Source organism: Bradyrhizobium sp. LB14.3 (assembly GCF_040547985.1).
In the GTDB taxonomy this organism is placed as follows: domain Bacteria; phylum Pseudomonadota; class Alphaproteobacteria; order Rhizobiales; family Xanthobacteraceae; genus Bradyrhizobium.
The window spans coordinates 275690-332935 of record NZ_JBEPQT010000003.1 but is presented as its reverse complement, the minus strand read 5'-3'; the positions used below and the strand labels follow the sequence as shown (position 1 = coordinate 332935).

The 57246-nt window shown below is 61.4% G+C and carries 53 protein-coding genes and 2 pseudogenes (2 of these 55 only partly in view); 31 read left to right on the top strand and 24 right to left on the bottom strand.

The features are described 5' to 3' along the window. The 8 genes from ABIB00_RS08855 to fdhD form a co-directional block, all read right to left on the bottom strand. Positions 1 to 110 carry the 5' portion of a PPC domain-containing DNA-binding protein gene (locus tag ABIB00_RS08855; RefSeq protein WP_247400173.1) on the bottom strand. It extends 331 nt beyond the left edge of the window, so only the first 110 of its 441 coding nucleotides appear in the window; it begins with the start codon at positions 108 to 110; its stop codon lies beyond the left edge, outside the window. 24 nt (positions 111 to 134) lie between these two features. Further along, positions 135 to 1787, bottom strand: coding sequence for a GMC family oxidoreductase (locus tag ABIB00_RS08850; RefSeq protein WP_247400175.1), 1653 nt, complete (start codon positions 1785 to 1787; stop codon positions 135 to 137). Beyond that, on the bottom strand, positions 1777 to 2445 hold the full coding sequence (locus ABIB00_RS08845; protein ID WP_354104065.1) for a gluconate 2-dehydrogenase subunit 3 family protein: 669 nt from the start codon (positions 2443 to 2445) through the stop codon (positions 1777 to 1779). Before ABIB00_RS08845 ends, ABIB00_RS08850 begins: the two co-directional genes overlap by 11 nt. Continuing rightward, entirely contained in the window at positions 2438 to 3250 is an 813-nt protein-coding gene (locus ABIB00_RS08840) for a hypothetical protein (RefSeq protein WP_247459205.1), read from the bottom strand. The genes ABIB00_RS08845 and ABIB00_RS08840 overlap by 8 nt, the downstream gene beginning before the upstream one ends. A gap of 133 nt (positions 3251 to 3383) precedes the next feature. Beyond that, on the bottom strand, positions 3384 to 4481 hold the full coding sequence (locus ABIB00_RS08835; RefSeq protein WP_354104064.1) for an enolase C-terminal domain-like protein: 1098 nt from the start codon (positions 4479 to 4481) through the stop codon (positions 3384 to 3386). After that, a complete protein-coding gene (locus ABIB00_RS08830) occupies positions 4478 to 6253 on the bottom strand; it encodes a thiamine pyrophosphate-requiring protein (RefSeq protein WP_354104063.1) in 1776 nt (591 codons plus the stop codon). Before ABIB00_RS08830 ends, ABIB00_RS08835 begins: the two co-directional genes overlap by 4 nt. Positions 6254 to 6433: 180 nt before the next feature. Continuing rightward, a complete protein-coding gene (locus ABIB00_RS08825; RefSeq protein ID WP_354104062.1) occupies positions 6434 to 6793 on the bottom strand; it encodes a hypothetical protein in 360 nt (119 codons plus the stop codon). A gap of 159 nt (positions 6794 to 6952) precedes the next feature. Further along, positions 6953 to 7792, bottom strand: coding sequence for a formate dehydrogenase accessory sulfurtransferase FdhD (gene fdhD, locus ABIB00_RS08820; RefSeq protein ID WP_247459209.1), 840 nt, complete (start codon positions 7790 to 7792; stop codon positions 6953 to 6955). A gap of 263 nt (positions 7793 to 8055) precedes the next feature. Between fdhD and ABIB00_RS08815 the strand changes: the two genes are divergently transcribed. Genes ABIB00_RS08815 through ABIB00_RS08755 form a run of 13 tightly spaced genes read left to right on the top strand, consistent with a single transcriptional unit; the run spans position 8056 to position 22055 of the window. Further along, positions 8056 to 10353, top strand: a complete 2298-nt coding sequence (locus ABIB00_RS08815; RefSeq protein WP_247459529.1) for an FdhF/YdeP family oxidoreductase — start codon at positions 8056 to 8058, stop codon at positions 10351 to 10353. A gap of 27 nt (positions 10354 to 10380) precedes the next feature. Further along, positions 10381 to 11034, top strand: a complete 654-nt coding sequence (locus ABIB00_RS08810; protein ID WP_354104061.1) for a cytochrome c3 family protein — start codon at positions 10381 to 10383, stop codon at positions 11032 to 11034. Then, on the top strand, positions 11022 to 13877 hold the full coding sequence (locus ABIB00_RS08805; protein ID WP_354104060.1) for a 4Fe-4S dicluster domain-containing protein: 2856 nt from the start codon (positions 11022 to 11024) through the stop codon (positions 13875 to 13877). The genes ABIB00_RS08810 and ABIB00_RS08805 overlap by 13 nt, the downstream gene beginning before the upstream one ends. Then, positions 13874 to 15241: an NrfD/PsrC family molybdoenzyme membrane anchor subunit gene (nrfD, locus tag ABIB00_RS08800; protein ID WP_247400196.1), complete on the top strand. Its 1368-nt coding sequence runs from the start codon at positions 13874 to 13876 to the stop codon at positions 15239 to 15241. The genes ABIB00_RS08805 and nrfD overlap by 4 nt, the downstream gene beginning before the upstream one ends. After that, complete coding sequence (locus tag ABIB00_RS08795; protein WP_247400199.1) at positions 15238 to 15756, top strand: DUF3341 domain-containing protein; 519 nt, start codon at positions 15238 to 15240, stop codon at positions 15754 to 15756. The genes nrfD and ABIB00_RS08795 overlap by 4 nt, the downstream gene beginning before the upstream one ends. Next, entirely contained in the window at positions 15753 to 16283 is a 531-nt protein-coding gene (locus ABIB00_RS08790) for a c-type cytochrome (protein WP_247459211.1), read from the top strand. Before ABIB00_RS08795 ends, ABIB00_RS08790 begins: the two co-directional genes overlap by 4 nt. Then, positions 16280 to 17350: a hypothetical protein gene (locus ABIB00_RS08785; RefSeq protein ID WP_247327384.1), complete on the top strand. Its 1071-nt coding sequence runs from the start codon at positions 16280 to 16282 to the stop codon at positions 17348 to 17350. The genes ABIB00_RS08790 and ABIB00_RS08785 overlap by 4 nt, the downstream gene beginning before the upstream one ends. Beyond that, positions 17340 to 17744: a hypothetical protein gene (locus tag ABIB00_RS08780; RefSeq protein WP_247327381.1), complete on the top strand. Its 405-nt coding sequence runs from the start codon at positions 17340 to 17342 to the stop codon at positions 17742 to 17744. The genes ABIB00_RS08785 and ABIB00_RS08780 overlap by 11 nt, the downstream gene beginning before the upstream one ends. A 17-nt stretch (positions 17745 to 17761) precedes the next feature. Next, positions 17762 to 18514: an SCO family protein gene (locus ABIB00_RS08775; RefSeq protein WP_354104059.1), complete on the top strand. Its 753-nt coding sequence runs from the start codon at positions 17762 to 17764 to the stop codon at positions 18512 to 18514. Then, positions 18511 to 19452, top strand: coding sequence for a cytochrome c oxidase subunit II (coxB, locus tag ABIB00_RS08770; protein ID WP_247327375.1), 942 nt, complete (start codon positions 18511 to 18513; stop codon positions 19450 to 19452). The genes ABIB00_RS08775 and coxB overlap by 4 nt, the downstream gene beginning before the upstream one ends. Then, positions 19445 to 21118, top strand: coding sequence for a cytochrome c oxidase subunit I (locus tag ABIB00_RS08765; RefSeq protein ID WP_247327372.1), 1674 nt, complete (start codon positions 19445 to 19447; stop codon positions 21116 to 21118). Before coxB ends, ABIB00_RS08765 begins: the two co-directional genes overlap by 8 nt. Further along, positions 21115 to 21759 carry a cytochrome c oxidase subunit 3 family protein gene (locus ABIB00_RS08760; RefSeq protein ID WP_354104058.1) on the top strand — a complete coding sequence of 215 codons (645 nt, stop codon included), beginning with the start codon at positions 21115 to 21117 and terminating at the stop codon, positions 21757 to 21759. The genes ABIB00_RS08765 and ABIB00_RS08760 overlap by 4 nt, the downstream gene beginning before the upstream one ends. Before the next feature lie 53 nt (positions 21760 to 21812). Further along, on the top strand, positions 21813 to 22055 hold the full coding sequence (locus ABIB00_RS08755; protein WP_247327365.1) for a cytochrome C oxidase subunit IV family protein: 243 nt from the start codon (positions 21813 to 21815) through the stop codon (positions 22053 to 22055). 359 nt (positions 22056 to 22414) lie between these two features. Here ABIB00_RS08755 and ABIB00_RS08750 read toward each other — a convergent pair whose 3' ends face one another. Continuing rightward, the gene (locus tag ABIB00_RS08750) at positions 22415 to 22765 is read right to left on the bottom strand and encodes a hypothetical protein (protein WP_354104057.1); all 351 of its coding nucleotides are present in this window, start codon (positions 22763 to 22765) and stop codon (positions 22415 to 22417) included. 538 nt (positions 22766 to 23303) lie between these two features. Here ABIB00_RS08750 and ABIB00_RS08745 point away from each other — a divergent pair. Both ABIB00_RS08745 and cax read left to right on the top strand, forming a co-directional pair. Next, positions 23304 to 24116 (top strand): Crp/Fnr family transcriptional regulator, encoded by an 813-nt coding sequence (locus ABIB00_RS08745; protein WP_354104056.1) that lies wholly within the window; start codon positions 23304 to 23306, stop codon positions 24114 to 24116. A gap of 236 nt (positions 24117 to 24352) precedes the next feature. Beyond that, entirely contained in the window at positions 24353 to 25468 is a 1116-nt protein-coding gene (gene cax, locus ABIB00_RS08740) for a calcium/proton exchanger (protein WP_354104055.1), read from the top strand. Positions 25469 to 25645: 177 nt separating this feature from the next. Here the strand turns inward: cax and ABIB00_RS08735 are convergent, their stop codons facing one another. Then, a complete protein-coding gene (locus tag ABIB00_RS08735; RefSeq protein ID WP_247391914.1) occupies positions 25646 to 25819 on the bottom strand; it encodes a DUF1328 domain-containing protein in 174 nt (57 codons plus the stop codon). 262 nt (positions 25820 to 26081) lie between these two features. On the opposite strand from ABIB00_RS08735, the gene ABIB00_RS08730 reads away from it, so the two are divergent. From ABIB00_RS08730 to ABIB00_RS08710, 5 genes are all read left to right on the top strand, one after another. Then, positions 26082 to 26498, top strand: a complete 417-nt coding sequence (locus ABIB00_RS08730) for a hypothetical protein (RefSeq protein WP_354104054.1) — start codon at positions 26082 to 26084, stop codon at positions 26496 to 26498. Between the two features lie 337 nt (positions 26499 to 26835). Then, on the top strand, positions 26836 to 27039 hold the full coding sequence (locus tag ABIB00_RS08725; protein WP_247400212.1) for a hypothetical protein: 204 nt from the start codon (positions 26836 to 26838) through the stop codon (positions 27037 to 27039). 137 nt (positions 27040 to 27176) lie between these two features. Beyond that, the gene (locus tag ABIB00_RS08720; RefSeq protein WP_354104053.1) at positions 27177 to 27560 is read left to right on the top strand and encodes a BA14K family protein; all 384 of its coding nucleotides are present in this window, start codon (positions 27177 to 27179) and stop codon (positions 27558 to 27560) included. Positions 27561 to 27628: 68 nt separating this feature from the next. Beyond that, positions 27629 to 28381, top strand: coding sequence for a PRC-barrel domain-containing protein (locus ABIB00_RS08715; protein ID WP_354104052.1), 753 nt, complete (start codon positions 27629 to 27631; stop codon positions 28379 to 28381). Between the two features lie 84 nt (positions 28382 to 28465). Then, positions 28466 to 29848, top strand: coding sequence for a DUF2254 domain-containing protein (locus ABIB00_RS08710; protein ID WP_247400217.1), 1383 nt, complete (start codon positions 28466 to 28468; stop codon positions 29846 to 29848). On the opposite strand, the gene ABIB00_RS08705 is transcribed toward ABIB00_RS08710, so the two are convergent. Beyond that, positions 29811 to 30812: a YihY/virulence factor BrkB family protein gene (locus ABIB00_RS08705; protein WP_354104051.1), complete on the bottom strand. Its 1002-nt coding sequence runs from the start codon at positions 30810 to 30812 to the stop codon at positions 29811 to 29813. The genes ABIB00_RS08710 and ABIB00_RS08705 overlap by 38 nt on opposite strands. A 153-nt stretch (positions 30813 to 30965) precedes the next feature. Between ABIB00_RS08705 and ABIB00_RS08700 the strand changes: the two genes are divergently transcribed. Then, complete coding sequence (locus ABIB00_RS08700; RefSeq protein WP_502917796.1) at positions 30966 to 33320, top strand: membrane-bound PQQ-dependent dehydrogenase, glucose/quinate/shikimate family; 2355 nt, start codon at positions 30966 to 30968, stop codon at positions 33318 to 33320. Positions 33321 to 33705: 385 nt separating this feature from the next. Here the strand turns inward: ABIB00_RS08700 and ABIB00_RS08695 are convergent, their stop codons facing one another. Further along, the gene (locus ABIB00_RS08695; RefSeq protein WP_354104049.1) at positions 33706 to 34011 is read right to left on the bottom strand and encodes a helix-turn-helix transcriptional regulator; all 306 of its coding nucleotides are present in this window, start codon (positions 34009 to 34011) and stop codon (positions 33706 to 33708) included. Positions 34012 to 34062: 51 nt separating this feature from the next. Here ABIB00_RS08695 and ABIB00_RS08690 point away from each other — a divergent pair, with 51 nt between their 5' ends. From ABIB00_RS08690 to ABIB00_RS08670, 5 genes are all read left to right on the top strand, one after another. Then, positions 34063 to 34515 (top strand): hypothetical protein, encoded by a 453-nt coding sequence (locus tag ABIB00_RS08690; protein ID WP_354104048.1) that lies wholly within the window; start codon positions 34063 to 34065, stop codon positions 34513 to 34515. 2 nt (positions 34516 to 34517) lie between these two features. Beyond that, on the top strand, positions 34518 to 35099 hold the full coding sequence (locus ABIB00_RS08685; protein WP_354104047.1) for a hypothetical protein: 582 nt from the start codon (positions 34518 to 34520) through the stop codon (positions 35097 to 35099). 116 nt (positions 35100 to 35215) lie between these two features. Continuing rightward, the gene (locus tag ABIB00_RS08680) at positions 35216 to 35671 is read left to right on the top strand and encodes a hypothetical protein (protein ID WP_354104046.1); all 456 of its coding nucleotides are present in this window, start codon (positions 35216 to 35218) and stop codon (positions 35669 to 35671) included. 586 nt (positions 35672 to 36257) lie between these two features. Continuing rightward, the gene (locus ABIB00_RS08675; RefSeq protein WP_354104045.1) at positions 36258 to 38099 is read left to right on the top strand and encodes an AAA family ATPase; all 1842 of its coding nucleotides are present in this window, start codon (positions 36258 to 36260) and stop codon (positions 38097 to 38099) included. After that, a complete protein-coding gene (locus tag ABIB00_RS08670) occupies positions 38099 to 39130 on the top strand; it encodes a 3'-5' exonuclease (RefSeq protein WP_354104044.1) in 1032 nt (343 codons plus the stop codon). Before ABIB00_RS08675 ends, ABIB00_RS08670 begins: the two co-directional genes overlap by 1 nt. A 469-nt stretch (positions 39131 to 39599) precedes the next feature. Here ABIB00_RS08670 and ABIB00_RS08665 read toward each other — a convergent pair whose 3' ends face one another. Together ABIB00_RS08665 and ABIB00_RS08660 are read right to left on the bottom strand one after the other, a co-directional pair. Then, positions 39600 to 40304 carry a hypothetical protein gene (locus ABIB00_RS08665; RefSeq protein ID WP_354104043.1) on the bottom strand — a complete coding sequence of 235 codons (705 nt, stop codon included), beginning with the start codon at positions 40302 to 40304 and terminating at the stop codon, positions 39600 to 39602. Between the two features lie 543 nt (positions 40305 to 40847). Continuing rightward, on the bottom strand, positions 40848 to 41357 hold the full coding sequence (locus ABIB00_RS08660) for a hypothetical protein (RefSeq protein WP_354104042.1): 510 nt from the start codon (positions 41355 to 41357) through the stop codon (positions 40848 to 40850). Between the two features lie 108 nt (positions 41358 to 41465). On the opposite strand from ABIB00_RS08660, the gene ABIB00_RS08655 reads away from it, so the two are divergent. After that, positions 41466 to 41687, top strand: a complete 222-nt coding sequence (locus ABIB00_RS08655; RefSeq protein ID WP_027568381.1) for an ATP-binding protein — start codon at positions 41466 to 41468, stop codon at positions 41685 to 41687. A 209-nt stretch (positions 41688 to 41896) separates the two neighbouring features. Here the strand turns inward: ABIB00_RS08655 and ABIB00_RS08650 are convergent, their stop codons facing one another. The 4 genes from ABIB00_RS08650 to ABIB00_RS08635 form a co-directional block, all read right to left on the bottom strand. Continuing rightward, the gene (locus ABIB00_RS08650) at positions 41897 to 43336 is read right to left on the bottom strand and encodes a MobA/MobL family protein (protein ID WP_354104041.1); all 1440 of its coding nucleotides are present in this window, start codon (positions 43334 to 43336) and stop codon (positions 41897 to 41899) included. A gap of 1103 nt (positions 43337 to 44439) precedes the next feature. Further along, positions 44440 to 45933, bottom strand: a complete 1494-nt coding sequence (locus ABIB00_RS08645) for an ATP-binding domain-containing protein (RefSeq protein WP_354104040.1) — start codon at positions 45931 to 45933, stop codon at positions 44440 to 44442. After that, complete coding sequence (locus ABIB00_RS08640; protein ID WP_354104039.1) at positions 45930 to 47621, bottom strand: ATP-dependent nuclease; 1692 nt, start codon at positions 47619 to 47621, stop codon at positions 45930 to 45932. The genes ABIB00_RS08645 and ABIB00_RS08640 overlap by 4 nt, the downstream gene beginning before the upstream one ends. A gap of 504 nt (positions 47622 to 48125) precedes the next feature. Beyond that, the gene (locus ABIB00_RS08635) at positions 48126 to 49760 is read right to left on the bottom strand and encodes a hypothetical protein (protein ID WP_354104038.1); all 1635 of its coding nucleotides are present in this window, start codon (positions 49758 to 49760) and stop codon (positions 48126 to 48128) included. 757 nt (positions 49761 to 50517) lie between these two features. Here ABIB00_RS08635 and ABIB00_RS08630 point away from each other — a divergent pair. Continuing rightward, positions 50518 to 50787, top strand: a complete 270-nt coding sequence (locus ABIB00_RS08630) for a hypothetical protein (protein ID WP_354104037.1) — start codon at positions 50518 to 50520, stop codon at positions 50785 to 50787. 172 nt (positions 50788 to 50959) lie between these two features. Here ABIB00_RS08630 and ABIB00_RS08625 read toward each other — a convergent pair whose 3' ends face one another. The 5 genes and pseudogenes from ABIB00_RS08625 to ABIB00_RS08605 all read right to left on the bottom strand — a co-directional run. Continuing rightward, positions 50960 to 51160: a hypothetical protein gene (locus ABIB00_RS08625; protein ID WP_354104036.1), complete on the bottom strand. Its 201-nt coding sequence runs from the start codon at positions 51158 to 51160 to the stop codon at positions 50960 to 50962. Positions 51161 to 51428: 268 nt separating this feature from the next. Continuing rightward, positions 51429 to 51841: pseudogene (locus tag ABIB00_RS08620) on the bottom strand (GFA family protein). 111 nt (positions 51842 to 51952) lie between these two features. Continuing rightward, positions 51953 to 53788 (bottom strand): outer membrane protein assembly factor BamB family protein, encoded by a 1836-nt coding sequence (locus tag ABIB00_RS08615; RefSeq protein WP_354104035.1) that lies wholly within the window; start codon positions 53786 to 53788, stop codon positions 51953 to 51955. Positions 53789 to 53890: 102 nt separating this feature from the next. Continuing rightward, positions 53891 to 54595, bottom strand: coding sequence for a class I SAM-dependent methyltransferase (locus ABIB00_RS08610; protein WP_354104034.1), 705 nt, complete (start codon positions 54593 to 54595; stop codon positions 53891 to 53893). A gap of 251 nt (positions 54596 to 54846) precedes the next feature. Next, positions 54847 to 55418 (bottom strand): annotated as a pseudogene (locus ABIB00_RS08605) (methyl-accepting chemotaxis protein); the annotation flags it as partial. 513 nt (positions 55419 to 55931) lie between these two features. Here ABIB00_RS08605 and ABIB00_RS08600 point away from each other — a divergent pair. After that, positions 55932 to 56123 carry a hypothetical protein gene (locus ABIB00_RS08600; protein ID WP_247353207.1) on the top strand — a complete coding sequence of 64 codons (192 nt, stop codon included), beginning with the start codon at positions 55932 to 55934 and terminating at the stop codon, positions 56121 to 56123. A 3-nt stretch (positions 56124 to 56126) separates the two neighbouring features. Here ABIB00_RS08600 and ABIB00_RS08595 read toward each other — a convergent pair whose 3' ends face one another. After that, positions 56127 to 56291 carry a hypothetical protein gene (locus ABIB00_RS08595; RefSeq protein WP_247353206.1) on the bottom strand — a complete coding sequence of 55 codons (165 nt, stop codon included), beginning with the start codon at positions 56289 to 56291 and terminating at the stop codon, positions 56127 to 56129. 101 nt (positions 56292 to 56392) lie between these two features. Here ABIB00_RS08595 and ABIB00_RS08590 point away from each other — a divergent pair, with 101 nt between their 5' ends. Together ABIB00_RS08590 and ABIB00_RS08585 are read left to right on the top strand one after the other, a co-directional pair. Beyond that, positions 56393 to 56770 (top strand): hypothetical protein, encoded by a 378-nt coding sequence (locus ABIB00_RS08590; protein ID WP_247353203.1) that lies wholly within the window; start codon positions 56393 to 56395, stop codon positions 56768 to 56770. Between the two features lie 303 nt (positions 56771 to 57073). Further along, positions 57074 to 57246, top strand: partial view of a hypothetical protein gene (locus ABIB00_RS08585; RefSeq protein ID WP_247353201.1) — the 5' portion only. It continues 82 nt past the right edge of the window; 173 of the gene's 255 nt are visible here — the first part of the coding sequence; its start codon is at positions 57074 to 57076; its stop codon lies off the right edge, out of view.

The window sequence follows — 57246 nt, the reverse complement described above, 5'->3', positions numbered from 1 at the left end:
AGCTGCTGCGCTGCTGCGAAGGAACGGATGCTCGCCATCGCCTCATCACCGGTGTCCAGGACAACAGCAAAGGTTCGCTGAGCATCGTCGTTGAGAAGCTTGTGCTGCATCGAGTCCTCTCCCATGCCTGGTGGCTAAAACCTGATCTCTCCCAGCCGCGCCAGCGAGCGGATCCGGTCGGCCGTGCGGCATGCGATCGCCTGAATCGTGAGCGACGGATTCGCGCCGCCAACGGTCGGGAATACCGAGCCGTCACATATCCATAGGTTGGGAATGTCCCAGCTGCGGCAATCCGCGTTGACCACGCTGTTGTCCGGGCGACTGCCCATTCGCGCTGTTCCGTTAAGGTGACAGGTATCGTCGTGCTGGACCCAAATGTCCTTGGCGCCGGCGGCGGTCAGGGCCCGGCTCATGAAGCCGATCGAATGATCGATGAGGCGCTTGTCGTTGTCGCCCCAGGAGTACGTGACGCGGGGAATTCTGATCCCGTATTGGTCTACCTCGTCGGCGAGCGTGACCCGATTTTTCTCCTGAGGCAGCATTTCACCGACGATCTTCAGGCCAACCACGTGGTTGTAGCGCTTCATTTCTTCGACCAGCCGGGCTCCCCACAGTCCATGCGCGCTGGCCTGCGTGTTGGCCCAGAGTTGCGGCAGAGGGCCTTGACTCATGTAGGAGTAGCCGCCGAAGAAGTCCTTGCCTTCGTCCTTATAATTCCAGTGCTCGGTGATCGCGAGAGATGGAGGTCCCTTGTATGAGCGAACCTCCTCGTCCATGACGCCCCAAACCGCCTGGTTCGCCTGAGCCATCAGATTCTTGCCCAGGAGGCCGGAACTGTTGGCCAGTCCCTCCGGAAACTTATCGGTTGCAGAATTCAGCAACAGCCGGGGCGTCTCGATCGCATAACCGGCCACCACCACATTGCGAGCCTTCTGGAAGTGCCACTTATCCTCACGGTGATAGTGCACCCCGATCGCGAGCCCGTTGTCGTCGGTCTCGATCCGTCCGACCATCGCCAGGTCCCTGATTTCGGCACCTGCCGAGAGGGCGCGGGGAATCCAGGTCACGAGCGCGCTCTGCTTCGCGTTGGTCGAACAGCCCGCGACACAGAAGCCGCGATAGACGCAGGGATGCGCCAGCCCGCGCGGAGCAGAAAGGGTGGCGAGCGGCGTTTCCGTCCACGCGATGCCCATCGCCTCGCAGCCGCGGGCCAGCGCGCGGGCTGCAGCATTGAGCGGATGGGCGCGGTAGGGGTAGCGCGGGCGCGGAGGTCCCCACGGATAGTTGATCGGTCCGGATATTTTGAGGGCCTGCTCGACCTCCGTGTAGTAAGCCCACATCTCGCGCCAATCGATCGGCCAATCCGCACCGTAGCCGAGCTTGGTTCGAGCTTTGAACCATTCCGGGCGGAAGCGGAGCGACACCATGGCAAAATGCACCGTCGAGCCGCCAACGGCCTTGCCGCTGTTGTTGCTCCCGAGTCGCAGCGGGTTGTCCCCGTCGACGATGCGATCGTCGGTCCAATAGAGCTTGGTTTGCTCGGATTCGTCGGAGGCGAAGTCCTCCAGAGGACGGAAGTAAGGGCCGGCGTCGAGTGCGACGACCGAGAAGCCGTGTTCGGCCAGCTTGCAGGCCAGCGTTCCTCCACCCGCGCCCGTCCCGACGATGACGAAATCCACCGCTTCGTTGTCGGCGTATTCCCTCATGCTGACCCAGCGGCCCGGCCGGAAAACGTCGGGCGCGCGACCGTTGCGGGCACGGGGACTGTGCCGGGGATCATCGGACATGGCGGTTGATCCTCAAAGCGGTAACCTCATCTCCGGGCTTGGCTTCGGCGGCCTCCCAGGGGTCGCGATCGTCGAAATCGAGACGCACATAACCGCGCGGACTGGCCGGTCCGCCCCAGCCGATCTCATTCCAGGCGGCCGGGTGCGAGTAATATGCCAGAACCAGATCGTGGAGCAGGCGGTGCTTGAAGAACGCGCCGGACGGCATGCCGACCCATTCGCGCGCGTGCAATTCACCGGCCTCGCAGCGTTGCAGCAACGCGTCTTGATCAGGCCCGGCGATCTCGGCGAACCGCAAACCATAGAAACTTCGCGCCTCCGCATTGAAGGCATTGAGCCCAACTCGCCACGCCTCACCATCTCGCGGCATACCGGCTGGGCGATAGCCGTCGAGGACGCCATCTTGCAGCTTTCTATCAAGGAGTGCCGCAACCGGAATACGCGAAGGCGAGCGGGCCTGCGGAACTATTCGGTTCGCCATCGCCGTGACGGATTCGAATTCTTCCGCCGTGAAAAAACGCGGCTCGTTCGCGACCGCAAGCCGATGCGAGATGACGTCCCGCGTCTTGTCATTCCAGGACGGACTGTTCCACTTCGCAAGGACGTCATAGCCGGGGTAAACATTCCTTGGGCCGCGCTGAGAGGTCCTGTCAGCCATCGGACGACTCTTTCATGAGCTCGAGCGCGGCAAGCCCGGCCAGCGCAAGTCCTGCGAAGCTTGGTGGGGCGGGCAGCGGCGGACCATTGAGAATGTTCTGGCTCCAGTTGCGCCAGCCACCCATGTTTCGTGAGATCCCATAGGCGTGCAAGCCGACACCAGCGAATCCCATTACGACGAGCAGCCGCATCCACCACCTGGTGGCGCGGTGCCCGCTCTTTCCGCTCCCGGCGGCGGTGGCGCCGAGCAACCCGGCGCCGATTGGAGGAAGGGTGACCGGAATGGCCATGAGCGGGTTGTGAAAGGCACCGCGAAAGTGCAGCAGACCCGCCTCCCCGCTCGTGCCCAGCAGGCCGAGCGCTGCAACCGTCGCAACGGTCTTGCCGGCCGGAAGGCTGAGCACGCGAGGACGGCGCCGCGGCCCATTGGCGCGCAGCCGCTCCGAGCAGAAGCCCAGCAGGCCTGACAGCAGAATAGCCATGGGGGCCCCGAGTGGGGCGCCATAGAAGAGGTTTTGCCAGCTGAACCCGCCCACCTTCTTGGTGACGTTGTAGATGTGAAAGCCCGTGCCAAGCAGGCCTGTTCCAGCTGCCAGTAGGTAGGAGGTGTCGCGCGCGTTGTGAGCGACGGGGCGCTTGTCGGCCGTGCCATGCAGGCTCATTGCCAAAGTCAGGCCCGCGACGACGATCGGCGTCAGCATGGCTTTGTTCTTGAAAGAGCCGCGGTAGTGCTCCACGGCACTGTCGGCAAGGACCGATGCGGCGAGCGTGCCCGCTGCCCGATTGAGCCGTCGCGCCGCCAACACGTTGTCGGACTCGCGGCGGTCAGGACGTGACAGCGAACGGCCCCCAGGCAATGAACCCCCCTGTGTCAGCGTGCTCCTCTCCTCCGCCACTCTGTTTGGGGTGAGGCCGTGGGCTCTTTGTATTCTCGCGTGCTCAGACCGCATAACGTGCAGCATCCGCTTCCTTGAAGATCAAACCATTGCCCGGCCGGGTCAGGTCGGGCTCGATCGCGCCATTGCGCGCCAGCGGAGCACCATCGAACAACAGGTGCTCGATGCGAACATGGTCGTGAAACCATTCGAGGTGGCGAAGCCGGGGCACCGCGCAAGCTGCATGCAAATGCAATGCAGGCGCGCAGTGGCCAGAGAGGTCGACGTGGTACGCGTCGCAAATCGCGGCGGCCTGCAGAAACCCGGTGACGCCGCCGCAACGTGTGAGGTCCGCCTGCTGCACGTCGACCGCGGACGCTTCCAGCATCCTCCGCACATAGTCGTTCGTATAAGCATATTCTCCGGCAGCCACGTCCATACCTGGGGGCGCGCGCTCGCGGATGGCCCTGAGCCCTCGCAGATCATCCGACGATACCGGCTCCTCGAACCATGTCACGCCCTGCCTTGTGAAAACGCCGGCAAGCTGCAGCGCTTGCTTCACGCCGTAGGCACCGTTTGCATCAACGAAAAGCTCCGCCCGCTCGCCGATCGCGCGCCTCGCGACGTCGACGCGGTGAGGATCGAGCTCCGGCTCCGAGCCGACTTTCATTTTGACATATCTACAGCCTTGCTCCGCGACCCAGCCGGACAGCTGGCGAGTGAGCCCGTCATCGGAATAGGAGGTGAACCCGCCGCTCCCATAGATCGGGACGGCCGGGCGGGAGCTTCCCAGCAATTGAACCAGCGGCACTTGCATAAGGCGCGCCTTCAGATCGTAGAGCGCCGCATCGACGGCCGAAATAGCTGTTGCCGCAAGACCTTCGCGGCCCAGATTACGCACCGACCGCTGCATGGCCAGCCACGCCGCCTGGGGTGCAAAGGCATCCTTGCCCTGGACCGTGCCGGCGAGCTTGCCCGCGACCAGCCCGACCGCACTTCGATCGGTGTAAGTGTAGCCGATCCCGGATTTGCCGCCGCCGACGGCTTCCACAAGCACGAGAGTGGTGGAGCTCCAGCTGATCGTGCCGTCCGCCTCAAGCCGATCGGTCGGGACCTCGAACGCCCGCGCCTGCAACGTTTCGATCGGCACCTCTGGCATCATCCCTTCCCCGGCATCACGCTCGTCAGCAGCTCCTTGGCGCTGTTCTTCAGGACGCTTCCAAGCTCGGGCTCGGAAGGAATCATGCTGACGAAGTTCTTGGCATCCTTCAGGGTGATGTGCGGAGGAAGCGGCGGCACGTTCGGGTCGGTATATGCTTCGAGGACCACAGGACAATCCGCGGACAGCGCCTCATCCCAAGCAGCACCCACGCGGTCCGGATTATCGACAAAGATGCCCTTCAGGCCAATAAGCTCCGCATATCGGTGGTAGGGGAAATCCGGAATGCTCTGCGTCGATAGCGTCTTGCCCGAGCCGAGCTGAATCCGCTCCTCCCATGTGACCTGATTGAGATCGCGGTTGTTGAGAACCAGTAAGATCAGCCGAGGGTTCGACCAGTTCCTCCAGTATTTTGAGATCGTAATCAACACGTTGAGGCCGTTCATCTGCATGGCGCCATCGCCCATGCACGCGACCACGGTGCGGTCAGGGTAAGCCATCTTTGCCGCAACAGCGTAAGGTGTTCCCGCGCCCAATGAAGCCAGACCACCGGACAGCGAGGCTTTCATACCGCGCCGCATCTTCAGATCGCGCGCGTACCAGTTGGCGACAGAGCCGGAATCCGCGGTGATGATCGCATTCTCCGGCAAACGCGGCGACAGCTCCCAAAATACGCGCTGTGGATTGAGAGGCTCTGCTGAATCCATTGCCCGCCGTTCGAGGGTCTGCCACCATTCCCGCACCCCCTCTTCGATCTCTTGCCGCCATGCTGAATCCTGCTTCTGCTGCAGAAGGGGCAGCAGCGCCTGCAAGGTCGCCGAGCTGTCCCCGACGATATTGACCTCCATGGGATAGCGAAGACTCAAACGTGCGCCGTCGATGTCGATCTGAACGCCCCGCGCCGAGCCTGGTTTCGGCAGGAACTCGCTGTACGGGAACGACGACCCCACCATCAGAAAGGTGTCGCAGTTCTTCATGAGGTCCCAGCTCGGCTTGGTACCAAGCAAGCCGATCGAACCCGTGACAAAGGGCAGCTCGTCAGGAAGTGCGGCTTTGCCGAGCAGGGCCTTGGCGACTCCGGCCTGAAGGCGCTCTGCGACGGCGATCACGTGGTCGGTCGCGGTCAGAGCACCCGCTCCGACCAGCATCGCGACTTTGCTGCCCTTGTTCAGCACCTCGGCCGCCGCGCGTAGCGAAGCTTCATCGGGACGTTTCGCGGGATCGGCGTAACCGGTCCCGGTATGTGTTGCCCCATGCGCCAGCGGCGGATCCCGGTAGTCCAGTTCCTGCACGTCCTTAGGAAGGATCACGCAAGTGACGGCGCGCTTGTTGTGGGCAATGCGCACGGCGCGATCAATCAGGTGGCGCACCTGCTCGGGTACGCTTGCCTGTCCGACGTATTCTGCCACGTCCTGAAACAGGACCTGCAGATCGACTTCCTGCTGGTAGCTCGCCCCGATCGCGCTCCTCGCCTGCTGGCCGACGAGAGCGACCACAGGTACATGATCCATCTTGGCGTCGTACAGACCATTCAGGAGATGGATCGCGCCGGGCCCCGAGGTCGCGTAACAAAGCCCGACCTGCCCTGTAAACTTGGCATGGGCGGAAGCCATGAAGGCGGCCATCTCCTCATGCCGGACCTGCACGTATTCCATCTTGTCTTTCGCGCCTTCCAGAGCGACGTCCAATCCTCCGACCCCGTCCCCAGGATAGCCAAACACCCTGCTCAAGCCCCACTCGGAGAGCCGGTGCCAAACAAATTCGCTGACGTTCATTGGATTACTCGCTTTCGCGCAGCCGACGTAGCTCAAACGCTTCTGCTATTGGCCGGTTCTCGCGGATCTCTGTACGCTCGCGTACGTCTCCGAGCCTTCATTGGCTCACCATCCCGCGCCAGCAAGCGAAAATCGCCGGCCCGCTATGGACCAGTAGCGATGTTCGTCTAAGATGGAGGACTACTTCGAAGCCGCGTTGTTGTTCGAAGAGCTGGCCCCGGTCGTGCCCTGAGAGTTGGTTGTGGAGCCGGTCGTGGCCGTGTTCATGGCTTCGAACACGGACATGCCATGTGGACCGATCGTCATCACCATCGGATTGCCGTCCTTCGTCTTGGCCTGGACGACGAAGGATTCGGCAACGATCTTGATGTCGGTGAAACCTGCCTTCTTCAGATCATCCTGGATTTTCTGCACCACCGTGTTCTGGCCCGAGTTGGGGGCAGATTGAGAGGATGTCGCCGAATTAGTGCCACCTTGCGCGAATGCAGGACTGGAAGCCGCCGCGGTAAGCAAGACGGCCGCCAAAAGCGTGTTCTTCATTGCTGTCTCCTTTAGTTTTGATGAACACAGCTACAGCGCTGGCCAGCCCCAGACGTTCCGACTGGAGCCCTTTCGGTCACCCGAAGTCGGTACGAGAGCGAACAAACCCCCGGACTAGGATTCCCCAAGGCTCTCCGATGAATTCGGCAGGAAAGTAATTCAGGCGCGGACGGGCACGGCTTTTGAAACCAAGTCTCCCTCTCCGAACCCCAGTCGGCTGGCGTGGCTGAATATCTCGTAGCCATCGTCACGCGCGATCGCGACGAGCGTGACGCCGGCCCTCTCAGCGGTCTCGATCGCCAGCGAAGTCGGCGCCGATACGGCGACGAGGAGCGGCGCGCCCATTCTTGCTGTCTTTTGCACCAGTTCGACGGAGACTCGACTGGTGATGAGTACAGCTCCCGGTGACGTCTCCAGGCCGGCCCTGGCGACCGCTCCCGCGAGTTTGTCCAAGGCGTTATGGCGGCCGACATCTTCCTTTATCGATCGAATAGCATTGCCGTCCCAAAACGCCGCAGCGTGCATGGCCCCTGTCGCCTGGTTGTGATGCTGGAGCGGGCGCAGGGCGCGCATCGCTGACAGGATGTCGAAGGGGCGAAATCCACCCCGGCTGACGATGCGCGGCGGCGGCGGGCAAGCTTGCTCCAGGCTTTCAATTCCGCACAGGCCGCAGCCGACCGGCCCGACCATCGCTCTTCGCCTGGTGGCAAGGCGATCACAATGGGAGTCGTCAAGCCAGATCCGCAACTCGCAACCGAGCTCGAGCTCGACGACGTCAACGCTGATGATGTCGTTGCAACGTTCGACAATGCCCTCGTTTAAGCTGAAGCCGATACCGAAATCCAGGAGGTCGGCGGGCGAGGCCATCATCACCGCATAAGTCGAGCCGTTGTAAGTGAGCGCGATCGGCCGCTCCTCTGCCACCCTGCGCCAGGACGGGATTGGTCGGCTGCCTCGCCAAACCAGCTCCGGCTTGTCCAGTGTGCAGCGATCATCCACGTCCCGACTCCCGATTTGCGTCTGGCAACCTCTTCCGGCGAGCCCGGTTCCAGCTCGAGATTTCTTTGTACGGCAGCGCGCAAACTATCGTCGGCCCGGAGAGACAGAGGCTCAGTTCCGTCCATGGTGTTGAGCACACTGCAAATTTCGCTCGAGCGCAGCTGTGCTTCCTCTGATGTCAAAAAACGCGGACCGAGGAACCCGCCTCACCAACATACGTTGCCGAGGCACAGGCCAGCCGGTTCCCGAAGAGAAGCAAGATCATGACGCGAGCACGCGAAACTGGTGACGAGAACACCGAGAAGACGGTGGAATACGACGGTCCAGCTGGCGGATGGGGGTCGCTCAAGGGAATAGCCCGAATCTTCGGCAAGGAGTGGGACTCGCCGGGAGCGTTGAATACGCTCCGTCGCCAAAACAAGCCTAAAGGCTTTATGTGCGTTTCCTGCTCGTGGGCCAAGCCGGCCGACTATCACGCCTTCGAGTTCTGCGAGAATGGCGCCAAGGCTACTCTTTGGGAGCTCACCACGCGTCGGTGCAAGCCCGATTTCTTCGCCAAGCATACACTGACTGAGCTGCGCTCATGGACCGACTACGATCTCGAACAACAGGGCCGCCTGACCGAACCACTGCGCTATGACGGTGCTACTGACTGTTATGTGCCATGCAGCTGGGACGAAGCATTTCAAGCCATCGGCGCGCAGCTGAAGGCACTCGATCCGAAATCCGTAATTTTCTATTCGTCCGGGCGAGCGAGCCTCGAGACATCGTACCTGTACGCGCTGTTCGCGCGGGTCTACGGCAACAACAATCTGCCTGACAGTTCCAACATGTGTCACGAGACGACGTCCGTCGCGCTCAAGAAGCTGATCGGCGCGGGCGTAGGCACTGTGGTCTTCGACGATCTCAGCAACTGTGACGCGATGTTCTTCTTTGGTCAGAATACCGGGTCGAACAGTCCGCGGTTTTTGCATCCGTTGCAGGACGCAGCCAGGCGCGGCGTCCAGATCATCACCTTCAATCCGGTCCGCGAGAAAGGCCTCGAAACTTTCGTCAATCCACAGAATCCGACGGAGATGCTGACCGGCAAGGCGACTCAGATCAGCAGTCAGTATCACCAGGTGAAGGCCGGCGGCGACATTGCCGTCATCATGGGAATTTGCAAGCACGTCTTCGCCGCGGACGACGCAGCCAAACAGCAGGGCAAGAGAGTTCTCGACGCCCCCTTCATCGAACAGCACACCCACGGCTTCGAAGCGTTCGAGGCCAAGGTCCGGGCAACGGACTGGAGCGAGATCGAGACCGCATCCGGTCTTAGCCGGTCGGCCATCGAAGGCGCAGCTCAGGTCTATGTCGAGGCTGATCGCGTGATCGGGATCTACGGCATGGGCCTGACCCAGCACGTGCACGGTTTCGAGAACGTGGCGATGCTGGTGAACATGCTGCTCCTGAAGGGCAACATCGGACGAGATGGCACCGGCATCTCGCCCGTGCGTGGACACTCGAACGTCCAGGGCCAGCGTACCGTCGGCATCTCCGAGAAGCCTGAATTGGTCCCTCTCGACAAATACGCCAAGCAATTCGGATTCGAGCCGCCACGCGACAAGGGCATGAACACCGTTGAGACCTGCGAAGGCGTCCTCGCCGGCAAGGTCAAGGCGTTCATCGGGCTCGGCGGTAATTTCGTCCGTGCCATTCCCGAGCGATCGAAGATGGAACAAGCTTGGCGCGGACTGGAGCTGACGGTCCAGATTGCCACCAAGCTCAACCGCAGCCACCTCGTGCAGGGCAAGGCCGCCTATCTTTTGCCGTGCCTCGGCCGCACCGAAGAAGACATCCAGGCAAGCGGGCAGCAAGCCGTCAGCATGGAGGATACTTTCAGCTGCATCCAGGGCTCGATCGGGTTGCGCAAGCCTGCGAGCGAGCACCTGAAATCGGAAGTGGCCATCGTCGCAGGTCTCGCCACGGCGACCTTGCCCACGAACCCGAAGCTGAAATGGGACGAATGGGTCGGCAACTACGATCTCATTCGCAACGAGATCGCGGAGACCTACCCGGACCAATTCCACGCTTTCAATGAACGGATGTTCACGCCCGGCGGGTTTTATCGCGGCAACTCCGCGCGCGAGCGGATCTGGAAGACGGAAACCGGCAAGGCGGAATTTACTGCTCCGGAGACTCTCAGCTCCACCGGCTTCGCGGACGCCCCCGGCCGATTCCGGCTGCTCACGATGCGCAGCAATGACCAGTTCAATACCACGATCTACGGGTACAGCGATCGCCTGCGGGGGATCGAGGGCACACGGGATGTGCTGCTGATGAACCCCGAAGAGATTGCACGTGCCGGACTCCAGGATGGGCAGATGGTCTATCTCGTCAGCGACGCAGAAGACGGCATCGAGCGTGAGGTTGGGCCGCTTAAAGTGACGCCGTTCAAGCTGCCGGACGGATGCCTTGGAGCCTACTATCCGGAAATGAATCCCCTGATCCCGCTGTCGCACCACGACATCCATTCGAAGACGCCGGCCGCAAAGTCGGTGCCGGTCCGAATCCGCGCGTGAGCAAGGCGTGCGGCAGGGGGTCGATGAATGCAGCTTTTTCGTCCCGGCGCGAACACGATTGCGACGGTGGTGATCGCAGCGATTGGAGCGATGCCGGTGCTTGCGGTGGGACTGTCCTATGAGGTGATGCGATCCCCTTACATCACCAACCAAAACGTCACGCGGAACCAGCCGGTGCCGTTCAGTCACGAGCATCACGTTTCCGGTCTCGGCCTGGACTGCCGGTATTGCCACACCTCGGTGGAGAACGCGCGCTTTGCCGGCATCCCGCCGACCGAGACCTGCATGACCTGCCATTCGCAGATATGGACCAACGCGCAGATGCTCGCGCCGGTGCGCGAGAGTCTTGGCAAGAACCAGCCAATGGCCTGGGAGCGCGTGCACCGCCTCCCCGGCTACGTCTATTTTGATCATTCGGTCCATGTCGCAAAAGGGGTTGGATGCACCACCTGTCACGGCGACGTGGGCGGGATGCGGCTGATGCGCCAAGCCGCGCCGCTGACGATGCAATGGTGTCTCGATTGTCACCGCGCTCCTGAACGTTACCTGCGTCCACGCGAAGCGGTTTTCAATCCAACCTGGCAGACCCCGAAGAACCAGGCCGAGGTCGGGCCCAAGCTTGCCGCACGCTATCACATCAACACGAGGCATTTGACGGACTGCACGATATGCCACCGCTGAAGGAATTGCCGACGCGGCCAAATCCTGCCGGGCGCAGCAAGCTCAATCGCCGTCAGGCGCTCAGCTTGCTGGCGACCGGCATGGCGGGTGGGCTCGCGGCTTGCAGCAAACCCGACGAGCAGATCCTGCCCTATGTCAGGATGCCAGAGCGCATCGTTCCCGGGGAACCGCTGAAATTCGCAACGACACTTCCGTTGGCGGGGATCGGTCGCGGCGTGATCGTGACTTCTATTGACGGCAGGCCGATCAAAGTGGAAGGCAACCCGCGTCATCCGGGCAGCCTGGGTGCCACGGACGTTTTCGCTGAAGCAGCCGTTCTTTCGCTGTATGATCCCGACCGCTCGCGCACGATCCTGCACAATGGCGCGATTGCGCCCCGCGAAGCGTTGAACCGAGCGCTGGTGACCGAACTCTCCGAGACCCGCAGCAGCCAGGGTAAAGGCCTGCGCTTGTTGACCGGGCGAACCACCTCCCCGACTCTGCTGCGCCAGATCGATGGCCTGCTTCAGGCGTTCCCGGCCGCTTCGTGGCACGCGTACGATCCAACGGACGACGATAACGGGCATGAAGGTGGGCAGCTCGCTTATGGCCAGCCTGTGCGCAGCATTGCCGATTTCGCAAAGGCCCGGGTGATCGTCGCGCTCGATGCCGATCCGCTCGGGCATGGCCCCGATCAGATACGGATTGGCCGCGGCTACGCAATTAGCCGCGGCGAGCCGAATGCCTTCTCGCGTCTCTATTGTCTTGAGAGCGCACTCACGCTCACCGGAGCAAAGGCGGACGAACGTCTGGCGCTTCGTCCCGAGGCGATCGAACGATTCGCGGCGAGCCTCGCGCGGGAGCTCGGCGCGAATGCAAGCGCCACCGAACTTGCCGACCGCGAACGTCTGCTGCTTCGGAAGATCACAGCCGACTTGAACTCCCACAAGGGCGAGGCGCTCGTCATCGCGGGCCCGGCAATGTCCAGGGAAGTCCACGCATTGGTGCATTGGATCAATGCCCAGCTCGATGCGCCCGTTCGGCTCATCGATCCCATTGATCGCACGCCATCCGGCAAGCAGGCGGGAACGCTTGAACAGCTCGCTGGCGATCTGGACTCCGGCCGCGTGCGTCAGCTCGTCATGATCGGCGTCAATCCCGCTTATGACGCACCATCCGATCTGCACTTCGGGGCCCGGGCGCAGAAAGCAGCCTTTCGCCTTCATATGGGCGAGTACGCGGACGAAACCGCGGCAATCGCCAACTGGCATGTCCCGCAAAGCCATCGGCTGGAAACGTGGTCGGATCTGCGGGCTGGTGACGGGACGGCCAGCATCATCCAGCCTCTGATCAAGCCGCTCTACGAGAGCTTCAGCGAGCACGAGCTTCTCGCCTGGCTGAGCGGCGCAGAAGACGCGGGCGCTTACGAATTGGTGCGGCAGACCTGGCCGACCGCGGCCGCCGCGGATTTCGAGGCATGGTGGCGGCGCGTGCTGCACGACGGGATCATTGCAGGAAACGGCGCCACTGCTTTTTCCCTCGCTGCTCCGCTCCTGCCGCCACTCGCGGATCCCGAGCCTCACGACAAGCGCGATGACGAGATCAGCCTGGTTCTGCGCCCTGATCCTTGCCTCTGGGATGGCTCATACGCCAACAACGCCTGGCTCCAGGAATGTCCGAAACCGCTGAGCAAGCAGGTCTGGGGCAATGCGCTCGCGCTGCATCCGGATGAGGCAACCCGCCTCGGTGTCACGTCCGGCGACGTCGTCACGGTCGCCGCGAACGGCCGAACGATCGAGGTGCCCGTGATGACTGAACCTGGGATGGCCATGGGCGTCGGCGCGCTCACACTCGGCGGGGGGCGGCAGAATGCCGGCGCGGTCGGCAATGGCGTCGGTGCCAACGCCTATACACTCCGGACAGCCGGGAACCGATGGCACCTTCCGCAGGTCTCGATCCAGCCGACGGGGCGCCGTGAGCCGGTCCTTACGACGCAGAACATCGTCCGGACGCCGGAAGATGTGCGCGAACTCTATCCGCTGTCTCAGCTCGGCCAGCCGCTGCCAGGGCCAGTCGACCCGGATCCACCCAGCCTGATGCCGCCGAGCGTGAAGCCCGGCGACGGGCATGCCTGGGCGATGGTGATCGATACTTCGGTCTGCATCGGCTGCAATGCCTGCGTGGTCTCCTGCCAGGCGGAGAACAACGTCCCTGTGGTCGGTCCCGAGCAGGTCGCGATGGGGCGCGACATGCACTGGATGCGCGTCGATGGCTATGATCTTGGCTCGGCGGACAGTCCGCAGATCGGCTTTCAGCCGGTGCCCTGCATGCATTGCGAGCACGCCCCGTGCGAGCCCGTCTGTCCTGTTGCCGCATCCGTTCACGACAGTGAGGGCCTCAACGCGCAGGTCTATAATCGCTGCATCGGCACCCGCTTCTGCGAGGCGAACTGCCCTTACAAGGTTCGTCGCTTCAACTTCTTCGGTTATGCCGATGGCGAGGAATACGGCAATCTCGGCGCGGAATCCTATCGCGGCCAGAAGAACCCGGAGGTGACCGTTCGCGCCCGTGGCGTCATGGAAAAATGCACCTACTGTGTCCAGCGCATCAGCGGCGCACGTCGCGCCGCGGAACGCGAGAACCGGCCGCTCGGTCCAGACGAGGTGCAGACAGCCTGTCAGAACGCGTGTCCGACCCGCGCCATCAGCTTCGGAGACCTGAACCAGGCTGACGCAGAGATCAACCACAAGAAGGCCGACCCGCGCCACTATGCCTTGCTCGGCCACCTCGGCACGCGGCCGCGCACCACTTATCTTGCCGATGTGCGCAATCCCGCACCTTTGAACCCGGAGGGGCGGACATGAGCGAAGTTCTCCTTCCCCAGCATCCACCGGCGCACCGCTGGATCTCGGCCGCGCGGGCGGGCGACGCCTCAGTTACCCAGGCGGTGGCTGATCCGCTCTTCACCGGGTTCGGCAAAACATGGTGGCTGGCCCTCCTGATCACCCTGCCGTTCGTGCTCTGGCTGTTCGTTGCAATCGCGTGGCTGTTCTACCAGGGCATCGGCATCTGGGGCATCAACTCCACCATCGTCTGGGGAGTCGCGATCGCCAACTACGTCTGGTGGATCGGAATAGGCAATGCAGGCACATTGATTTCGGCGATGCTGCTGTTGACCCGACAAAGATGGCGCGCCTCGATCAATCGCTTCGCGGAAGCCATGACGCTGTTCGCGGTTGCGATCGCCGGGCTGATGCCCATCGTTCACCTCGGTCGACCAATCTACGCCTATTGGCTCGCGCCATATCCGAACACCATGGCGCTTTGGCCGCAATGGCGCAGTGCCCTGGTGTGGGACTTCTGGGCCATCGTCAGCTACCTGCTGTTCTCCATTCTGTTCTGGTATGTCAGCCTGATCCCCGACCTCGCGACTATGCGCGACCGCACGCCCCGCCGTGCCGGCCAGCTGCTCTACGGCGCATTTGCGCTGGGATGGCGCGGCTCGGCGCGCGAGTGGTCCCGATTGCAGACACTGCATACCACGATGGCTGCCCTCGGCGTGCCTTTGGTCTGCTCGGTGCACTCGATCGTCGGTCTCGACTTCGCGGCGAGTCTGATGCCCGGTTGGCAGGAGAGCATCTTCCCACCCTACTTCGTCGTCGGCGCGATGTACTCCGGATTCGCGATGGTCGTGGTGCTGGCGGCGGCGATCCGCTGGGGCCTCAGCCTTCAGGCGATTATCAACCGCCGCCACTTCGAGGTGATGGCCCGCATCCTGCTGATGGCCTCGATCGTCATGTTCTATTCTTATGCGACGGAGTGGTTCATGGGCTGGTACGGCGGTGAGCATGCCGACCGTGACGTGGTTCGCTTCGAGTTCACTGGAACCTACGCGCCGCTGTACTGGGCCTTGCTGGCCTGCAACTGCCTGATCCCGCAGTTGCTATGGTGGCCCTTCGCGCGACGGTCGCTCTTCATTCTGATTCCTGTTGCTGTCGCGATCAACATAGGAATGTGGCTCGAGCGCATCCTCATCGTCTGGAACACGCTTTCGCACGGTTACATGCCGTCCCTGTGGCGGACGTTTCACTTCACGTTCTGGGACTGGAGCTTTCTTGTCGCGCCGCTCGGCCTTTTCGCCTTTCTGTTCCTGATCTTCATCAGGCTGATACCGAGCGTGTCGATGTTCGACATGCGCGAGCTCGCCCATCAGGAGGCCGCGGCATGACGGCTAAGCTTGTGGCGGAATTCCTCGACGGTGAAGCGCTGAAGGCGGCGCTAGAGCGCGTGCGTACCGCGGGACACGCCGCACTCGAAGCATTCGCGCCTTATCCGATCGCAGGGCTCGCCGAACAGCTTGGGCAGGGCCGATCCGCAATTCGCGGTGTGATGCTTGCCGGCGGCCTCGGAGCTGCAGCATTCGCTTTCGCACTGCAATGGTACAGCGCGGTGATCGACTATCCCATCAACAGCGGCGGCCGGCCACTGAACTCCTGGCAGGTGTTCCTGCTGGTGCCGTTTGAGGTCGGTGTCCTCGCGGCCGCGCTCGCCGGCGCCATCACCTTTTTTTGGTCGTGCCGCCTGCCTCGTCTCCACGATGCAATGTTCGAGATTCCGGGCTTCGAACGCGCAACGCAGGATCGCTACTTCCTGCTGGCCGCTTCTGACGGCGACCCGAACGAGCTGAGGACGGTCCTCCGCGACGCCGGCGCCGTCGCGGTCACGGAGCTGCGCACGCCATGACCGCCCGCGCGCTGCCATGGCTGCTGTTGCTATCATCGGCGCTCACCGGCTGTGGCGATCATTCCATGTCTCAGCAGAATCGCTACGGCACGTTCTCGAAGGCTGCGCTGTTCAAGGATGGCACCGAAGCCCAGACCTTACCGCAAGGGGTCGTTGCACAGGGCGATCTCGACCGTTTGCAGCAGATCACCAAGCCGCCCGCGGTCGACATGGCGCTGCTGGCCCGCGGCCGCGAGCGCTACGATATCTATTGCTCCCCGTGTCACGGGTTGTCCGGCCACGGCGATGGCATGATCGTGCAGCGTGGCTTTCCCGCACCCCCGTCCTACCATTCCGCGCGCCTCCGCTCGGCCGATGCTCAACACTTCTTCGACGTGATCACTCATGGCTACGGCGTGATGTATTCCTACGCTGCGCGCGTCGAGCCGCGCGACCGCTGGGCGATCACCGCCTATATCCGCGCGCTGCAGCAGTCGCAACACGCCGACGTCGTCGACGTCCCGGAGCTGAGGAGCAAGCTGCCGTGACCGCCGTGCTCCGCCGCCCTGCCCTCAGAGCAATTTGGACGCCGCGAATTGCAGCGGGCCTCGTGGTGATCTTGCTCGCTTCTGGCCTCGTGCTCGCGGCCGGGAGACTCGGCCCCTATCCGAGCCTGCTCCAGGGCTGGCTCTTGGGATTTGCGATCTGGAGCTGCGCCCCCATCGGCAGCATGACGCTGCTGCTGATTCATCGCTTGACCGGCGGCCGCTGGGGCTTTGCGGCCGGACCGGTGCTGCGACCCCTCGCACTTATGGTGCCCCTCGTCGCCATCGCCTTCGTCCCCGTTCTCGCCGGACTGACTGACATCTACCCCTGGGCCGCGGATGCCAGCCAGATCAGGCCCGACATTGCGCGCTGGTACCTCGGCCAGCCGTGGTTTGTCCTGCGTGCCGTGATCGCATTGATCGGATGGTCCGTGCTCGGAGTGACTTTCGGTCTTAAACTAGGTGGACGGCTACTGGCCGCGCTCGGACTTGCGTTCTTCGGGCTTACCATCAGCATGGTTGCGGTCGATTGGTTCCTCTCCGTCGAACCGCATTACGTTTCCACCGCCTTCGCCTCCATGATTGCAATACAGCAGCTGCTCGCCGCGCTGGCCGTTGTGGCCGTGCTTGCAACGTCGAACGTCGATGGCAAAGCGCTGAGCGATATCGGCAGCCTTTTGATCGCAACGCTGCTGGGCGTCGTCTACCTCGAATACATGACATACGTGGTGGCCTGGTACGGCGATCTACCTCACAAGGCCGAGTGGTTCCTGAGGCGCAGCACGGACGTATGGACCAACATTCTCCTCGTGGCATTCGTCACCGGAGCCGTGCTTCCGTTTGCGATGTTGCTGTTGGAGGACGTGCGCCGCAGCCCTGCAGGCTTGCGCATAGTCGGCTTGTTGCTGTTCTTCGGCACTGTCATGCACTTCGCTTGGCTCCTGGTGCCGGCATTTTCCGCGCAAGTTCATGTTGCACTCACCGCTCTCGGCGCCCTCCTCACCTTGACCGTGGCTTCGGTCCTCTTTGGGCAGGGCACCGCATCCGCAGAGGTGCGCCATGCCGAATGAGGAGATGGGCAGCCGCGCGCTGCCAGAAACGGCCGGCATAGACAACCGCGCCGTTCTCGCCATCGTCGGCAGCTTCTTGCTCTTCGTGGGCGCCGCGATTGCGGGAATTCTGCTGTTCCTGAATAGCGAGGCGCCGGGCGCATTCACGCCCCGCCTAGAAAACCGGTTTCCCTCGCCCGAGCTCCAGACCTCGCCGGAGGACGACCTGACCCGGTTCGAGGCCGCCCAGCGAGCGAGGCTCACCACTTATGCCTGGGTCGATCGCGACCACAACATCGCCCGCATCCCGATCGATCAGGCGATGCAGCTGGTCGCAGGACGGGGCCAGCACGCCTACGACGCCCTTCGACCCGCACCCGCACCTCCGCCAGGTGCGAGTGGAGGCAATCCATGAGGCGGTCCATCTTCATCATGGCCCTTGCGCTCTGGCCGGGGCTCGCGCATGCCGGTTTGACCGAGGAGCAGATCGGGCGCGTCGGGTTCGATCCTCCTCAGGGCGCCCGCGTTCCGTTATCCCTGCAGTTTAGGGCCGTCGGCGGTTACACCGTCACCCTTGGCGATGCGATCGACGGACGTCCGACCCTGCTCCTTCCAGCGGACTTCACCTGCAAGCAGATTTGCGGGCCTGCGCTGACGATCGCAAGCTCGGCGCTGCAGCAGACCGGGTTTATCGCAGGACGCGACTACAGCCTCGTCGTTGTCGGCGTCGATCCGCGCGACACCATTGACGACGCCCGCCGCTTTACCCAGGGACAGATCGGGGGCACGGGAACATCGGTCCTGACAGGATCGCAGGAGACTGTTGCCGCGCTGCTCGGTGCAATCGGATACCATACCGAAACCGACGATAAGCATAACGCGATTGCGCATCCGGCAGCCTTCGTCACGCTCGCGCCCGACGGACGGGTCGTCCGCGCGCTGTCCAGCCTCGCGCTGCAGCCCGGTGACCTTCGCCTCGCTCTGTTGGATGCCGGTGACGGGCGGATCGGTGGACTCTCCGGACGCATCGCGCTGCTCTGCTATGGATTTGACGCGGTACACGGACTCTACACCCGCAGGATCACAACGGTCCTGCAGATTTTCGGAGCATCCACGGTTGCCATCATGGCCGCCCTCGTCGGGCTGATGCTGGTCCGCAGCAGGCGTCGGGGAGCCTCGGCATGAATTCGTTATTCAGGCTGCCGGAAGCGAGCACACACGCCGTCACGGTTGATCACATCTTCTATCTTCTGCTCTTCCTTTCCGGGGCGACCGTGGTCCTCGTCTTCGGGCTCATCCTGCTGTTTGCCGTTCGATATCGGCGCGGATCTCCCGCCAAGCGCGGCCCGATGCCTGAGATTCTCAGCCGCGAGTTCGAAATCGGTTGGACCGTCGCGACGTTGCTGACGTTCGCCTTCCTATTCTGGTGGGCATCTTCCGCTGACCTCAGCAGCCTTGCCGCGCCCACGGGCGCACTTGAAATCCACGTCATCGCCAAGCAGTGGATGTGGAAGACGCAACATCCGAACGGCGCGCGTGAGATCAATGCCCTTCACGTGCCGCTGGATAAGCCCGTCCATCTCCTGATGAGCTCGCAGGACGTGATCCATTCCTTCTTCGTCCCCGCGTTTCGGGTCAAGAAGGACGTGCTGCCTGGCCGCGACACTGACATCTGGTTTCAGGCCAGCAAAACCGGCACCTTTCCACTGCTCTGCGCTGAGTATTGCGGCACGAACCATTCCATGATGCGCGGCAAGATCGTGATCATGCGACAGGATGACTATGCCAAATGGCTGGTCCAGCAGCCGGAGGGCGACGATCTTGCCCATGAGGGCGCCAGGCTGTTCGTGTCGCAGGGATGCTCGGGCTGCCACGCCGTCTCCTCGAACGTCCACGCGCCGCGCCTGACGGGTCTCTACGGCCGCGCGGTGCAGCTGGCGGATGGACGCACCGTTTCCGCGGACGATGCCTACATCCGCGATTCGATGCTGCAGCCGAACCGCGACGTCGTGGCCGGATTTGAGCCGATCATGCCGAGCTTCAAAGGGCTGCTCGACGACGGAGAGATCCAGAGCCTGACCGCCTACATCCGCTCGCTCAGGGAGGAGCAGCAAAATGACTGACGCCCTGCTCGCCGGGGAGCTGCCGCTTCCGCCACGCCCCGATTATCTCCGCCACGGCTCGACGATCTCGTCCTGGCTTGCCACGACCGACCACAAGCGCATCGCAATCCTCTATGCGATCACCATTACGTTCTTCTTTTTCATGGGAGGAGCCGCAATCACCGCCGTTCGGCTCGAGCTGTTCCAGCCGAACGGATGGCTGTTGACGTCGGACACTTACAACAAGCTGTTCTCGTTCCACGGGATCATCATGGTCTGGTTCTTCCTGGTGCCGTCGATCCCGAATACGTTCGGCAATTTCCTGCTGCCGCTGATGATCGGCGCGCCCGATGTCGCGTTTCCGCGCCTCAATCTTTTCAGCTGGTATTTGACCGTCGCTGCCGGGGCTTTCACCGTTTATGCCCTCGTCGCCGGAGGCGTCGACACCGGCTGGACGTTCTATACGCCTTATTCGTCGATGTTCTCCAACAGCCACGTCTTCGCTGCGGCCGCGGGCGTGTTCGTTGTCGGCTTTGCCAGCATCGCCACGGGAGTGAACTTCATCGCGACCACCCACATGCTTCGTGCTCCCGGCATGACCTGGTTCCGGCTGCCGCTGTTCGTCTGGGCGATCTACGCGACGTCGCTGATCATGGTGCTTGCCACCCCGGTGCTCGCCATCTCGCTCCTGCTCGTGATCGCGGAGCGCGTGTTGGGCTTGCCGATCTTCGATCCGGCTCGCGGCGGCGATCCGATCCTGTTCCAGCACCTGTTCTGGTTCTACTCGCATCCGGCGGTTTACATCATGGTCCTGCCGGCGATGGGCGTCGTGTCCGAAATAATCCCATGCTTCGCGAGGCGGCGAATTTTCGGATACGACTTCATGGTCTATGCCATGCTTGCGATTGCGGGCGTCGGATTCTTCGTCTGGGGCCACCACATGTTCGTCTCCGGACAGTCAGCCCTGGCCAGCCTCGTGTTCTCCTTCCTCTCCTTCATCATCGCCGTGCCGTCGGCAATCAAGGTTTTCAACTGGACCGCTTCGCTGTATCGCGGTCAGATCAGCTTCGAATCGCCGATGCTGTATGCGCTTGGCTTCGTTGGTCTGTTTACGACCGGCGGGCTCTCCGGGCTGTTCCTCGCCTCGATCCCGGTGGACATCCATGTCACCGACACCTACTTCGTCGTCGCGCACTTCCACTACATCATGGTGGGCGGATCGGTGTCCGCCTTCTTTGCCGGGCTCCACTTCTGGTGGCCCAAGGTCACAGGCAAGCTCTATCCGGAGAGCTGGGCGAAGTTCGCGGCCATCCTCATGTATGCCGGCTTCAACATGACATTTCTGCCGCAATTCTTCGCCGGGTACCTCGGCATGCCGCGCCGCTACCATACCTATCCGGCGGAGTTTCAGATCTACAATGTCATGTCGTCTGCGGGAGCGGCGGTCCTTGCCATCGCCTACCTGTTGCCTCTGGGATATCTCACCTGGTCCCTGTTCTACGGCGGAAAGGCTGCGAAGAACCCTTGGGGCGCGACAGGGCTGGAGTGGACCACGGGTTCTCCGCCTCCCCCGAAGAATTTTGACAGGCAGCCCCGAGTAGATCGCGCGCCGTATGACTACCACGCCGAAGGCATGTCGGCTGGAACCGATCCCCCCGAAATGCAAAACGCAAGAGAAACGCGATGAGCGACGAAAGCGCACTGCTGAGAGAACCCTGGTTGGATTTCGGCCGGCAGCGCGAGGCAGGCAAGTTCGGCATATGGGTTTTCCTCGCCAGCGAGACGCTGTTCTTCGGGGCGCTGATGCTGACTTACACGGTTTGTCGAATCGAGCATCCAGAGGCGTTCGCTGCAGCCGGGAGGGAGACAAATATCTGGTACGGCACGATCAATACCGCCGTGCTGTTGACGAGCAGCCTCACCATGGCCATGGCTTCGCAAGCGTCCGAAACGTCTGCGCGACTGCGACGGCTCGTCCTCGTGTGCCTCATGCTCACCGCGTTGCTCGGGCTCGCGTTCATCGTCATCAAGGGCTTCGAGTACAAGGAGGACATCGATAAGCAGCTCGTACCGGGAGCCGGGTTTGCATTGTCTCTGCCAGGAGCGCAGCTGTTTTATGGATTTTATTGGCTGGTCACGGGCGTCCACGCGATCCACCTTTCCATCGGGATTGCTCTCGTGAGCCGCTTGTTCTGGGTGCTGCTCCGGCGCCAACTCCCGGCGAAAGACAATCCCGAGATCGAGGTCACAGCCCTCTACTGGCATCTGGTCGATATCGTTTGGATCTTCCTCTATCCGCTGATCTATTTGCCGGGGCGTGCATCATGAACAGGCAAGGTGAATCAGGCGGTATTGTGCGCCGCCTATGGGCGAGGAACCTCTTGATCTGGGCAGCGCTCCTCGCACTCCTCCTGCTCAGCCTCGTCGTCGCCTATGTTCCCATGGGCCGAATGACGACAGCCAGCGGCATCATCATTGCGGGGGTGAAATCGACCCTCGTCGTCTTGCTCTTCATGCAACTCGCCTCAGCGAAGCCGCTGATCCGGATCGCGGCGATCTCGGGGCTTGTTTTCGTGATCGCGATGTTCGCATTGACCTTCGCTGATGTTCTCGTACGCATCTAACGCACGCACTTTTGGGTACCTTCTGCTACCCCGCACGCATTGAAGCGCTCTGATGCAGCCACCTTCGAACGCAAGCTTGGGAGAGGAGAACTTTCGCTGCGCTCAAAAAGGTGACTGCACCAGTTCGCTCGTGAAGCCATGCGCCTCTCCGTGAGGCACACCGCCGGGGACCATCAGGCGGACGTTGGTGGTTCACGAGTTCTGAAACTCCTTCATATCGAGCCACAGACCGGCTTTGTTTGCTTGCTCTGCTGTGACGTAAGGCAGACCATAATAGCTTAGGTTCGGGCGCCATCGCCCCGTTTGGCCCGGGTAAGGGAAGGCATAGGTGCCCCCGCCAACGGACGCCTCGCAGGATATCACAACCGCCGCGAGCTTTCCGCCGCTGTCGAAAACGAGGTCGGAGACATAGCCATAGCCTTGACCTGCCTGCGGCCGATGACCTTGGAGACCGAGAATTCGTGCGGCTCTGCTTGGGCCTGATCAGTGTCAACAAAGAGGCCGTATTCTCGCGACCTCAAATCGGAAAAGTCGGCCACGATAGCTCCTTCGTGAAGCGGGCGCAGCACCCGGTTGAAAGGAATTCGGGAGATGAACTCCGGCTCATTTTTCGTTCTGAAGCCTTCGACGAGCAAAGAATCAATCTGCCCGTCGTCTGCCAAGGTCACGTTCCGGACAGCTCCCAAATACTCACCTTTCAACGAGAACACCGCGCTCCCAAGCAGTCGCGAAGCACGGAGCCATTATAGACCGTGTTGACGAACTGCTCGGACTGCGCCGACTGTTCCGTGGCAGTCTGCGTCGCCGTCTCTGCCCATGAGGGACCCAACAGAACGGAGGTCGGGATTGTACCTACGACAATTGCAAGGGTGATCCTGCTCTTTGCGTCCATTCAACGCTCCTGCGATCCACGTGCCAACGATATCATTGCTCGTATAATCATTTCCGAAGCTCGAAGTTCTGGCCGGCCATCAAGCGAATGGTCCGCTGCCGTGCCAACGAAAAGGTGCAGCGATCAATCGGCCTTGGAAAACGCACCGCAGATCCACGCGTGCACATCCTGGCAACGCTATTACATGCCTCGGCCGACGTACTTCGTTCGTTGCTCGCGCATCAGAGGCAGCTCACGATCGAGGCCTTGAGGACCTGGTCAGGCTTCTCCTGACGGGTCTTCACCTAAGCCCGACTGTGAGGAGGCCCGCGCGCGCCCCACATCTTGGTGAATAGCCGTTTCCAAGGAGACGCGAAATGCTCAGCAACGAACTCGAAAACGTCGTGCGGACGCACAGTGCGACGCCGTCTCTGCAACGGTCACGAGAGAGCGATCAAACGCCGCACGCGCACCACGCAAACAACGATCTGATCCGCCGCCTCCCGCAATCATCACGCCGCCGGCTAGTCGAACTCTGCGAGGAGGTAACACTGAGACCAAGGCAAATGCTGCAGGAGCGCAATCAAGCACTGCAGTATGCCTATTTTGTGGAACATGGCGCGGCCTCGCTGACCGCTAGGGCTGGCGACTGCCTCCCCGTCGAGATACAGATTGTTGGAGCGAAGGACTTCATCGGCATCCCCTTGATCCTTGGCATGCGCGTTTCCCCTCACCGTTGCATGGTTCAGGTTGCCGGGAGAGCCTTGCGCATCCAGGTCGATGCTTTGATCGATTTGGTGAGGGGGGATGTCGAGATCCAGAAGCTGTTGCTACGGTACGTGCAGGCCACCCTGATCCAAAGCTCGCAGTTGGCTGCATGTAACTCGCGTCACAGCTTGCAGCAACGATTGGCGCGGTGGCTTCTCGTTGCAGAGGATAAGTTGTTCTCCCGCCAAATCCCGCTCACGCATCGATGCATCGCACAGGCCCTTGGAGTTCGCCGCGCAGGTATCACGTCGACAATGGGCGAAATGGAAGCGCGAGGCATCATCAAGCAAGGCCGCGCTCAAGTCGCGATTCTGGATCAGTCGCGACTCGAGCAATTGTCCTGCAGCTGCTATCGCGTGATTTTATCCGCACATGAGAACTCCCTTGGTGCAGCCAATGCCCGATACACAAGCAATTGGTGAATGATGGCTCAAGAGAATGAGGGCCTGGGCATCGCAATGCGCTTCCCTTGCCCGGTTGCGTACCGAGTTCAGGCCGGCGCAGCGAACCCTAAGTCTCTCACCTCGTTGCTCGTCGCAAGCTGCCGGGATTCGGATGCGACGCGCTTTGGGTACAGAAGCCACGCCGGAATGGCCCGATCTGTCCGCTAAAATCGAAGGTAGGAGCCTTGCGGGATCGACAGGAGCCAAACGCCAGCTTGCCGAAGTCCAACGTCTCCAGAGCAACGACTATCTTAGGGCAGTACGGTACCATCGCGCGCGTTGCGCCGCTGGTCTTGGTTCTGCTCACCCCGATGGGCGAGTACGTTTTTCACCTTTCTCCGATCTGGATATTCGGATCCGGCGTTCTCGCAATAGCTGTGCTCGCTGAATGGATTCGCGTAGCAACCGACCAGCTATCCTCCCACACCGGTCCTGCCATAGGCGGTCTCCTGACCGTCAGTCTTGGAAGCTTGGCCGAACTCATTCTTGCGCTATTTGTTCTCGCGCGCGGTCATGTCGAGGTGGTCCACGCCCAGATCACCGGGTCCATAGCGGCGACCTGCTTGTTGGGGTTGGGTCTGGCCATCGTCGCCGGCGGGTTCAATCGCGAGCGCCAGAGCTTCACCCAAGCGCGCGCTGGGTTGTTGTCGAGCATGCTCGTCCTGTCGGTGATCGCTCTCATTCTGCCCGCAGTGTTCGACTACGCGGGTCGCAACATCCGTCATGTCAATCACGTGAATGCCTCCGACGAATTGCTTAGCCTGGCTGTGTCCATGGTGCTGCTAGTTCTCTACTCCGGGAATCTTGTCTTCACCCTCATCACTCACCGGAATGTCTTCGCGACCAATGAGGAGGCTTCAGCTAGATCGGCGTGGTCTACAACCACATGCTTGATCGTGTTATTGGCATGCACCGGCGCGGCGGCCCTTCAGAGCGAATTTGTCTCCGGCGCCCTGACCGAAGCGGCCAAATCAACGGGTCTGACACCACTCTTTCTTGGCGTCGTCGTGCTCGCTCTTGTGGGCACCAGCTCGGACATCTTTGCGGCCGTTTGGTTCGCTCGGCGCGACAGGATGGGACTTGTGATGACGCTCTGCATCGGATCCGCCATTCAGATTGCGCTGGTTGTTGCCCCGCTTCTCGTCATTTTCTCATGGGTGATCGGGAAGCCGATGACCCTTGTCTTCCGGAATCCCGTCGACCTCTTTTCAATCGCCGGCACCGCGTTCATCGTGAATGCCATCACGAGAGACGCCGAGACGACCTGGTTCGAGGGCGTAATGCTCATTGGAGTTTACGTCGTGTTGGCCCTTGCATACTTCTTTTCTTGAAATGCAACGCCAGGCGGGCTCAACAGTGGCAACCGTTCAAGCTCCAAAGTAGTTGCGTCTTGGCAGATCGGAGGCGCCGCCGCCCATCGCCCCGCCGTGTCTCCAAGATCGAAGTGGGACCCCTTTCGGAGCAGACCGTCGCGGTTACCGGCCGCGCCGAGCCCCCGTCGATCAGCGCTAAAAAATCACCTCCCCCGCGAAAAAGGCGAGGAGCACGAGCACCAGAAAAATCGCAACAGCTGCGAAAAATAGCCACTTGGCGATAGTGGACGCACCGGCGGCGATTCCGCTGAATCCGAGCAATCCGGCTACGATCGATATCACAAAGAAGATCAACGCCCACTTCAGCATGCCAAGCTCCTGCGGCCTTATCTACAGTTGAGGTATGCACAAGTCTGCAATCCCACCCACTTCGAAGGTGCTCTCGGACTTGCCGAGCGACAATCGTTCTGCCGACAATTGTTCTGGGCATTCGGCGTTCCGATCAGAACGTTCTATGTCCGACAGAAAGTCGGCACGCCTGCGTACGCGCTGCGCCAGAAGCCAAGCGAACTGAAATGTTTGTTCGCGACCGGACAGTCTCCGGGGTGTCGACGTCTTTTTTGATCAGTGAATGGGAATTATCTTCTTAGCTTCAGCAGCGAGGCAGTCCCAGATGCGGTTTCGTTCTGATTGCGTTCTTCCCTGGTTGGCCCTCGCCACCGCACTCCTGCTCGGCCACCCAATCTTAGCTTCCGCACTCGAATGCCCCGTTTACCATCCGAGCGATACCGACGCCGCGATCAAGGAAACAAGAGCACAAACGGAGACCTTCGAAGCTATGCTTGCAGCGCGCGGCGATCGTGCAACACGCAGCATTGTCAGCAGCGTGCGCATGGCTCATCCGAATGCGTCGGCAGCACAGATCACCAATTTTGTATTAACCCTCTACTGCCCTCTGGTGCGACACAACGCAGTTTTGTCCGAGGATCAGAAGCGAGCGCGCCTCAAGTCCTTTTCAGCTGAACTCATGAAGCAAGTCTCGCCGTAGCGTTGCTGCACCCAATCCTACCGGCTGATGTCTGGGCAATCACGGACGACGTACCGGTCCTAGCGAGCCGTGTACAAGCACATGGCGACATAGTCTATCAACCACATCGCGAGCTGGAATCGGCTTTTCAACCACGTATGGGGCAAATCGGCCGGATATGACTTCGCGGCTGTATCCCGTGTAAATCAGAAACGGGATGCTTCTTTTCAAAAGGATATCTGCGAATTCCAAGGACGCCCGCCCGTGCAGGTCGACGTCGAGAGACGCGGCAGTCGATAGCTGCGCTACCCGCTGCATGGAAAGCAGGGCTCAGCTCGGCAAATGGGCCAATTGTTTCATGACCGCTGCGCCGGATCTCGGTCGCGAGATCGTCGGCGATGAAGTATTCGTCTTCGATTATGGCTATTCGCATTGGGACTCCAATGACGTAGCAGCAAGCCCCTGCGAGATTTTCGCTTATCCTATCGGTGATGCCGCGGTGATCAACCCGGATCCGAATCGTAGACGCATAACTTGGTCCGCTGCCGCACGGGGCCAGTAGTACTTTGACCGCAGCGTTACTCCTGCTGCAGTAAACAGGTGCTCCCGGCCGGGGTACACTTATGTACCAACTGTCTCTGCAACGGCACCGCAGCTCGCGCATTTCCTTCAGGCAAATGAAAACGAGGAGATGAGTTTATGAAAACAAGCGGATGGCACGTCGCCGCGGCCGTATTGGCGCTCGCGATTCCGGTCGGAACTACTGCGCAAGCCGCACCCATGTTGGCTGCGAGCGGGATAGCCAAAAACGACCCGAGCCTGGTGGAAGTTCAATGGAGGCATGACCGTCACCATGCTTGGCATCGTCATAACTGGCGCGACGGCTACAGGCACCGCTATGGCGGCGGCTGGGGTCCAGCGTTAGGCGGCTTCGTGGCAGGTGCGGCGATTGGAAGCGCCGTCGCCAACAGCCGGGCGCAAGCTGCCGAGAACAACGCCTACTGCTCCCAGCGATACAAGTCGTACGACCCGAGCTCCGGGACTTACATGGGTTACGACGGCATACGGCATCCATGTCCCTGAGCAACACGGCGTTCTGCCGGCGCCGGCCATTACGAACGCCATTTGAACTCGAGCAAGGAGATCCATACATGAAAGCGACCTCATTCTTGGCGGTGGCAGCTCTCGTCGGCGCATCATCGCTTGCGATGGCACAAAGCGCTCCGCAAGCTACCGGTCCTGGGGACCATAGCGTCGTGCAGAGCTCGAGCCGCAATCAGTCGGCCGACCAACGCACGGAAAACAGCATGGCAAACAAGGGGGGCAACAAGGGCGACGCGGTCCAGTCCGACGCTAGTCAAGCGAGCGTTCGGCAGCAGATGGTCAGCGACCTGCAGCAGGCAGGTTTCACCGACGTCAAGGTACGGCCGGAGTCGTTCCTGGTGGAGGCCAGAGATCGGTCAGGAAATCCGGTGACAATGTTCGTTGGTCCAAATACTTTCGCCGAGGTGAAAACGATCGGCGCTAACGCGCAGAAGTCTTCTTCGAATACAAACTCGTCCAGCAACAGCGCTAACGCAACTTCGGATCGCCCGGGCGGAGCCTTCACTTCGGTGCCGCCGAAGGACGGCCTGAGCTCGCAGTTGATGGGTCTGCAGGTGTACAACAACACCAAACAGGACATTGGCACGATCAAGGACGTCGCGCTAAACGAGAACGGCATCGACGGCTATATCCTCTCGGTCGGAGGGTTCCTTGGCATTGGCGACCACTACGTTGCGGTGCGGCCTTCGGCAATCAATCTGAAGTTCGATCATGCGGCCAACAAGTGGAGCGCGACCATGGACACGACGGCCGACCAATTGAAGTCGGCGCCTGAATTCAAGTACCCCAGCAACGGATAATCTTCTGAGGTGGAGCGGTTCGGCGGAACCGCTCCAGCCTCCCGGCTGTTAGGTCCAGGTTCGACTCGGTCATGCGGCTCAAATATGCTCGCCCGCGCTGAAAAACTGCTGGCCGACCTTGGCGAGACATTCTGGCTGGTGCCCATGCTCATGGTGCTTTCCAGCCTGATCGGCGCCTTCACTCTCGTTCATATTGACCAAAGCGACGCGGTCTCGCTATCAAATCTACAGGGCTGGTTGTACGACGGCGGCGCGACCGGTGCTCGCACCCTGCTCGGCACCGTAGCCGGCGCGACGATCGGCGTAGCGGGAACCGTGTTTTCTATTACAATTGCCGCGTTGTCTCTCGCTGCGGGTCAGATGGGGCCGCGGCTGCTGCGTAATTTCACGCGCGATCGTGGCAATCAATTCACGCTGGGGATGCTGCTCGGCACCTTCTGTTACGCTCTCGTCGTGCTGAGAAGCATCCGGACAGAGCCGGAAGGCGGCTTCGTCCCTCATCTATCATTGAGCGTTGGAATTCTGCTCGCATTGGCTTGCGTGGCGATGCTCGTCTACTTCGTCGGTCACGTCGCCGGCCGGATCAACGTTGAAACCGTCGTCGAACTCGTCAGCGAAGACCTTCGCAGCGCTATGCGCCAGCTAACCGTGCAGGATCCGCAGCCGAAGCCTCCGCCGGGTGAGTACTGGATCGGCTCCCTGCCCCTGAAGGACTCGCGGCGCGGTTATCTGCAGCATCTGGACGAAGAGGGCCTGGCCACCTGGGCGGCCAAGCATAGAGTCACCATTCGGCTGTTGATCGGTCCCGGCGACTATGTTTTTCCGGGGGCGACCGTCGCTCTGGTTAATCCTCCCGTCGACGGTGCCGAAGCGGCTATCCGGAATGCGACGGCGCTGGGCGCAACGAATAGCATTTCTTCCGATCTGCGCTTTGCCGTTCGCCAGCTCGTTGAGGTCGCAGTAAGGGCACTTTCTCCCGGCATCAATGACCCCCACACCGCCCTAGCGGTCCTCGACCGGCTGGGAGCGGCTCTGTGCGATCTTGTACCCCTGCATTTCCCGACGGGAGTGTCAATCAGGGGAAGTCAGCCAGTCCTGGTGGTGCCGCATGTGCAATATGATCAATTGCTCGGAACGATGTTCCATATGATCCGGCAAAGCGCAGGCGCCCAACCTGCAATATCGATCCGGATGATCGAGGTGATGACTCAGGTCGCAAGCTGCGAGCGCGATCCCAACAGGCTTTCGGCACTAGCCCACCACGCTGAGCTCGTCCTTGCGGACGCTCGTCGCATGATTGGCGCTACCAGCGATAGGGAGGATGTCGAACGCCGACATCAGCTGTTTACCCAGATGGTCCGGGCAGGTCCGATGGGGCGATTCACCGAACAGCTCTTGCCTCTGCCGGGCGACGATGATCCGCCAAAAGCTATCGCCGAGACAGCCGCCTTCCGATCTCGGCGTTGAGCTCGGCGCCCGCCAAGATGGAATAGGCCGCGACCCAGAGCCATGTCATCAACACGGCGACTGCGCCGAGCGAACCGTAGGTCTTCTGGTAGGCGGCGAACGTGCTCACATACGCCGAGAAAGCATATGAACCGGCAATCAATCCGGTCGTCGCCAAAAGCCCGCCGGCCGAAGCAAGGTCCCATCTTGGTTCAGTTCGATTGGGTGCGTAACGGTAGAGCAGAGCGACGATGGCGATGATCATGCCCACGAGCAGCGGCCACCGTATCCGCATCGCGGTAGCCTGCCAGCCGGTCGGTATCGGCAGGTAGCTGAGCAGGAGCGGCATCACCGCGATCAGGATCACGGCCCCACCGGCCAGGACGATCAACGCCACGGTCAGCGACAGAGCAACAACATTGAAGAGAACGATCCCCCTCTCCTCCGGGACCGCGTAAGTTACGTTCAGAGCGGTCATGAGCGTGCCGGTCGCGTACCGCGCACTCCAGATCGAAATCCCGACACTCACCAACAGCCCGACGCTGAAAGGCGGGTGCACGCCCTGCTCGAGCGCCTTCAACCGTTTTGATATGAGCGCGGTCGCTTCCCCCGGCAGGATCACCTGGAGCGCGTTGAGCTGCCGCACGATGTCATTAGTGTCGGCGACAAGCCCATAGAGTGACACCAGCGCGGCTATGGCGGGGAAGATCGAGAGAAAGGAGTAAAACGCAACGGCGGCGGATAGGACCGAAATATTGTGGTCGCCTAGCCTGTGCCAAACGGCCATTGCGACGGAGATGAACCTGTGCACAGGCCCGGAGCTAACGGGGCTCGCCCTGTCGACATTGCGGCTTGCATTTTCGCTCACGTTGATCCCTAGCCAGCCTTCAGGACACCAAAACCCTGGATTACGGCTGACGTTCCCGTGCGGATAATCAAAAGAGCAATTCTGAGGGGCCCCTAAGTCCACTGCTTCCTGAGTCAAAGGGCTCACCCTGGTCCGGAAGCGTACCTGCAAATGCAGGAACCAAAGCGGCGGACGCACCTTGGATCTGAGCAACGAACACGTGACGAGTACCCCGGCATGGCTCAGACATATCGCGCAGCAGATTGGGCGGCATTCATTCTTGGAACCGTCATGATTCTCATCGGCCTCGTGCTCGGGGCCGGCGGTGCGTGGCTACTGTGGCTCGGAGGCTCCTTCTATTACTTCCCCAGCGGAATCATCCTGATCGTCTCGGGTATTCTGTTGACCCGCCGGCGCGTTGAAGGCGCATGGCTTTATCTTCTCCTCTTCCTGCTCACCCTCGCTTGGGCGTTCTGGGAAGTTGGCGCCAATGGTTGGGCGCTGGTCCCGCGGACGGTCGGCCCGGGTGTGTTGCTGATCTTCGTTCTGGCGCTGACCCCGAAGCTTCACCCGATTCGCCACCAATACGAACCTGCAGCGACCATCGTCGTCGGATTGCTTCTGTTGGTGGCCACCAGCTTGTTGATGACGGGAGCTTTCCGGCCGGCAAGCGCCGCGCCGTCTGTGATGCCGTCGCCGACAGGCGCGATGGCCGATCCTTCGCCTCTGAAGGCGGGCGCAGATTGGCCCGCCTATGGCGGCAGCTACAGCGCGCGCCGCTATTCGGCGCTCGACCAAATTAAGGCGAGCAACGTAGGCAAGCTCACCAAGGTCTGGACTTTCCATACCGGCGACCTGCCGACCAAGAACACGAAAGGCACCTACGGCGCGGAGAACACGCCGCTCAAGGTGGGGGATACACTGTACGTGTGTACCCCCAAGAACCTCGTTCTTGCCGTCGACGCCAAGAGCGGCAAGCAGATCTGGCGATTTGACCCGCGTGTCCCGGACGAGTTCATTCCGTACACCGCGGCTTGTCGGGGTCTCGCCTATTACGAGCTTCCCAATGCCGATCAGGGCGCCGCCTGCGCCAAGCGCATCGTCGAAGGCACCCTTGATGCGCGCCTCATCACGATCGATGCGAGGACCGGCAAGCGATGCGAGGGCTTCGGGTATGACGGACAGGTCGACACCGCGACGGGCGTTGGCCGGCACGATCCCGGCATGTTTGCGATCACCTCGGCGCCGACGATCGTTCGCGGCATCATCGTCATCGGGCACGAAGTGCTCGACGGGCAAAAGCGGGACGCGCCCTCGGGTGTGATCCAGGGATACGACGCACAAACCGGCGCGTTGCGCTGGGCCTGGGACATGGTCAAGCCCGATGCAGGCGCGCCCCCACCGGCGGGCCAGACCTATACCCGGGGCACGCCCAACATGTGGACGACGGCCTCCGGCGACGAGGAGCTGGGCCTCGTTTATCTGCCGCTCGGCGTTTCGGCCGTGGACTATTGGAGCAGCAGCCGCTCCGAGCGCGAGAAGGAGTTCGCCACGTCCTTGGTCGCGCTCGATGTCACCACCGGCAAGCCCGCCTGGCACTTCCAGACCGTGCACAACGACGTCTGGGACTACGATCTCGGCTCTCAGGCCACGCTGGTCGACTTCCCCACGGAAAACGGCGGACCGGTACCGGCGCTCGTGCTGCCGAGCAAGCGCGGCGATATTTTCGTGCTCGACAGACGCACCGGCAAGCCGCTCGTCGGCGTCGAAGAGAGGCCGGTGCCACAAGGCGGCGTCGAGCCGGCGCAGCGCGCCAAGACCCAGCCGTATTCCCTTTATCACACTTTGCGGAAGGCCGATCTCACCGAGCAGGATATGTGGGGCATGTCGCCGATCGATCAGATGATCTGCCGCATCCAGTTTCGCCGGGCGAGCTACAAGGGCATCTTCACACCGCCCACCGCCAGTCCCCACTGGATTGAATATCCGGGCTACAATGGCGGCTCCGATTGGGGCGGCATCGCCATCGATCCCGTTCGCCAGGTCATCGTTGCGAATTACAACGACATGCCGAACTATAACCGCCTGGTGCCACGCGACGAAGCCAATCGTCTCGGTTGGGCGCCGCGAGACCAGGCGCGCGGCGAAATCGGCGGGCAGGAAGGCGCCGGCGATCCGCAACTCGGGTCCCCTTATGCGATCAACGTCAATGCCGGCTGGCGACTGCCCGGCACAGGATTGTTGTGCAAGCAGCCGCCTTATGGCGGAATTCGCGCCATCGATCTGAAGACCGGCAAGACGCTGTGGGATCGTCCGTTGGGTGAAGCCCGAACGAACGGCCCGTTCGGGATCCCGTCGATGCTACCGATCACGATCGGCACGCCTAACAATGGCGGCGCGGTCGTGACCGCCGGCGGCCTGATCTTCATCGCAGCGACAACCGACAATCTGATCAGGGCCATCGATATCAAGACGGGAAAAACCGTCTGGAAGGACGTACTTCCTGCCGGCGGCCAAGCCACCCCGATCACTTATGAGGCCGGCGGTCGTCAGTACCTCGTGATCATGGCCGGCGGTCATCATTTCATGGAGACGCCGATCGGTGATTCCTTGATCGCCTACTCTTTGCCGAGCACCGGCACCTGACTGCTCGCAGGTATGAACCAACAAATACACATCGGCTGTCCGATCCGGGTCGCCTCGCCCAATGGCCGCTTTGAGCAGGCCAACGCATCGGCCGCTTAGTTGCCGACGCACAAACCGCAGAAGACGGCAAGAGAACTTGCACGCCTGGGGTCGACTTTGCGACGTTGGGTCAGGTCTGCCGGATGTCCGCTCGTGGCGGTAACGCGGATTAGGTTGCTCGACCTGAGCTGTCGCACTTTGACCCGCAGCTGCCTCCCTTCGCCGGCTAACATTTGCGGCAGTACGCAGCCAGAAGCTGAATTTTCGACGACACCTCGCCGCCAAGGCGACGAATACTAAGAGCTCTTGGGCTTGGGCAGCGTGCTTGCGCCTCAACCCGCAAAGGTCACGCAGGCGCCTCGTCGCGGCTTTCCTTGATCAAAGGATGCAGCTTGGCCTCCCTTACGCGGATGCCGACCCCCCGCTCGGCGTTGTGTTCGTCCATCAGAAACTCGACGCCCATCTCCTGCAGACAATCGACCAGTGCCTTGAGAGTACGGTCGTGGGGAATGCGACCGCCATTCTCGATGTGCGCGATCGTTCGCTTCGCCACCTTGGAGGCGAGCGCAAGTTCAGCCTGAGAGATCCCCAGCCAAACGCGCGCAGACGCAATTTGCCTTCCGTTAACCATTATTGTACGTTCCTGGTGCACTTGTGCATCAGTGGTGCTACGGTCCCATCAACGCAAAGAACGAGGACCTTGATGACCTTCCCCGACGCCGACGGCCAGCCGCAGCCGATCACCCCCGCGCAGGCCATTTCCGCCGACGACACGCCCATCTCCACCATGTGCTCCGAGGCCCCTGCCGAATCCGCCGCCGATCGCGCATCGGCGTACGGACGCTACATCAGCAGCGCCGCCTGGCAAACCAGCCCGGCCCGCTTGGCCGAGCTCGAGGCATCCGGGCACCGGTGCCGGCTGTGCTTCGCCTCGCGCCGGGAGGCGAGGCTGGAGGTGCACCACCGCACCTACAGGAACTTCCGCTGCGAACTCGCCGAGGACCTGACGACCCTCTGCCATCCCTGCCACCTCGGCGTCACCGGCATGGAGCGCTTCCGCAAGTACGCGCGGTCGCCCTTCAAGCCGCCGCCGCCGACGCCGGCGGCGCCGCCGCCGCCCGCTCTCTTCGACTACCGCACCCCCTTGGAGATCTAGACATGAGCACCGAATCCATCGCCCTCCGTCTGATCGGCATCGGCCCCATGCTGATGCACAATTCGCGCCTCGGCGACCCCCTCGATCCCATCGCCAAGCAGATCGATGCGGCGACCAACAAGCGGGGTAAGAAGACCGAGGCCGACCATCTGAGGATCGCCGAACTGGAATTCCACGGTTCGCTGTACCTGCACAACGGCGCCCCGTGCCTGCCGGCCAACATGCTCAAGGCCGTGTGCGTGGACGGCGCCAAGGCGACCAGGATGGGCAACACCACCAAAGCCGGCTTCCGCGCCGACGGCGCTGCCCTGTTGCAGTACGACGGCCCCAAGACCGCTGCCGAACTGTGGAAGGACGAGCGCTTCCGCCACCGGGCGACGGTCCGCATCCGCAGCAGCGGCTCACTCACCGTCAGGACCCGCCCCATGTTCGACGGCTGGAGCGCCGTCATCCACGGCACCTTCCTGGCCTCTCTCCTCGACCGCGAGGATATCGTCGCGTTCTACCGCATGGCCGGCTTGTACGGCCTCGGCGACTACACCCCCGAGTTCGGCCGCTTCCAGGTGGAAGAATTGGTCAAATAGCTCCCCGTGCCGGGGCGTGGCCCGGCGAGGCATGGCACGGCCCGCCGTGGATCTTCTCAAGAACGATCCGCGCATCATCATCAATCGCAACGAACGCGCGGTCCGCTGCGCGATCGATGGAGGCTGACCTGAAGCAGTACGACAACGAACGGCACGATCCGGCCCGCCGCCACGGCTCCGGACGGCGCCGCGTGCTGAGCTACTGGCGGAGCGTCCCCGCCGAGGAGTTCGACGCCGCCTTCAAGGCGGAGGTGACGGCATTCGTGCGCGGGACGACCACCACGATCCCGGAGTGGCGTCGCGCGATCGCGGGCGACTCTGCGGCCGCCATCGCCATGGTGATCGACTGCAAGTCGCCCGGCTTCATCGGCATCAAGGTCGACTTCGCCATGACCGTGTTGTTGGCCTGCGCCTTCGACGACCCCGCCGCGGCGCTCGTGCTCTCCGTCAAGCTTCGGCAGATGCCGCTCCCGGCCCGGCTGCGCAAGCAGCTCGCCACCTCGTGGCTGGTGGCGAACATGCTGTCCTGCCTCAAGCGGTCCGCGCCGCCCCGCAAGGAACACGACACCTGAGCGTCAGCAGGCTTCGCGACCAGCGCCTCCCCGTTCTCGTCGTCGGTGACTTCGACACGGCCGGCGTCGGCTGCAAGTCGTTGGCGGTCGCTGGCGAACGACACCGACCTCGACCTCAACCGAACCCTAAGGTGATGACCTGACCACGTCTTGTACCCTGCCGAAAATCCCAGCGGCGTCGGACACCATCGCCGCACCCGACGACACGACGCCGTCCAAGAACGTCGCGGGCATGGGCCCGCTCGAGCTCGAGGCCTATCGGGACGACTGGCGAGACGCTGCGCAATTCAGGCTGCGCGCCGCTTTCGTGAAGGCGATGAAACGAAGCGGCACGCCTCCGAAGAATGCAGGCAAGGGCCGAAGAAGGGCGCCGTCGACGGCTTCGGACCGGCTGTCGTTCTCGCACCTCAGCCGCCGACATGCCATCGAGCTGCTCGACGGCGAGGAGGTGGAGACGCTTCCCGAAAGGTCCAAGCCCGGTCCCGCATACCCGGTGACCGCCGCCAGGGTCGCGGCGCGCCTCCTCCTCGGCCGCCTGTTCGACGGTCGCAAAGACGCGCTCGATGGGCTGAAGCTCGCGGCGCCGGTGGTCGCCATCGACGTCGCCGAGCGCGACCTGCTGCAGGTCGTAATCGGCAACTGGCAGAAGGTCCTCTTTCCGGACGGCGTGCGGGTGATGGATACCGGCAACTTGGGCCGGCGGGAAGATTTCGACATGGTCTGCCTGACCATGACGCAGCCCCGCAAGACCACGGACACGAGCGATTTCGAGAAGGAGGCACTCTCCGCTCTGTGCCTGGGGCTTCCGTTCGTCTCGATCTCGCCCGATGCGGAATCGCACCTGCCGGCCGTGGTGCTGAAGTCGGACCCGATCAGGCTCGTGTTGCCGCCCATCGATGCTCGCATCGTTGCGCTGGCGATCCGCGTGGTCACCGGCAAACCTTGTCGCGAATTGCTGGAGGAGGATGCCGCGCGCTTGCTCACTGCCACCGATCTTTCAATCGGCATCCGGTTCGACCGGTCGCCTGAGGAATGCCTCGCCCAGCTGAAACGCCTCGTCGGCCTGAAGCGGGCGCCGGCGTCGGTTCGGGCCATCTCGCTCGACGACCTGCACGGCATGAACGAGGCGGTGAGCTGGGCAAAATCGGTAATCACGGATCTGAAAATGTGGAAAGCCGGTATGCCCTGGTCGGCGATCGACGCCGGGGCGTGCCTGGTGGGACCGCCCGGCGTAGGCAAGACGACGCTCCCCCTGGCCATGCAACGCTCGGCCGCCGAACAGGGCATCAAGCTCGAGGTGGCTTCTTGCTCGCACAGCCAATTCCAGGGTGCAGGCGAAGGCCACCTTGGCCACTTCCTGCGCGAAATGACCAATTTCTTCGCCGCCGCTAGGGCAAAGCCCCGGCCCGTTCTCGTTTTCATCGACGAATGCGATTCTTTCGCCGACAGATCCAAGTTGCGCCATTCTCACGCGGACTACGTTACGGCCTGTGTGAACGGGCTCATTTCCGAGCTAGACGGAATCTCGAGCGGCCGCGAAGGCGCGACGTCGAGTCGCGAGGGCCTCATTCTGCTCGGAGCGTCTAACGATCTCAGCAGATGCGACCCCGCGATCCTCCGTTCAGGTCGGTTGAACCGCATCATCAGGATCGGTCTGCCCGACCTGAACGATCTGGATAAGATGTATCGCTACAGGCTCGGCGGGCGGCTCGTCCACGACGATCTCCAGGAGATCTGCATGCTGTCGCTCGGTAGCACGGGCGCCGACGTCGAACGCATCGTCAAGGATGCGCTGCGCATTGCGCGCCATGCCTCGCGAGATCTGATGTTGTCGGACCTGCGCGCCGTAGTCTCGCCCGAGGAGGACCGCGACTTCGATACGCAACGGCGGGTCGCGATCCACGAAGCCGGCCACATCCTCATGGACGTGCTCAATTTCGGCGCGCCGGAGAACGTATTAGCGAACATCGCGGCCGTCGGCCAGCGCGGGGGCGCCACGGTGCGCACCAAGTCTCCGCCGTTCGCAGGTACCTACTCGGACTATCGTCTTCGGCTGGAAACTCTGATCGCAGGACGCACCGCGGAGAGCTTGCTGCTGTCCGAATATTCGCACGGCGCCGGCGGACGCCGCGGATCGGATATCCACCTCCTGACCGCCACCGCCACCGCCATGGTCGGCTCGCTCGGGCTGGCCGGTCCTGTACCGCTGCTGTTCTTCGGATCGCACGACGACACCGAGGAGCTCATGAGTTATCCCGAAGTCAGACGGGCGGCGCACGAAGAACTTCAGAAGGCGGCCGAGAGTTGTCTCGCCAAGCTGACCGCGCATCGTCCCGTACTCGAAGAGATCGTGAAGATCCTGCTGCAAGCGCGCCGCATCGACGGGCTCGCTGTCGCCGATCTCCTCGCAAGGTCGAGGATTCGGTGATGAGCCAGCATTTTCCGATCGACATAGGCGACTGCGATCTGGAGGAGATCGCTGCCTTGCTCGAATCCTCGGGCCGGTTTCGGGTTCTGAGGCGGCTGGCGGAGCCCGCCCCCACTCCGGTGCCGGCCGACCTTTTTCGACGGGGGCTGTTCGTCGACGTGGAAACGACCGGGCTCGACGCAGGCAAAGATACTGTCATCGAGCTCGCCATGGTGCCATTCGGCTACCGCGCCGACGGCGAGATCGTCTGGGTCGGCCAAGCCTACTCAGGCTTGCGCGATCCCGGTTTTCCCATCCCCGAGGCCGTGTCGCGCCTTACGGGCGTTACCGACGCCGCCGTGAAGGGCACGTCGATCGACGCCGCCACCGTCGACGCCGCCGCACGCGAGTGCGCCGTTGTCGTCGCACACAACTGCGCGTTCGACCGAACCTTTTGCGAGCGAATTTGGCCCGTATTCAGAGACAAGCCCTGGGCCTGCTCGCTCAAGGAGCTCGACTGGTCCGCCGAGGGGTTCGAAGGAGCGAAGCTAGGACAGATCGCCGCCGGCTTCGGGTTCTTCTTCGATTCGCACAGGGCCGCGGACGACTGCTACGCCGGCATCGAGATCCTCCGACGGAAGCTGCCGAGGAGCGGCTCGGCGGCGTTCGCGACGCTGCTCGCGTCGGCGCGGAGGACGACCGCACGCATCTTGGCCGGCGACACCCCGTTCGCCGCACGGGAAGTTCTTAAGCAACGAGGGTACAGATGGCATCCCGGCTCGCCCGATAGACCGAAATGCTGGTTCGTCGAGCTTGGCGAAGAAGACGTCGTGGCGGAGATCGCCTTCCTTCGGGAGCGCGTCTACAGAAAACCGAATCCCGATATCTCTTATGTCAAGTTGACCGCCTACGAACGCTACTCGGATCGGATGCTGAGCGACGTTCAGAAAGTCGGTGATCGGGTGGGAAGCCTGTCCGCGAGATCCGGAAAGGCGCATCACGGAACCGGACTTCAGGCCAGCGATCTTTCTTGTAGAAAACAATTGCCGTGAGCACCACGGCCGGCGGTGAGCTGGAGCAGAACCGCTGAAGGAAAGGCGGCCTCAAACGCGCGCGGGGCCCGAAACAAACGTCTCCATTGCGCAAATGCAGCCCCAGCGATACGTCGATGCGGACGCCGACTTCACCGAAGCCGAGCTCGACTATCTCCGGAAGGAGGTTTTTCAGAGGGAAGACGTCCAGATCGCGGTTCGAGCGATCACGTCGCTCGATCGATTTTCAAGCGGATCTAGCGGTTGAGTCGCAAACGCGCCGACCCATGTTGGCCTCAACAACGACGTGATCATAAATTGAATCGCGAAGTACCATAAACGGCTAGTCTCTAGCACTAGTCTCAGGAGCCGCAGGACTAATCCTACTACTAGTCTGACTAGAGGGAGGATAGTCTCACGACTAGTCCTACCCTGGGGTCCGGGAAAGCAACGCCGTCGATAAACCTGGGGCGGCCACACTTCTTCCCTATTAGCGCCCACCTCCAAGCGCCCAGCCCAGCAATCGAGCACGGAGGCCACCACGCTGGCGAACTTCGATGAAGCGCAGAGCCTCGGGACAGCCGGACGCGGCGATGGCCGCCTCCAACAAGCCCTTGGCAGAAGCGTCCGAGATATCCCCCGCATGGCGGACGAGGCAATCCAGAACAGAGAAAAAGTGCTCATGGGTCTTCGCCAGGCCGGCGATGTCGTCAAGCAGCGCAGGCCGAGCCGCACGGATCGCGGCCGTCTTGGCCAAATCCCCGCGCCTGATCAGCTCGATGATTGACGAGGCGTCGACTCCCGAATCGATAAAGAATTGGACCAGCTCGAGCAGAGTCTCGCTTGAGGCGACTGACAGGACGGTAGAGCGGACATTCTTGCTGTTGGTCTTGTCGGCGACGAATGCCTGTGCCACCTCGTAGACGGCGTCCTTCGCCTCCTTAGGAACCTCGACAACGTATTGCTCGAACCCCTCTGCCTTCCGGCGGGCGCGGTACTTTCGTTTGGCCTCAGCCGCTTCGGAGATTTCCTTCTTCCCGCGAGCGACGCGGACGTAGGCCTTCATCGGTTCAAGGCCCAGTTCGGCAACTTTCTCGTCAAATTGGGTTTCGTCACAGGCGTCAGATCCCGCCCCTTGGTCAAAGGTGTCGGGACCAGGTCCAGATGCTTCCTCGGCGTCGGCATGCACGGTCATTCGCAGGACTAGTCCGAAGACTAGTCTCCCTATGCTAGGCCACCACGACGCCAATCGCATCGCGCAAGGACAATGCTGCGCGTCGATTGACGCCTCAGAGGCGTCGTTTTCAGAGGATTTTCATGGGTGCGCGAGGCAATCCCGAGAGAAGGCTAAGTCGTCGATGGAGAAGCCTTCACGCCTTCACCACAAAGTGGCCTCGGGTACGGAGGTCCGGCAGCCTCTCCACGGGCTGCACAACCACTCTCAGGAGCGGCGGACACGTCAAGAGTAAGCCGTGCCCATCGAGACACAAGCCTTACGACAGAACATCGTTAAATCGTGTTAACTGCTGCCTCTTGCCCAACCACGCAGTAAGGTCTTCCGAGCTTCGTTTCAGAATTTCTAGTGAGATACGTATCGAATGGAATGCGACGCTAAACCGGGTTGAGAGATATAGGCGCTGCCTTCCCATAGTGGATAGCGCGAATATCGGTCCTTGAAGCAACGCCAACTACACGCCAATGGAATCTCAATTGCGCGACTTGACAGCCGCTCCTCCACTTAAAATATCTGGATTGCGGGATTGGCCCGCAAATGGAAATGGAGGGGAATGTAAGGATGTCTCACAGCTATCAGCGATCGCTGCAGGAAGCCGAACAGCAGCTCGAAGCGGCCCGCGGCGCGCTGGCGCGGGATTTTGTCAAGGCCGTTAGCAACGCAGGCTGGACTCCCGTCTTGCGCGATGAGCACGACGTCATCGCACTGGTCAGCACTATCACCACTATGTTCGAGGATCGCGCTTTCGTTGATCGATTGTATGCCGCGGCGGATCAGGCCAAGCAGCAGCAGCCCCGCGTCGGACGCCCGAAGCGCATCCCGCAGTAACGGTTGCAGTCGGGCGCAGCCAAGAGGACGGCGGGTCCGCTGTGAATGACGACGCTCCGGCGCGCTGTCGCTTGGCTCTTTTTGCACGATATCGGACATCTGCCCTTTAGCCATGTTTTGGATAAAAGAGAATTTCGAAGTGGCAACTGCCGCCAACAGAAGTGCAGCGATCTCCTCATTGAGCACGCGGAAGTGCGTCTTCGTTGGATTTGCCGAATGAGGGCGTCCACATCGTTTAAGCGGACCGCCGTCGTTTTGATCAATGGCGGGCCAGTTGTCGGTTAAGACGCATGGATGATTCTCAGCCGAGAGGCGATCGTGGCCGGTTATACGGTCCAGTTCACCATGGCGACGGCGCTGGCCAAGGCGCACGGCGCCCAGCGCCTGGACGAGAAACTGCTCGCGCTTGCAGAGAAGCCAAAGCTGCGGATGTCGATGCGCTCGACCACCTGCCGCTACTTTGCGGCGCATCTGTTCTTCCAGCTTTTCAGCCGCCGCAAACCGGCGCCATCCTAATCACACCGAGCCGCCGCGTAGCGGCGCATAAAACCGTCTACCGTTCACGAGCTCCGGTCGGCGCCCCGCGCGCGCCCCGTCGGCGGCGTAGCAACCTAAAGCGGACGCTTGTGAAAGGGGTCCTAGTCGCGGTTGCCGACAAGATTCGAAATTGCGGCCGCTGCACAGCCCAATTTCCCCGAACCGAGCCCGGCAGCCGCTCTTCTTTTCTAGGCATCACCGGGGTCCGGCTCGGGCTCCTCGTCATAGTCGAAATTGGGATCAGTCTCTGGCTCCGCCTCGTCGTCAAACTCAGCATGATCAAGTTCGTCAGGATCGTCTTGCCAGGGTACGTCGTCCTGCCACCTACTCTCCTCGTCGAAGGAAGGCTCAAGTGTTTCACGCATTTCAGGGTCGGACGCCGGCTCGGAACTCTGCGGCCCTACCGAAGATGGGTCCACAGGCTCGACTTTCGCAGGCGGAACGTACGCCGCGAGGAGCTGGTCGACAACCGCCAACGGATCCAACGGACGTACTGTGTCAGCAAGCAAGTGGCCAAACTGATTGTTGATTAGCTTCAAAGCATCTTCGCTCGCGCAGGTATTGATAGCGGTCACGCCTAAAATCACGCCCGCCGTAATAATTTGGTCGGTGGATTGGGCGTTCCCTTCCACAACGACTGCTGGCCAATCCAAAGCTCGCGCCAGTTTGACAATCAGCCGTGCTCGCGCCGTCCCCGCTACTCCCTCGAAGCTCAATATCGCGCCGTCGAAAACGACTGAGCCGTCGCGTGTCGTCAGCACGATCTCGGGTTTGTCCTCTTTGGTCACGCGTACTTCGGCTCCCTCCTCCACCGCAAACGGCACGACGAAATTAATTCGGGACTGCCGCACTTCATCGCTCGGCGGATGGCGTTGGCTAACGGCATTCCTGACCGTGACCGATTGGAGTTTGTCGCTGAACTCCAATTCCGAGCGCCGGCCGGCCTTAACCGGCTTATTTTCCCCGCGGGTATCGATCAATTTCTCGAGCCCCGGGACATAGACCCCGCGGTCGCGCATGCGCCAGAATTGGGTTGGAACCCGCTCCTCAGGCTGAGGCCGCCCCCTCTCCTCGTTTCTTCGAGGATCAACGTACGCCGCGACACCGAGCAATGCGCAGGCCAGCGTCAGGCGCCCTGCTATAAGTGCCCGCGCATATCGCGACTTATCCCGCAGGAACTGTCGGTCCCACTCCGGACGCTTGTTGCCGAAACCATCGGCCTCGAGGCCTCGCTGGGAGACCCAGGCGTGGCAGTGGGGATTGTAGTCCCCGTCCGAGGCGACCGGGTACTCGATGTCCAATCGAGCGGCCATTCCCTCGACCGCAAATTGGGCCAAAACAAATGCTGCGACGGGCCGCAAAAGCTCCCGGAGTAATTCTCTGGGCAGCGCGAAATCTATCGTCCTGCCGCACTGTGCGTCGGACCGAACGTCTCTCGCCGACGCCGCCATGATGAAGTTGCCCAAGTCGGCGAATTCCTCGGAGGCGCCGTGGGGTAAAAGTATCAATCCTCCGTCGTGATCGCCGCGATATTTCCCGTAATCGGCGCGCCGACCCCCGTCATTGACATAGCCGTTTGTTTGATAGGCGAAGCGCGCAAGGGCGGTATAGCCTTTCCTCTTCTGCACAACCCCAAATCTAATATGACACGATCCACTATTCAAAGATGCCGACCTCCTCGCCCGACATATAAGGGACCTCTCCCCAGTCACGATTCAACGCGGGCTCTCGGCAAGACGCCAGCTGCTTTGCATGACTATCCAGTGATTTGCCGCGATTGAGCGCGCTTTCGGTATTTAGATACTATAGCGAATCCTACACCCGACCGCTCGAAAACGGGCTGGCAACCTTCCTCAAACACGGATGGGCTCACGAGAAGGCATCGTTTCGCGCTTGAGGTCGGCCAATACCTGAAGCTTCGATGGGCCGCCCCATCCGGCCGGATCAGCAAATTGTCCCTGGACAGATTTCTTCGGGATGGAGCGCCATTTAGAAATTGACCGGCGCCATTTAGAAATTGACCCTATAGCGGGCCTTAAATCCGAGCATTTGGTTCAGGCCCACCCTGAGGGTCGCCCGAAATTCCTTGACGAAGCATTTCAAATTGGCAGTGCGAACATTTGCCGGACCTCAGCACTTGCGTGGATTGCTTCGCAAACCAGGCAGATACTGCCGCCACGAGCCAAATCCCGAGAGGCCCGTCTTGTCGGCAAAATTCCAAGGGTCAATCTTCATCAGTGCCAGCACGCCGCTCAAGCGCGTGTTCTGGGGTTGACCATCAGGCGGCCCGTACCGGACTCCGTCCGGCCTGCGCAGATCTTCTGCGCTCTACGCTTGCGGGGAGGTTGTGCAATCAATTCGGCAGCAATGCCGGTCTGGTTAACCTCGGCAAAGAACCCTCCCCGAGCTCGGCGGCCAACGCCGTCCAATCCGCTCTCGCGTCACCACCGCCCTTGATAAGGAGCCCGCTGTTTCGCAAGGCATGATCGAGACGCTCTACCTGATTGCGGAATAGCCTCACGATCCAGCTCACCTGTAGTGTAGACTCCCGAGGGAATGGCATCGAGTATTTGATGGATCCGGGGGCTTAGCCGAAGGACAAATTGTAGCGTGTTGTAAAGCCCATGTGCATTCAGGCATGCCGCGAAGGTCGAAGGAGCCTCCAGGACAGCCTCGGGCGTATTCATCAATTCTCGATCTGGGGTGGGCACTTCCGTCATCGAATTGCACCTCAGCGAATGAAAAGCGGACTGGGTTTGACAGGGGATAGGACAAGCATGAGTTCGCTCTTTGCGCGACTGAGTGCAACATACAGCAGGCAACGCGCTTCTGCCGTGTCCGGAAACGACTTTGCGTCGCACGGCATTACGATCACGCTCTCGCATTCTAGACCTTTCGCCTTGTGAATGGTGCTGATCGCCCGTTCGGGTGGCTGCGGGCGGGCGTAAGCGCGCCGATGAGCCAGATCAGCCAAACCATCAGTTGGGTTATCAAACCGGCCTATGCGGACGGCGTCCCAGAACTCGCGATGGCAATCCAACTTGACGTTCTTGAAGTGAGGCTCTGATTGCGTGAATTCATGCAGGCGGGTAAGCATTTTGGCGGCGCCCTTGTGATCGGGGGATTCGAGCACGACTCTCGCAAGCTCCTGGATCATCGCCGGCTTGCCTCGCGTGTTCTTTGAGCAGCGGTCGACTATTTCGTCCTCAAGCCGTTTTCCGAATTCTGAGAGGCTGAAGCCTACGGCAACCGCCTCCATGAATTTCATGATGGCTACAGCTACCTCTTCAGGCGCAGTGACTTTCTCTAGTTGCTGAACAAAGACCTCCAACGCCGAACGCGTGTAGCCTTCCCACAGCAAGATGCGCCGATCAAAGAAGCTCCTTAGCGTACGTGCGGTCTCGTTATAGCGCGTCAAAACAAGCAGCGAAGATTGGCGTTTCTCAAAAGCATCGACAGCACGGCGATCATTTGAACCAAGACGATAGTCGAGATTTTTCTGGGCAATGTTGATCGCATCTACAATTTTCACGCTGGGCGGCGCGGTCCGTAGGTCAACCTTAGCGCCTGCCTTCAGAGCGTTTCTCGCTGCCAACGTCCACTTTCCAAGTTCTGGACAGCCGTCGGTCCAGCGGTGCGGATGATCAAGTTCTTCAATGCGGTCAGCGGCTCCAACTAGGTCATCCCAGGAGTAAGGGTTGGCTTCCTTAAAGATTTTTTGCATGGGATCAGCGAAGACCCGCACGCGCGAGCCGTTGCCATGCAATGCCATCGCGATCGCATGCTGGTCTGCACTCGAATCCTGGTGCTCGTCGCAAATGACGGTCGGGTAACGCTTTGCAGCGGCTCTGCCGATCATGGGATATTTCTGAAACAGCTGAGCGACCCGCGCCGCTAACTGCGCATAACCATCCGGCCGTTGGCGTACCCAAATCATGGGATCGGCCGGGATGCCGAGCCCGAGATGATAGGCTGTAGCGACCTGGGCGACGAGACTGTCAATCGTCCTAATTTCCACATGCGAACCGATCCCCCGGGTTCGCTTGGCAAAGACCGAACAGGCAGCATGTGTATGGGTCAGAATGAGCACGCGATCGCGATTATTGCCGGCGACCTCTCCGACGTAGTCTGCGCCTTGGTGCGTCTTCCCGCAGCCTGCTGGCGCTTCCACGACAACAAGCCGGGCATCCGATCGGAGAGCATTCCGAACGGTATCGTCGCTCACAAGGTGATATCCATTATTTCTGGCAATACGACGCCCTTCCGGACAGCGTTCGCGAATGGAAGCAGTTGATCCTTAAGCGAAGGCCAAAGGTTCATAGCGAAAAGCTTTTTTGCCAGTTCTTGGCCGCCACTAAGGCTCTTGAACCAATCTTGTGAGTGCGACTCGTAGTGCTTTCTTTCGCTTTCCTTGCCAACTGGGACTATTCCTGTGGCGGCCTCGATGATGAGTTGCCGCAGGTTCGCCCCGGCCTTTTCGTTGAGAACCGCAAATTCCTTGCTGTCGGACCCTAAACGCTCTTGTAAGCTTCGGAGCCGCCGTCCGGTCTTTTCGCCAGCGGGGTCTTGAATGAGGGCTTCAAGACTGGTCTCTGGAATCAGCTTGATGATGTTTTCTTCCAGGCAGCCGGACGGCCAGCGAAACAGCAGCTTCCCAAGCCGTTCTTCCAACTTTTTCCATCGCGTCGGATGCTTGCCATCTTCATCGTCAGCAAACCCACCGAAACTCAAACCGCCTTCTGCGAGCGCTTCGAGCAAACCCAACGTTGTTTCATGACCACCTCCGTCCACGATACGGATGCCGGCTTGCTCAAGCGGGGTGCCGAGCGCACCAAGCAATAATGTGCTCGCGAATCCAACCTCGGTGACGCCTTCACATACAACAGCAAGTCTCGATAAAAAGGCTTCCGGGTCCTTCACTCGTTGCTGCGCAACCTTCGCGCCCTCAAGCTTGCCGATTTTTCCATTATAGTCGACGTACCAGAGCGTCGAGTTCGATGCTGCTGATATCGCGGCGGCGCTATGCGTGGTGACGAACGCCTGCGCTTTGCTTGATCCCAGCTTTCCGATGAGGGCCCGCTGCCGATATGGCTCCAGGCCACGCTCGATTTCATCGACTAAGGTGATGGGCGTGGCGCCTTGGGTTTGTTCGGCGATAGCCAAAGCAGCCAAGCGACGGGTCCCCGCCCCCCAACTACTGAGTGGCAATTGCACCCCACTGCCCTGAGCTGTCAGCCCAATCAGAGCCATTACGGAGATACCAGGAGCACCCGTGATCGAGAGATCCAAGCACGTTGGCAGAGATTTGACGGCAAAGGCACCGCTCAGCGCGGAGAGTGCATCCTTGCTATCGTTGCTGAGAGCATCGACAACGTTGGTTTCTGCGAGCTTGGAGCTGAGCCTGGACCTTAGTGTCTTATCGGCCAGCAAACGATCAAGCGCAGAGCCTTGAACAAACCGTAGGTCCCGGTCATTGCGATCGTCGCTGCTCAACCGGACCGGACCAAGTTGCCGCCGCAACCCCAATGGCATGTTTTCCGATGTGCCATCAGGCTGTTTGACTTCATAAACCAGGTCCAGCTCGGGTGTGCCTGTTACCTGCAGCCAGTAAACAGGTTCGTTGTGAGCGGCGGCACCGTCTCCGTCGATGCTTGGCACGACGGGTTTCTTGCCATCCCAGTCCCATGGCCATGCAGCCTTCAGAAGGCCGTTGATTTTGCTATCGTCAGGCAGCGAAATTACCGCATCGATGATGAACCCGTCTTCCTCCTGCCGACCATAATAATCCGTGTCGGGCACGAAACTGGAATTGGAAGGACTGAAGAGAAGCGCGATCGCATCGAGGATACTCGTCTTGCCGACATCACCGCCTCCGAGAATGAGATTGAGCCCAGCGGCCGGGTGCCACTCCATCGATTTAATCGAACGGTATCTTTGGATTGAAAGCCTTCGAATCGTGGGAGCGGAGACAGTACCTGCAGACATAAGAATGGCTTTGTTGCAATGGATCGGCGCGACTCAAAAGGACGTCGCAGTTGTGATTATAAGCGACAAACGCTTGGGATGTATATCGATGAACAACCTGGCGAAGATGGTATCCACCTGATCGACAAGGGGAAGAGCGCCTTGGCGCATAATGGCGAGCCCCTAGGGGCTCGCAAGAGCGGGCCCTACGGCCCAGCGATCTCCGATATTCCGTCCTGCAATGTGCATATGAAATTTTGATTGCGGGGATAGGATTTGAACCGATGACCTTCAGGTTATCGAAGGACTTACCGCACTTCGACGTGCGATTGATTGACCCTGCTTCCGGATGTATCAATGAGACATCCCTAGCGTCGAGACTTCGATCGGCAAGTCTGGGAGATCAAGGGGTTACGGTGGATCTGGTAGCGGGGAAGGGACTCGCCCCCGCTCCTAAGCGGAGGCAAGCGTGCCCGCAGGACGCGCCTTGGATCGGCCGCTCGCCTTCTCATCCGACAACCCATTCGTCAACGCGGCCTTTCGCATTTCAACTGCCTTCGCCAAGCGCGGATCCTTCTTTGCAGCTTCGTAGGCCGGCAATACCGCTTCCATCCAGATCAGCATGCCTTCGCCCTTGAACACCACCCGGTCGGCGGCGCTGTAAACGCTCTGGGTGATGGCAGCGACCTCGCGCGACATCTTGTCTGCACCGCTCACGCGATGATCCAGGAGCGCGGATGCGTATGCACCTTCGCCGAAATTCTCGAAGAAACTCGTAACGGACCGACGCTCGTCGTGAGGGCCAATCCGGTTGGGCAGCCCGACGACAGTGAGCAGATCCGGCCATCCCGGCTTGCGTCCAGCTAGGGCATCGAGCGCGTGATTGAGTGAGGAAGGGGTAATCGCTTTATCCAGATGGGCCGGTACGCGATTATCCTTACGTTGCTTAGCAGCGAGAGCGCGCACGCGATACTTCTTGCGATCCTGCGGAAACGCCCAAGTGGAGACCGCGCCCAATTGTTGCTTCGAGTACCGCGCCACTCTTTCAAGGATCTCGATCGCAATCGGCGGGACGCTCAGCTTGATTTCGCGCTTGTTTTTCACCTCATCCGGTTTCCAGGTATAAACGCGCCAGCCGGCACGCTCCGGTGCGGGATCAGGAATCCAGCGATCGGAGCCCAAGGCGAGCATGTTTACCAGAGCAGAGCTCCGCTGAGGGATCATCCATGAAACCTGCAGGGCACCCAGGACCGCATCGTTGTTATTGCCCCCCAAAGGTCTGACAGCCTCCAGAAGCGCAATGAGCATCCCGATCTGCGCCGGGGTCAGATAACGCTTCGAGCGATCTTCCATTTCATATTCATGGGATAATGCCTCCCACCACGTCGCGGTCGGCTCGAGGCCGGTGAAGCGCCGCTTTTGCTTGAGTCCCCAGCGCAGGACCCGCTTTGCGAGATCGACGTATTTTGCCCCAGCCGAGGGACCTGAACCGCTGGCATCAATGCGGTCCCGAACCTCTTCAAGATCTTCGAGGCGGAGCTCCTTTACGTAGCGCTTCTTGAGTTCGGCGTTTTCCGGCCGATCTCGCAATCGGGTCTCGAGCTCGGTAATGGACGAAGGTGCAAGGCGCAATTTGGCTGCTTCATTTCGACCACCATCTTTCGAGCTTTTCGTTCGTCGCGCGTAATGATTGATCAGCGTCTCGAAAGTCCACAGTTCTCCCTTTAAGGCTTCAGCGCGGTCAACTGCGACAGCGACGGACTTTTCGTCGCCACCCATCAGCCTGGTTTCGATGACGGCGTCCGGATCGCGCCCGTTCTTGATCGCGAATATTGCCTCCGTGGCGATCTTCTTCACCTGGGCGAACGTGAAGTCTCCCACCGCACCAAGCCGCCGTTTTACGACCGTGGACTTTTGGCCTCGGACACGCGTGCGAGCCTGCACATAGTAAGCAACTTCTCCGCCCCTGACGCGGATGCTCAGGCCTCTGGGATTATCGATCGCAAACTGGCATTCAGCGTCCGCGTCGCGCTTCGTCCCGGCCTCGCTCAGCAAATCCTTCGTCAGCGCGTATCGCTTGTTCGCCATTTCCTGGGCCTTTTGGGGATACACGGGGATACATAAGTATGGAGACCGAAGGCCCGTTCCACAAGCGTCCAATCTTAGGCTCCTTAATAACCTATTAAACTGTCAACATATTTTGCGCTTTGGGCCCCTCCAGGCGATATCCTGTTTACAGGCAACCGGTTTTGTAAACCGAAGGTCGGGGGTTCAATCCCCTCAGCCGGCACCAGCGATTTAGCCGACATTGCAGCCTTACCGATCGGGGCTCCCTTTGTCCCTAATCAACGCTGCCAGCCGTCCACGGGTCTCGATTGTGTAAGGCTCCCCGGCCTTCCTCGGCATAACAATGACGCTGTCGACCAACTCGCGGAAAGCAGCGCCAATCTGATGGTCCACCTTGTCCCCGCTCCCCGAGATTTGCTCCAAGTTGGCTTTAAATCGCTCAAGTGCAGTGGGGTGCCCGCCGCGGCCAAGCAGGCGTTTGGGCCGATAGCAATTTCCTTGAAGCCGCAGCGAGAGTGGATTTCAGGTAGATAATGAAATCGATCTATTAGACATGGTCCTTATTGGGGCTATGCGCACGAAAAAGGCCCGGCGTGCGCTGCCCGGCGGAATCACAGAATGTGATTTGTAAAAGTGGATCAATTTGTCGCGCGGTAGAAATTCTGCAGACGTTCGTCCCGGTTCACGATTGTTGCCGGAAATTAAGTTCCTGCTCATCCCTCGTTCATGTGCAACTTCCTACCGTGCCATGCGTTCCAGCGCTCCACAGGAGGACACCATGAAACTCAAGTTCGCACTCGTTGGACTAATCGCGCTCAGCGGCGCCGCGTTCACCGCTAGTGCGGCATCGGCTATGCCGCTCGCCCCTCTCGGACAAACATCAAACGTTGAGAGCGTCGCATTGGTTTGTGGTCCGAACGGCTGTGTCCGCACGGCACCGGTCTATCGACGGTATGGCTACGGCGTCGGTCGCTATGGCTATGGCGTGCGTCGAGGTTACGGATACCACCGTGCGTATGGCTATCACCGGGGCTATCGCCGGTACTGATTGTTAACGGCGAGGCCGCCCCTTTTGAGGCGGCCTCTCTCTTACAGATTGAAATACAACATAGAGACTAAGACCGTCGAAAAGACGCCCAGTCCAACGATGGCAAGTTTCAAAACTAGGTCGGCTGCCAAGCGCACCTCCCTCAGTTGTAAATCAGCCAGAATCATACGCCTTACTTCGGCGGTTGCAATCCGCGCGAGTTAAGCCATCCGTCAATGTTGGCGCCGGCATCGAATTCGCGGGCCTTCTTCAAAAACACTTCACGCTCCGCGTCGTCTGCCGGGAATTGATCTGCCTTTTCTCTCGCTAGCCGCGCTTCCTTGATAAGCCGCTCGCCTAGCGTCCTGTCCTGTTTGAACCGGTGGCGCTTCATGAAAATCCTCCTTCATGATTCGCTGTACCGGAAATCTTTTCAGGTCCTCCAAGGTTCCAAGGGGCAACAATATTGCACGAGGGCGTTCGCTTGGCGGAACACCCTCGTTCGCAATTTGTACGCTAGGACCTATGGGCGACGCCCGAGGACGAACCGGCCCGCGGGCGCTCCTCCTCCGACCAAACACCAAAAGTCACAATCCCCGGTGTTTCCTGTCGGCTAAACTGACCAATCCCCTCAGCCGGCACCAGCTTTTGACGCGCGGCTCTCAGCTCGACGACTTTCGCGCGCTCCCGCCTTGAAGATGCTCGGCGCCGTCGATCTCGACCCACGCATGTTTCGACTGCTCGAAAACCGATTTGATCGGGGCCGGGTAGTTCGGGTCCGCAATCGTGCCGACGGCGACTCCGATCAGCGCGGGCAGATTGTCCGCCTTCCAATAGACGGTTGAGCCGCAATCGGTGCAGAAATGGAAGCGCACCTTGCCGCCGCTTGCGGCTGGCCGGACGTATTCCTTCGGCGCGCCCGAGATCGTGCGACCTCAACCGGATAAAAGGCACCGACGCCGAACGGCGCGCCGGTTCGGCGCTGGCAATCGACACAATGGCAGGCGACTACCAGGTTGGATGGACCCGGAAGCGAAAGCCTGACGGTCCCACAACTGCATCTGACATCAATCATCGAGCACCTCCGCTTCCTCACGTTTCGAACGCCCGGTGTTTTGTTCCAGCAGAGTCTGCATGGGCGATGGTGCTGGTTCTGTCCTGCCGCAAATCGCGCCGATGACGGCCCTCACTTCTTCTCCACCTCGAACGCCAGCAGTACGTTGCCGGCAACGCCGCTCCACTGGCCGTAGCCGGAATTGGTGTAGAGCATGCCGCCGGCGATGACCGGCCCCGGGCCGTCGATTGCGCCGCCATAAGCGGGGACGCCGTTGACGGCTTTGAAATCCTGCGCGGTGTCGAACTCCCACAAGAGCTTGCCGTCGGCGGTGGCGTAGGCGCGCAGGAAGCCGCTGACGCCGCCGGAGAACAGGACGCCCGGGATCAGGCTCACCGCCGCCGACAGCGCGGGACTGCATTGGGGGCGGTCACCGCAGGCGACCGGCGGCACTTCCATTGCAATCTTTCCACTGACGAGGTCGAGCCCGAACAGACCGCCGCCCTGGGTGGAATCGAGCCGCCGCGTGCCGTCGCGCGTAAAGCGCACATCGGAGTTCGCGACATAGATGCGGTCCTGGTCGGCGGCCGAGCCCCACTCGCTGCCGCCGAGCGGGCCGCCCTTCCCGATCCGCGTCTGCCACAGGATCTTGCCGCCGTCATCGGGATCGAGCGCGTGCACGACGCCGGATTTCTGCGCAATGACGAGCACGCGCCTGTCGTCGCGCAGGGTCACGAGAATTGGCGACTGGCCGAAATCGTGATCGGGTCCGTGATCCTCGGGACAATTGGTCTTGTCCGCGCCGTAGCACGCCACGACATAGGCGTCCTTCGGCGTCGCCTGCTGCTTCCAGAGCAGCTTTCCTGTCGCAAGATCGAAGGCGAGGATCGCGTCGCTGGTTGCGGACGGCGGATTTGAGTAGGAATTGCTGGTCGCGACATAGATCGCGCTGCGCTTCGGATCGATCGTCGGAGCCGACCAGACGGCGGCGCCGGACGGGCCGAATAGCTGCGTGCCCCTCGCATTCTTGCCGGTCGGATGCGGCACTTCGGGAATCGTATAGGCCTGCCAGACGGTCTTGCCAGTCGCGGCGTCCAGCGCCGCCACGCTGCCGCGGAAGGTGCAGCATTCGTAAGAGGCCTGCGAGCCGACGGCTTCCTCGAGCGAAGACACCGGCACGTAGAGCACGCCGGAATGCAGCGTCGGCGCGCCGGTGATGCGCGCAGCCGCATGCTCCTCGACCTTGGTTTTCCAGATCACCGTGCCGGTCAGCGCGTTCACGGCATAGGCGTTGGCGCGCAAATCGCCGAAGAAGATCGCGAACTGATCGGAGCCCGGAAGCTGTGCAAAGCTGATCGCGGCGCGCACGGCGGCATCGGCCGCGAATGTCCACAGCGTGCAGCCGCTTCGCGCGTCAAGCGCGTGCACCTTGCGGTCGGTGCCGCCGATGAACAGCAGGCCGCCCACGATGGTTGGCGGCGCAAAGGACACCGAGGCGCCGGGAAAGGCATAAGTCCATTTCAGCCGCAGGTGCGGCACCTGCTCCGCGGTCAGACCGGCCATGTCGGCCGGCTGGAAGCGACTATTGTTGACGTCAACGCCCCATCCGTTCCAGCGCGGGCCGTCCAGCGTTTGCGGGAAGCGGCCGGCCTGCTGCATGCAGCGTCCCTCCGCGTCGACCGCACTGGCACTGGTCGCGGACTTGCCGGTGACGAAGGCGGCAATTGCACGGCGCTCTCCGTCGCTGCGGTCCTTCGCCATCGCTGACATGCTGCCGGAGGTCAAAGTCTCCAGCACATGATCGAACGACATCGCCTGCATGGCGCTGCGGCCCGGCACGCGGTTTTGGACATCGCCGTCGTGACACTGTGCGCACTGTGTTGCGTAGAGCGCAGCGCCGTCCTGCTGCGCCAGTGCCGGCGCGGAGCACCAGATCAACAGAGCGGCTACGACAAAACTCGTCCTCATGGCGTGCTCCGGCATCGTCACCGCAATGCGAGATCGCTTCACACAACCACAAGTGTATCGCGACGGCCAACACTGAGGCAATGGACGTTCCGCTCGCGCCTGTCACACATCCGTGGCAATGCGGGCTCCATCCGGCAATTCATCCAGCCGCCACAGCCCGAGGCTCTTGTCGCGCCAGCCGCCACCGCCCTCCTCGCAACGCTCGCTGATCAGTTCGCGCGGCGCCGGCCAATCGAACGGCGCTTTCTCCATGTTCAGCGCCCGCCAGTCGCCGTCCTCGCAATCGCGATTGCCGTCCCATTCGGGAAACGTCGTGACCAGCAGGAAACGCGCGCCACTCGTCCGGAAGCGGTCGACGGCACGAACGATGTTGTCGAAGCTCAAATGCACCAGGCAGTCCCGGCACAGAACGACATCCGCGCGCGGCAATGCATCGCGCGTGATGTCGGCAACGAGAAATCGGCCGGACAGTTCGCCGCGAGCCGCGCGCCCGTTGTTGGCCGCGATCAGCGACGGCACGATGTCGATGCCGGTGTAGTCGAGATCGAGCTTCATGCGGCCGATCCAGCCGGCATCGCCGCAAGGCGCATCGAGCAGCGAGCGCACGCCGAGCCGTTGCAGCAATAAAGGAAGCGCCTCGCGGATCGCGGCGGTTGCGGCATCCTCCGAGCCGAGGCCTGACACCGAACTGGTCGCGCCCCACAGGTTCGTCTGCTCGAACCGCGCGACGAGGTCGAGGCCCGCGAAACTGTCGCGGTCGGCGGCGAACCGCTCATGGGCGAGCACAGGTGGACGATTGGCGATCATGGGACGGGATGTGACTTCCGGCGCAACCGCAGTATACAGGCAAAGCGAGCGGTCCGAAATGGTCCGTAAGCGAGCCTGCTTAGGTCATCCGTCGCGTCTGGGCCCCATGCGCTCCACCACAGCCAAAGAGAAGGCCAGAATCGCCGCCGGCGCGGCGACGGCCGTCATCATGACGGCTGTGCTGTTCGTCATCGCGTTCGGTTTTCTGCTGGCGCGATAGCGCGCGCGGCGACCAAAGCCGCCGCGCAGACTTACGCGGCGCGCACGGTCCGCAAGAACTTCCCGACTTCGTCCTTCAGCCGGTTGCTGTCGGTCGCCAGCAACTTGGCGGTGGAAAGCACCTGCGAGGAGGCGAGCCGGTCTCGACCGCGCCGCGCTGCACGTCGGTGATGTTGGTTGAGACCTGCTGGGTGCCGTGCGCGGCCTGCTGCACGTTGCGCGAAATCTCCTGGGTCGCGGCGCCCTGCTCCTCGACGGCCGCGGCGATGGTCGACGACACCTCGGAGAGCCGCTCGATCGTCGCGGAGATGTCGCGGATCGCGTTGACGGATTCCTGGGTCGCGGTCTGGATGCCGGAAATCTGCTGGCTGATCTCGCCGGTCGCTTTCGCGGTCTGCTCGGCCAGCGTCTTCACCTCGGCGGCGACGACCGCGAAGCCGCGGCCGGCCTCGCCGGCACGTGCCGCCTCGATCGTGGCGTTCAGCGCCAGAAGGTTGGTCTGGCCGGCGATGGTGTTGATCAGCTCGACGACGTCGCCGATGCGCGTCGCCGCAACCGAGAGTGCGCTGACGCGCTCCGTCGTGGTGCGGGCCTGGGTGACGGACTTCAGCACCGGATCGCAGCCGGCGAACACGGCCTTCAACTGGTCGCCGATGCTCCTGATCTGGCCCGCGCGCGCCGGATCGTCCTGCTCCGCCGCCTCCAGGAATTGAGGGGTTTCATCGCGGTTCTGGATCGCGGTCTTGAGGCGATTGGCATTGCCCGCCTCCGTAGCCTCAGTGAAAACCGCGTAGAGCGCGGCATGATAGGTCTCGGCGCGCCGCTGGGCCCCCGTCAGGTTGAGCGCGGAAGATTGCGCAGCGGAGAGTTCGGCGAAGCCGTCGACGGTCGCCGAAAGTTCGCGCGTCCCGAACGCGGCGACGGCGGCAAGCACGCTGCCCATCACGGCCACGATCAGCGCGACCTTCCATGTCCCGCGGTTCCAATGCCCGACGCTAGGGATTAAGCGTTGGCAGAAAATTGGGACGGCTGCGATGATCCCGACAGGGCCGGCGCGGAACCGGTTGCTCGCCTCAGCCGTTGTCGGCCCATGCGGATCCGAGAAGAAAACCGAAACATGTTTCTGCTGTCGATAGTCACGCTGTGCTGTGGCGTCGTGGCTGGCACAGTTGCGCTGTTCGAGCTGACACTGGGGCCCGCTCCGGCGCAGCAGATGGCCGAAAGGGCTGCTACCGACGTAACCGCGCCGACACCCGTTCGGGTGGTCGGGGCGCCGTTCGAGCCCAACGTCAATCCGCGGGAGCGATAGCGCTCACCCCGGCGAGACCTCCGTGCCCTCCTCGGGCCGGCTTTGGGCCCGCGCCAATTCTTCCACGAACGCGATCACCTCCGCCCGCTTGTCGGGCGGCAGCGACAGGAACGCGCGAACGAGCCTCAGGCCGTCCGCTTCGTCCGAATGGTCCGTTTTGGCATCCATTCCCCACTGTCAGGCGGGCGGGAAAAATATGCAATCCCCAACAAACACCTTCTTGATTCGGCTGGCCAGCTTTGCTGAAATAGCCCCAACAAAGGTGCACCATGAAGTGGATCAGGGAACGCGACGCGCTGATCGCGCAGACAATGGCCTTCGTCCAATCGGTAACCGGCAAAACGGATGACCTCCATCCGCCGGAGATCCCGATGGCGGCAGCGGCCGCGTCGGTGGAGATCATCCCCCTCGAGACCGTCGTCGAGATCGAACCGCTTCGGCCCGCTCCGCCGGCGCAGCCCTCGCCTGTCTTGACGCCGCGGGCGGCGCGCTACGAGGTCCGAGCCGAGATGCAGACCCGCATCGCCAATTTCCGCAAGCATCAGGAGCGGTTCGAGCGCGAGCGCGAGGAATATTGCACGGCCACCCTGACCAAACTGCGCGCCGCCATCCGCGACGTCTCTCCCCGTCCAGCGGCTGAAAAGTAAAGCCGGGCCTCTGTCGCGGGCCTACAGCCAAGACCACACCAGCCAGAGATTGGCCGCACAGGCGCCGAACAGCGCCAGCGTCAGGGGCAGCAGCATGTGCCCGCAGGAGGTTTTCGGGTCGCTCGTCATGGCCGAAAACATCCGCTGATTCCGCCAAACGAGTCCCAAGGATTCTTTTTTTCGGGATTCAGGACTCGTTAAGGACTCAGGGCCCGGCGCCGCACATCACGGCCATGTGATCAACCGGCCGACGGGAACCCCTCCCCCGCAAAATCGTTATCGCGGTTTCCGGGAGCGGGAAGAATGCCTTACGCCCTGTTCTGCAACGATGCCCAGATCAGCAAGGCCTACCCTGATGAGTCCGATATCTGGAAGCTCGCGCAGCGGAGTGGCCTCGTCGTGGATGTCAGTGCCGACGACGATCGCCTTGGCCCGCGCCGGGTGCTCGACAACGATTACGAGATCAAGCCCTGCCA

Coding starts and splice junctions, on each gene's coding strand:
- ABIB00_RS08850 (WP_247400175.1), bottom strand. CDS start 1,787: ATGTCCGATGATCCCCGGCACAGTCCCCGTGCCCGCAACGGTCGCGCG.
- ABIB00_RS08845 (WP_354104065.1), bottom strand. CDS start 2,445: ATGGCTGACAGGACCTCTCAGCGCGGCCCAAGGAATGTTTACCCCGGC.
- ABIB00_RS08835 (WP_354104064.1), bottom strand. CDS start 4,481: ATGATGCCAGAGGTGCCGATCGAAACGTTGCAGGCGCGGGCGTTCGAG.
- ABIB00_RS08830 (WP_354104063.1), bottom strand. CDS start 6,253: ATGAACGTCAGCGAATTTGTTTGGCACCGGCTCTCCGAGTGGGGCTTG.
- ABIB00_RS08825 (WP_354104062.1), bottom strand. CDS start 6,793: ATGAAGAACACGCTTTTGGCGGCCGTCTTGCTTACCGCGGCGGCTTCC.
- ABIB00_RS08815 (WP_247459529.1), top strand. CDS start 8,056: ATGACGCGAGCACGCGAAACTGGTGACGAGAACACCGAGAAGACGGTG.
- ABIB00_RS08810 (WP_354104061.1), top strand. CDS start 10,381: ATGCAGCTTTTTCGTCCCGGCGCGAACACGATTGCGACGGTGGTGATC.
- ABIB00_RS08805 (WP_354104060.1), top strand. CDS start 11,022: ATGCCACCGCTGAAGGAATTGCCGACGCGGCCAAATCCTGCCGGGCGC.
- nrfD (WP_247400196.1), top strand. CDS start 13,874: ATGAGCGAAGTTCTCCTTCCCCAGCATCCACCGGCGCACCGCTGGATC.
- ABIB00_RS08795 (WP_247400199.1), top strand. CDS start 15,238: ATGACGGCTAAGCTTGTGGCGGAATTCCTCGACGGTGAAGCGCTGAAG.
- ABIB00_RS08790 (WP_247459211.1), top strand. CDS start 15,753: ATGACCGCCCGCGCGCTGCCATGGCTGCTGTTGCTATCATCGGCGCTC.
- ABIB00_RS08780 (WP_247327381.1), top strand. CDS start 17,340: ATGCCGAATGAGGAGATGGGCAGCCGCGCGCTGCCAGAAACGGCCGGC.
- ABIB00_RS08775 (WP_354104059.1), top strand. CDS start 17,762: ATGGCCCTTGCGCTCTGGCCGGGGCTCGCGCATGCCGGTTTGACCGAG.
- coxB (WP_247327375.1), top strand. CDS start 18,511: ATGAATTCGTTATTCAGGCTGCCGGAAGCGAGCACACACGCCGTCACG.
- ABIB00_RS08765 (WP_247327372.1), top strand. CDS start 19,445: ATGACTGACGCCCTGCTCGCCGGGGAGCTGCCGCTTCCGCCACGCCCC.
- ABIB00_RS08760 (WP_354104058.1), top strand. CDS start 21,115: ATGAGCGACGAAAGCGCACTGCTGAGAGAACCCTGGTTGGATTTCGGC.
- ABIB00_RS08745 (WP_354104056.1), top strand. CDS start 23,304: ATGCTCAGCAACGAACTCGAAAACGTCGTGCGGACGCACAGTGCGACG.
- ABIB00_RS08735 (WP_247391914.1), bottom strand. CDS start 25,819: ATGCTGAAGTGGGCGTTGATCTTCTTTGTGATATCGATCGTAGCCGGA.
- ABIB00_RS08730 (WP_354104054.1), top strand. CDS start 26,082: ATGGGAATTATCTTCTTAGCTTCAGCAGCGAGGCAGTCCCAGATGCGG.
- ABIB00_RS08725 (WP_247400212.1), top strand. CDS start 26,836: ATGACCGCTGCGCCGGATCTCGGTCGCGAGATCGTCGGCGATGAAGTA.
- ABIB00_RS08720 (WP_354104053.1), top strand. CDS start 27,177: ATGAAAACAAGCGGATGGCACGTCGCCGCGGCCGTATTGGCGCTCGCG.
- ABIB00_RS08715 (WP_354104052.1), top strand. CDS start 27,629: ATGAAAGCGACCTCATTCTTGGCGGTGGCAGCTCTCGTCGGCGCATCA.
- ABIB00_RS08710 (WP_247400217.1), top strand. CDS start 28,466: ATGCTCGCCCGCGCTGAAAAACTGCTGGCCGACCTTGGCGAGACATTC.
- ABIB00_RS08700 (WP_502917796.1), top strand. CDS start 30,966: ATGATTCTCATCGGCCTCGTGCTCGGGGCCGGCGGTGCGTGGCTACTG.
- ABIB00_RS08690 (WP_354104048.1), top strand. CDS start 34,063: ATGACCTTCCCCGACGCCGACGGCCAGCCGCAGCCGATCACCCCCGCG.
- ABIB00_RS08685 (WP_354104047.1), top strand. CDS start 34,518: ATGAGCACCGAATCCATCGCCCTCCGTCTGATCGGCATCGGCCCCATG.
- ABIB00_RS08680 (WP_354104046.1), top strand. CDS start 35,216: ATGGAGGCTGACCTGAAGCAGTACGACAACGAACGGCACGATCCGGCC.
- ABIB00_RS08670 (WP_354104044.1), top strand. CDS start 38,099: ATGAGCCAGCATTTTCCGATCGACATAGGCGACTGCGATCTGGAGGAG.
- ABIB00_RS08665 (WP_354104043.1), bottom strand. CDS start 40,304: ATGACCGTGCATGCCGACGCCGAGGAAGCATCTGGACCTGGTCCCGAC.
- ABIB00_RS08655 (WP_027568381.1), top strand. CDS start 41,466: ATGATTCTCAGCCGAGAGGCGATCGTGGCCGGTTATACGGTCCAGTTC.
- ABIB00_RS08640 (WP_354104039.1), bottom strand. CDS start 47,621: ATGGAGTGGCACCCGGCCGCTGGGCTCAATCTCATTCTCGGAGGCGGT.
- ABIB00_RS08635 (WP_354104038.1), bottom strand. CDS start 49,760: ATGGCGAACAAGCGATACGCGCTGACGAAGGATTTGCTGAGCGAGGCC.
- ABIB00_RS08630 (WP_354104037.1), top strand. CDS start 50,518: ATGAAACTCAAGTTCGCACTCGTTGGACTAATCGCGCTCAGCGGCGCC.
- ABIB00_RS08625 (WP_354104036.1), bottom strand. CDS start 51,160: ATGAAGCGCCACCGGTTCAAACAGGACAGGACGCTAGGCGAGCGGCTT.
- ABIB00_RS08615 (WP_354104035.1), bottom strand. CDS start 53,788: ATGAGGACGAGTTTTGTCGTAGCCGCTCTGTTGATCTGGTGCTCCGCG.
- ABIB00_RS08610 (WP_354104034.1), bottom strand. CDS start 54,595: ATGATCGCCAATCGTCCACCTGTGCTCGCCCATGAGCGGTTCGCCGCC.
- ABIB00_RS08600 (WP_247353207.1), top strand. CDS start 55,932: ATGTTTCTGCTGTCGATAGTCACGCTGTGCTGTGGCGTCGTGGCTGGC.
- ABIB00_RS08595 (WP_247353206.1), bottom strand. CDS start 56,291: ATGGATGCCAAAACGGACCATTCGGACGAAGCGGACGGCCTGAGGCTC.
- ABIB00_RS08590 (WP_247353203.1), top strand. CDS start 56,393: ATGAAGTGGATCAGGGAACGCGACGCGCTGATCGCGCAGACAATGGCC.